At 56.0% G+C, this 57671-nt stretch carries 50 protein-coding genes, 1 tRNA gene and 1 CRISPR repeat array (1 of these 52 running past the window's edge); of the genes, 39 read left to right on the forward strand and 12 right to left on the reverse strand.

Features of this window, described 5'->3' with window-relative positions:
* Positions 1 to 302: 302 nt before the first annotated feature.
* Entirely contained in the window at positions 303 to 551 is a 249-nt protein-coding gene (locus tag NB063_RS25075; protein ID WP_250931779.1) for a hypothetical protein, read from the reverse strand.
* Between the two features lie 291 nt (positions 552 to 842).
* Here NB063_RS25075 and NB063_RS25080 point away from each other — a divergent pair, with 291 nt between their 5' ends.
* Positions 843 to 1001, forward strand: a complete 159-nt coding sequence (locus NB063_RS25080; RefSeq protein WP_250931780.1) for a hypothetical protein — start codon at positions 843 to 845, stop codon at positions 999 to 1001.
* Between the two features lie 712 nt (positions 1002 to 1713).
* On the opposite strand, the gene NB063_RS25085 is transcribed toward NB063_RS25080, so the two are convergent.
* Positions 1714 to 2178, reverse strand: coding sequence for a hypothetical protein (locus tag NB063_RS25085; protein ID WP_250931781.1), 465 nt, complete (start codon positions 2176 to 2178; stop codon positions 1714 to 1716).
* A gap of 845 nt (positions 2179 to 3023) precedes the next feature.
* Here NB063_RS25085 and NB063_RS25090 point away from each other — a divergent pair.
* The 17 genes from NB063_RS25090 to NB063_RS25170 all read left to right on the forward strand — a co-directional run bounded on the left by NB063_RS25090 (position 3024) and on the right by NB063_RS25170 (position 20792).
* Entirely contained in the window at positions 3024 to 3263 is a 240-nt protein-coding gene (locus tag NB063_RS25090) for a hypothetical protein (RefSeq protein WP_250931782.1), read from the forward strand.
* Positions 3260 to 5041, forward strand: a complete 1782-nt coding sequence (locus NB063_RS25095; protein ID WP_250931783.1) for a phage portal protein — start codon at positions 3260 to 3262, stop codon at positions 5039 to 5041. Before NB063_RS25090 ends, NB063_RS25095 begins: the two co-directional genes overlap by 4 nt.
* A complete protein-coding gene (locus NB063_RS25100; RefSeq protein ID WP_250931784.1) occupies positions 5038 to 6282 on the forward strand; it encodes a hypothetical protein in 1245 nt (414 codons plus the stop codon). Before NB063_RS25095 ends, NB063_RS25100 begins: the two co-directional genes overlap by 4 nt.
* Before the next feature lie 352 nt (positions 6283 to 6634).
* A complete protein-coding gene (locus NB063_RS25105; protein ID WP_250931785.1) occupies positions 6635 to 7072 on the forward strand; it encodes a hypothetical protein in 438 nt (145 codons plus the stop codon).
* Between the two features lie 143 nt (positions 7073 to 7215).
* On the forward strand, positions 7216 to 8166 hold the full coding sequence (locus NB063_RS25110) for a Mu-like prophage major head subunit gpT family protein (RefSeq protein WP_250931786.1): 951 nt from the start codon (positions 7216 to 7218) through the stop codon (positions 8164 to 8166).
* A gap of 142 nt (positions 8167 to 8308) precedes the next feature.
* Positions 8309 to 8986, forward strand: coding sequence for a hypothetical protein (locus NB063_RS25115; protein WP_250931787.1), 678 nt, complete (start codon positions 8309 to 8311; stop codon positions 8984 to 8986).
* A 3-nt stretch (positions 8987 to 8989) separates the two neighbouring features.
* Positions 8990 to 9403 (forward strand): hypothetical protein, encoded by a 414-nt coding sequence (locus NB063_RS25120; protein WP_250931788.1) that lies wholly within the window; start codon positions 8990 to 8992, stop codon positions 9401 to 9403.
* Complete coding sequence (locus NB063_RS25125; protein WP_250931789.1) at positions 9404 to 9973, forward strand: hypothetical protein; 570 nt, start codon at positions 9404 to 9406, stop codon at positions 9971 to 9973.
* Entirely contained in the window at positions 9973 to 10458 is a 486-nt protein-coding gene (locus NB063_RS25130) for a hypothetical protein (protein WP_250931790.1), read from the forward strand. The genes NB063_RS25125 and NB063_RS25130 overlap by 1 nt, the downstream gene beginning before the upstream one ends.
* Before the next feature lie 29 nt (positions 10459 to 10487).
* Positions 10488 to 11387 carry a hypothetical protein gene (locus NB063_RS25135; RefSeq protein ID WP_250931791.1) on the forward strand — a complete coding sequence of 300 codons (900 nt, stop codon included), beginning with the start codon at positions 10488 to 10490 and terminating at the stop codon, positions 11385 to 11387.
* Between the two features lie 62 nt (positions 11388 to 11449).
* Positions 11450 to 11719 carry a hypothetical protein gene (locus NB063_RS25140; RefSeq protein ID WP_250931792.1) on the forward strand — a complete coding sequence of 90 codons (270 nt, stop codon included), beginning with the start codon at positions 11450 to 11452 and terminating at the stop codon, positions 11717 to 11719.
* Complete coding sequence (locus NB063_RS25145) at positions 11709 to 12512, forward strand: hypothetical protein (protein WP_250931793.1); 804 nt, start codon at positions 11709 to 11711, stop codon at positions 12510 to 12512. The genes NB063_RS25140 and NB063_RS25145 overlap by 11 nt, the downstream gene beginning before the upstream one ends.
* Before the next feature lie 262 nt (positions 12513 to 12774).
* Positions 12775 to 16254 (forward strand): hypothetical protein, encoded by a 3480-nt coding sequence (locus NB063_RS25150; protein WP_250931794.1) that lies wholly within the window; start codon positions 12775 to 12777, stop codon positions 16252 to 16254.
* Complete coding sequence (locus NB063_RS25155) at positions 16251 to 16676, forward strand: hypothetical protein (RefSeq protein WP_250931795.1); 426 nt, start codon at positions 16251 to 16253, stop codon at positions 16674 to 16676. Before NB063_RS25150 ends, NB063_RS25155 begins: the two co-directional genes overlap by 4 nt.
* Positions 16677 to 16681: 5 nt before the next feature.
* Entirely contained in the window at positions 16682 to 18868 is a 2187-nt protein-coding gene (locus NB063_RS25160; RefSeq protein ID WP_250931796.1) for a hypothetical protein, read from the forward strand.
* Complete coding sequence (locus NB063_RS25165; RefSeq protein WP_250931797.1) at positions 18868 to 19191, forward strand: hypothetical protein; 324 nt, start codon at positions 18868 to 18870, stop codon at positions 19189 to 19191. Before NB063_RS25160 ends, NB063_RS25165 begins: the two co-directional genes overlap by 1 nt.
* On the forward strand, positions 19191 to 20792 hold the full coding sequence (locus tag NB063_RS25170) for a hypothetical protein (protein ID WP_250931798.1): 1602 nt from the start codon (positions 19191 to 19193) through the stop codon (positions 20790 to 20792). The genes NB063_RS25165 and NB063_RS25170 overlap by 1 nt, the downstream gene beginning before the upstream one ends.
* A gap of 814 nt (positions 20793 to 21606) precedes the next feature.
* On the opposite strand, the gene NB063_RS25175 is transcribed toward NB063_RS25170, so the two are convergent.
* From NB063_RS25175 to NB063_RS25180, 3 genes are read right to left on the reverse strand one after another with little or no spacing between them, the layout of a single operon-like run.
* Positions 21607 to 21774 (reverse strand): hypothetical protein, encoded by a 168-nt coding sequence (locus tag NB063_RS25175; protein WP_250931799.1) that lies wholly within the window; start codon positions 21772 to 21774, stop codon positions 21607 to 21609.
* Complete coding sequence (locus NB063_RS32770; RefSeq protein ID WP_456062000.1) at positions 21771 to 22616, reverse strand: GP88 family protein; 846 nt, start codon at positions 22614 to 22616, stop codon at positions 21771 to 21773. Before NB063_RS32770 ends, NB063_RS25175 begins: the two co-directional genes overlap by 4 nt.
* Positions 22616 to 23062 carry a JAB domain-containing protein gene (locus NB063_RS25180; protein WP_250931800.1) on the reverse strand — a complete coding sequence of 149 codons (447 nt, stop codon included), beginning with the start codon at positions 23060 to 23062 and terminating at the stop codon, positions 22616 to 22618. The genes NB063_RS32770 and NB063_RS25180 overlap by 1 nt, the downstream gene beginning before the upstream one ends.
* Positions 23063 to 23695: 633 nt before the next feature.
* Here NB063_RS25180 and NB063_RS25185 point away from each other — a divergent pair.
* A tRNA-Lys gene (locus tag NB063_RS25185) sits at positions 23696 to 23768 on the forward strand.
* A 100-nt stretch (positions 23769 to 23868) separates the two neighbouring features.
* On the opposite strand, the gene NB063_RS25190 is transcribed toward NB063_RS25185, so the two are convergent.
* From NB063_RS25190 to NB063_RS25210, 5 genes are all read right to left on the reverse strand, one after another.
* Complete coding sequence (locus tag NB063_RS25190; RefSeq protein ID WP_250931801.1) at positions 23869 to 25077, reverse strand: tyrosine-type recombinase/integrase; 1209 nt, start codon at positions 25075 to 25077, stop codon at positions 23869 to 23871.
* A gap of 56 nt (positions 25078 to 25133) precedes the next feature.
* On the reverse strand, positions 25134 to 25424 hold the full coding sequence (locus tag NB063_RS25195) for an excisionase family DNA-binding protein (RefSeq protein ID WP_250931802.1): 291 nt from the start codon (positions 25422 to 25424) through the stop codon (positions 25134 to 25136).
* 599 nt (positions 25425 to 26023) lie between these two features.
* The gene (locus tag NB063_RS25200; RefSeq protein ID WP_250931803.1) at positions 26024 to 26662 is read right to left on the reverse strand and encodes a hypothetical protein; all 639 of its coding nucleotides are present in this window, start codon (positions 26660 to 26662) and stop codon (positions 26024 to 26026) included.
* 274 nt (positions 26663 to 26936) lie between these two features.
* Positions 26937 to 27464, reverse strand: coding sequence for a hypothetical protein (locus NB063_RS25205; protein ID WP_250931804.1), 528 nt, complete (start codon positions 27462 to 27464; stop codon positions 26937 to 26939).
* Positions 27461 to 27661 (reverse strand): hypothetical protein, encoded by a 201-nt coding sequence (locus tag NB063_RS25210; RefSeq protein ID WP_250931805.1) that lies wholly within the window; start codon positions 27659 to 27661, stop codon positions 27461 to 27463. The genes NB063_RS25205 and NB063_RS25210 overlap by 4 nt, the downstream gene beginning before the upstream one ends.
* Before the next feature lie 775 nt (positions 27662 to 28436).
* Between NB063_RS25210 and cas3 the strand changes: the two genes are divergently transcribed.
* From cas3 to cas7c, 4 genes are all read left to right on the forward strand, one after another.
* Complete coding sequence (gene cas3, locus NB063_RS25215) at positions 28437 to 30671, forward strand: CRISPR-associated helicase Cas3' (RefSeq protein WP_250931806.1); 2235 nt, start codon at positions 28437 to 28439, stop codon at positions 30669 to 30671.
* Positions 30672 to 31006: 335 nt separating this feature from the next.
* Positions 31007 to 31678 carry a type I-C CRISPR-associated protein Cas5c gene (gene cas5c / locus NB063_RS25220; RefSeq protein ID WP_250931807.1) on the forward strand — a complete coding sequence of 224 codons (672 nt, stop codon included), beginning with the start codon at positions 31007 to 31009 and terminating at the stop codon, positions 31676 to 31678.
* Entirely contained in the window at positions 31675 to 33411 is a 1737-nt protein-coding gene (cas8c, locus tag NB063_RS25225; RefSeq protein WP_250931808.1) for a type I-C CRISPR-associated protein Cas8c/Csd1, read from the forward strand. Before cas5c ends, cas8c begins: the two co-directional genes overlap by 4 nt.
* A gap of 70 nt (positions 33412 to 33481) precedes the next feature.
* The gene (gene cas7c, locus NB063_RS25230) at positions 33482 to 34336 is read left to right on the forward strand and encodes a type I-C CRISPR-associated protein Cas7/Csd2 (RefSeq protein WP_250931809.1); all 855 of its coding nucleotides are present in this window, start codon (positions 33482 to 33484) and stop codon (positions 34334 to 34336) included.
* Positions 34337 to 34390: 54 nt separating this feature from the next.
* Here cas7c and NB063_RS25235 read toward each other — a convergent pair whose 3' ends face one another.
* Positions 34391 to 34636, reverse strand: a complete 246-nt coding sequence (locus NB063_RS25235; protein WP_250931810.1) for a hypothetical protein — start codon at positions 34634 to 34636, stop codon at positions 34391 to 34393.
* Here NB063_RS25235 and NB063_RS25240 point away from each other — a divergent pair.
* Genes NB063_RS25240 through cas2 form a run of 4 tightly spaced genes read left to right on the forward strand, consistent with a single transcriptional unit; the run spans position 34635 to position 37189 of the window.
* The gene (locus NB063_RS25240) at positions 34635 to 35129 is read left to right on the forward strand and encodes a hypothetical protein (protein WP_250931811.1); all 495 of its coding nucleotides are present in this window, start codon (positions 34635 to 34637) and stop codon (positions 35127 to 35129) included. The genes NB063_RS25235 and NB063_RS25240 overlap by 2 nt on opposite strands.
* 13 nt (positions 35130 to 35142) lie before the next feature.
* Complete coding sequence (gene cas4, locus NB063_RS25245) at positions 35143 to 35823, forward strand: CRISPR-associated protein Cas4 (RefSeq protein ID WP_250931812.1); 681 nt, start codon at positions 35143 to 35145, stop codon at positions 35821 to 35823.
* Positions 35820 to 36845 (forward strand): type I-C CRISPR-associated endonuclease Cas1c, encoded by a 1026-nt coding sequence (gene cas1c, locus NB063_RS25250; RefSeq protein WP_250931813.1) that lies wholly within the window; start codon positions 35820 to 35822, stop codon positions 36843 to 36845. Before cas4 ends, cas1c begins: the two co-directional genes overlap by 4 nt.
* A 50-nt stretch (positions 36846 to 36895) precedes the next feature.
* Positions 36896 to 37189 (forward strand): CRISPR-associated endonuclease Cas2, encoded by a 294-nt coding sequence (gene cas2 / locus NB063_RS25255; RefSeq protein ID WP_250931833.1) that lies wholly within the window; start codon positions 36896 to 36898, stop codon positions 37187 to 37189.
* Between the two features lie 180 nt (positions 37190 to 37369).
* Positions 37370 to 40370: a CRISPR direct-repeat array (repeat unit 33 nt; unit sequence GTCGCGTCCTTCACGGGACGCGTGGATTGAAAC).
* Positions 40371 to 40458: 88 nt separating this feature from the next.
* Here the strand turns inward: cas2 and NB063_RS25260 are convergent.
* A complete protein-coding gene (locus NB063_RS25260) occupies positions 40459 to 41028 on the reverse strand; it encodes a COG3415 family protein (RefSeq protein WP_250931814.1) in 570 nt (189 codons plus the stop codon).
* Positions 41029 to 41709: 681 nt separating this feature from the next.
* Between NB063_RS25260 and NB063_RS25265 the strand changes: the two genes are divergently transcribed.
* From NB063_RS25265 to NB063_RS25320, 12 genes are all read left to right on the forward strand, one after another.
* Positions 41710 to 42924 (forward strand): DUF1559 domain-containing protein, encoded by a 1215-nt coding sequence (locus NB063_RS25265; protein ID WP_250931815.1) that lies wholly within the window; start codon positions 41710 to 41712, stop codon positions 42922 to 42924.
* Between the two features lie 775 nt (positions 42925 to 43699).
* On the forward strand, positions 43700 to 44023 hold the full coding sequence (locus NB063_RS25270; protein WP_250931816.1) for a hypothetical protein: 324 nt from the start codon (positions 43700 to 43702) through the stop codon (positions 44021 to 44023).
* 89 nt (positions 44024 to 44112) lie between these two features.
* Complete coding sequence (locus tag NB063_RS25275; RefSeq protein WP_250931817.1) at positions 44113 to 44517, forward strand: SGNH/GDSL hydrolase family protein; 405 nt, start codon at positions 44113 to 44115, stop codon at positions 44515 to 44517.
* Positions 44518 to 44678: 161 nt separating this feature from the next.
* Positions 44679 to 46496 carry an arylsulfatase gene (locus NB063_RS25280; RefSeq protein ID WP_250931818.1) on the forward strand — a complete coding sequence of 606 codons (1818 nt, stop codon included), beginning with the start codon at positions 44679 to 44681 and terminating at the stop codon, positions 46494 to 46496.
* Positions 46497 to 46502: 6 nt separating this feature from the next.
* On the forward strand, positions 46503 to 48026 hold the full coding sequence (locus tag NB063_RS25285) for a sulfatase family protein (protein ID WP_250931819.1): 1524 nt from the start codon (positions 46503 to 46505) through the stop codon (positions 48024 to 48026).
* On the forward strand, positions 48023 to 48985 hold the full coding sequence (locus NB063_RS25290; RefSeq protein WP_250931820.1) for an alpha/beta hydrolase: 963 nt from the start codon (positions 48023 to 48025) through the stop codon (positions 48983 to 48985). The genes NB063_RS25285 and NB063_RS25290 overlap by 4 nt, the downstream gene beginning before the upstream one ends.
* Positions 48982 to 51162, forward strand: coding sequence for a right-handed parallel beta-helix repeat-containing protein (locus NB063_RS25295; RefSeq protein WP_250931821.1), 2181 nt, complete (start codon positions 48982 to 48984; stop codon positions 51160 to 51162). The genes NB063_RS25290 and NB063_RS25295 overlap by 4 nt, the downstream gene beginning before the upstream one ends.
* A 52-nt stretch (positions 51163 to 51214) precedes the next feature.
* Positions 51215 to 52684, forward strand: a complete 1470-nt coding sequence (locus NB063_RS25300; protein WP_250931822.1) for a glycoside hydrolase family 28 protein — start codon at positions 51215 to 51217, stop codon at positions 52682 to 52684.
* Between the two features lie 36 nt (positions 52685 to 52720).
* Positions 52721 to 53929: an alpha/beta hydrolase family protein gene (locus tag NB063_RS25305; protein ID WP_250931823.1), complete on the forward strand. Its 1209-nt coding sequence runs from the start codon at positions 52721 to 52723 to the stop codon at positions 53927 to 53929.
* Positions 53930 to 53952: 23 nt separating this feature from the next.
* On the forward strand, positions 53953 to 55791 hold the full coding sequence (locus NB063_RS25310; RefSeq protein ID WP_250931824.1) for a DUF5060 domain-containing protein: 1839 nt from the start codon (positions 53953 to 53955) through the stop codon (positions 55789 to 55791).
* Between the two features lie 147 nt (positions 55792 to 55938).
* The gene (locus tag NB063_RS25315; protein WP_250931825.1) at positions 55939 to 56565 is read left to right on the forward strand and encodes a 3-keto-disaccharide hydrolase; all 627 of its coding nucleotides are present in this window, start codon (positions 55939 to 55941) and stop codon (positions 56563 to 56565) included.
* A 38-nt stretch (positions 56566 to 56603) separates the two neighbouring features.
* Positions 56604 to 57671, forward strand: the 5' end (the start) of a protein-coding gene (locus NB063_RS25320) for a glycoside hydrolase family 95 protein (protein ID WP_250931826.1). 1671 nt of this gene lie beyond the right edge of the window; the window shows 1068 of its 2739 coding nt (coding positions 1–1068); it begins with the start codon at positions 56604 to 56606; its stop codon lies off the right edge, out of view.

Raw genomic sequence — 57671 nt, forward strand, 5'->3', positions numbered from 1 at the left:
CGTCGGGATAGTTCCGCAAGGGTTGCAGACGCAGAGCGACGACGAAGATAGGCGGCCATGTCACGCCCACGGCTCCGAGACCGACCTCTTCTTCCGAAGAGGTCGGTCTCAGGGGGGAACAAGCCGCTTAAGAACGGCGCGGTCTCACGTTTGGGGCGGTCACTACTTGATCAGACCGCCGAGGGATGGGACGCTTCCTCCCGAGCCCGCATTGCCACCTCCCAGGTTGGCACCTCCCAGATTGCCGCCTCCAAGGTTACCACCTCGTCGATTGCCTCCTCCTCCTCCTGGAACGCCGCCCCCTAGGTTGCCACCCCCGGGAACGCCACCTCCAAGAATGCCACGGCCGGGAATGCCGCTTCCAGGGTTACCGCTTCCGGGATTAGCCGGTCCGCGGTTTCGTCCAGCCTCCGATCCCAAGCCAGGTACGTTGAGGTTGGGGCTGCCCCCTCTGATTCCGGGGACGTCTCCGGATCGATTCGCCGGGCCTCGTGAGGGAGCAGGCGACGAGTCGGCTCCGGGCAAACCGGGGACACGGTTGCTTCGATCATTCAACGATCGACGCATCGATGGCAACGAGTTAGGGTTCTGTGGGAGTTGGGATCGGAGAGAATCCGCGTTTGGTCGTTCCAGCGGATTTGGTCGGCCTTGAGTTGAATTTAAGTCCGCGGGAACTTGAGACGGCGGTGTTGTTCCGCCAGAGCGATTTCGATCCGCTTGACCGTTGCGAGGCATCGTGCGTGGATCTTCAGCACGCGGCGCTCCGGCACGGTCTCGCAATGAACTCTCTGTGCGATTAAGGCGATCGCCGATCGCTTCGGTTTGCGAAGGGAGGTCTGTTGATGGACGGTCCGTTGCGGGACGGTCCGTTGAGGGACGGTCTGTTGATGGACGGTCTGTTGATGGACGGTCTGTTGATGGACGGTCTGTTGAGGGGCGGTCTGTTGAGGGACGGTCTACCGATGGACGGTCTGTTGAAGAACGGTTGGTGCCTTTGTTGAGAGCGTCCCTTGCGTCGTCCATTGACCGATCAATGCGATCGTTTCCGTTGATCGCCGCCTCTCTGTTTTCACGATTGTCCTGGCGGTCTCTGGAATCACGGTCGTCCGAACGTGAATTCAAACCGGGCAAACGAAATTGTCCTCGCGTCGCTCGATCGACTTGTTCACCGAGGTCACGCCCTTGTTCGCCGTCTGCGGGGAAGAAAAGGTGTCAGGACTCTTTTCTCTTTCTCGGTTCTTTTTTTTGGGCCTTCCACGTGGGCGGAGGATGGATTCGAGGTCGAGGCGACGTGCGATCGATTCTACCCAAGTTGACTGTCTAAGGGGGCTGCCTCGGCGAATCGACCATTGGATTAGATCGAGTTCCTTTTCGTCGAGTGGTTCGTTGACTCGCTTGAGCCGATTGGGCGAACGCGGAATCGGCCATGGTCACAGGAGCCTTGGCAGCGGTTCACTGTTTTGGGACCAGCGGTGCAGGGATCCCCATCACCAGTCCTCTGCCTTTTCAGCCAACCCTGCTCGCTTCGCATTTCGTTCCACGTAGCGGCACAGGACTAGGAAGTGGGCCGTAAAAGAGTCCTGACACCTTTTCTTTGCCTCGTAAAAGAGTCCTGACACCTTTTCTTTGCCGAACGTCCACGATCACCGGGCACGGACGATTGATCCTCCATTTGATTCCACGCGCAAGCCGTGCTCCGCGTGCATCGTGTTGTTACGTCGCGTCGTCGGCGTCACCAAGTGCATTCTGGGAATGACGTTCAAGAACGTAAAGCCATGCCATCATTGCGGGAACCAGCAAAAGTACAACAACGTGCCATATTGCCGAAGACGGCCAGTTCATTTGTGCAAGTGATTCTTGCGATCCCCAAACTGAGACCGCTATGTACGATAATGGCACGGTGAATGCGAGTACAGCCAGTATTGCCATCAGCCCTGAAAACGGGTTGTTCAGTTCACGACGCGTCCACAACGCAAAGGCGATCATGTTGGTTATAACAAAGCAACCAGCCGGAACTGCGGCAACGAGCAATTGCCGATTCGCGACCAAGAATCCGGCCATCACAATCATCCACGCCGTACCGCCCGCGATGGAACCAAACCACGCGCCGGTGTTCCATTGAAATCGCCCTGTACCCAATCGCGGATTTCTTGATGTCTGCATAAGTTTCGACTTCACGTGTTGATGGGTTGGTTCAGCGACGTAACGTCACGCGTCACCCGGTACGCGCGAAAGATTTTCAACTTCAACACCACCCTACTCGCGTACTCGGGTGCACGCGATTGTTCTGCCTTCTGGTGAATTTAGGGTAACGGAAGGTCAGCGAGAGTAGGAAAATTACTTCGGATATTCCTTCCTTCGCAGATGAACGTCTAGGTTTGAGGCAATCAGTAGAACTGCACAAATCGAAAATAATATTCCAGGTAAAACAAACGCATCTCCCGCGACCTCCTTAGAATCAATGAGGACGGATCTGGACCTAATGTAAAGGAGCAAATTAAATGACGAATAGGCTCCAAACAAACTTATCGCGAGGGTAAGCCACCGACTGAAAACATCTCCACGCAAGAAATTGATCGCAAGCGCAACGGCTAGCACGACTGCGAGTAAAGCAGAAAAACGGAACTGGCCGAATGCCCAACACCGGGCGGCATACCAAGCTATTGCTCCAGCCACGAATAGCGAAACGATTGATATTGAGAAGGCTTTGGATTGCATTTTATTTAGGCAGAACAAAGTAATTCTCACCGGTTGGAAGCGGTGATAAGTTGCAACCGGGGATGTTATCGCCGGTCAACCGGCGATAACAGGTCGGTTGCGATCGCCAAGTCCGCCTATTAGAGGGGGTGGGCGTGGCGATGTCCACTATTTTTTTGGGGGGGGCGTTCGGTTCGGCGTAGGGGCAGCCGGTGGGAGGTGAGGGTTGAGGCGAGCGTCTCCCAGAAGTTGCTACTTTTGGACCTCGGTCCTATACATAGGACGGTCGCTCTGGAGTTGTGATCGTCGACCGCCATGATGGATTCATGGCGACGATCCAGGAACGCATCGACGAGCTCGAGGCTCACAAAGACGCTCTCATTCTTGAGATGGCGACGGGCACGTTCGCGAAACGGACTCGGCAGCGATTTAAGGAGCTCGAGAACTTCGAGCCGGCCAAGATCGTCGCGGTCATCGATCAACGGATCGCTGAACTGCGTGCCCAGGCCGATCCGACGTATGGCACTCTCGCCGCGGGACGTCGTCTTGGGAGGCTGCGTCGATGAGTGGGATGGGGCCGATGATCGATGCGACGGATGTGCTCCGGGGGCCGGATCCTCGTACGAAGCAAAAGGAGACGCTTGGGCAGCGTTCTCGCCGGGCACTCGATCGAGTCATCATGACGGTGGCTCCGGTTCACGGTCAGCGCCGCCTCGCTGCGCGGGAGCGGGCTCGGCTCGAGGCTCAGTCGTCGGAGTTTCTTCGTAAGCGAATCAAGGCGCTCGAGTACAGCACGTTGGGACATCCTTCGGTCGCGCCGAATGAGTCGACGGATAAGAAGTGGATCGGCAATCGGCAGTCCAACGATGATCAGTTGCAGGAATCGCTCGTTGAGATGCAGTTCCGCTCTCGGGAATTGTATCAGGTCAATCCCCACGCCCACGGTGCCGTTGAGAGCCGAGCGAAGTACATCGTCGGCACCGGTTTGTCGTGCCGGCCGTCGCTGCCAACGTGCAAGCATCTGAGCGATGACCAGTGCAAGGAGTTTGTGAGCACTTGCAAGCGTGCGTACAAACGGTGGAGTGACCGCGGGGTCGATCGACGCCGGCGGTTGAGTCTGCCGGCGATGCAGCGTCTCGCGGCGAAGACGTACTCGATCTACGGGGAGGCGTTCTTCGTCTTCCGGGAGGCCCCGTTCTCGGGTCCATGCGGGTTAACGGTCGAAGAGATCCATCCGATGCGGGTGGAAACGCCGCCGGAATTTTTTACAGACGACAACGTCCGGATGGGGATCCGGTACGACGAGAATGACCAAATCGTCGGGTATTACATTCGCAAAGCGAACGTCAAGTTCCGCCGCGGTGCCGATTCTGACTATGACTTCATGCCTCGATTCAACGAGGCCGGTCAAGAGCAGATGGTGCACGTGTTCGAACCGTGCCTGCCCGATCGATCTCGAGGGATCCCGTGGCTGTGTGCCGCGTTCTCGTTCATCAAGTTGATCGACGATTTCCACGAATCGGAATTAATCGGCAAACAGATCGAAGCGTGCTTCGGTGTCGTCGTCAAACGCGGATCGAGCAACAAGGTCTCGCCGTACACGATTCACGACGGTGAGGGGTCATCATCAAGCGGCATGCCTTTCGAGGACCTGTACCCGGCGATGGTGCAGGAGATCGGCGAGAACGATGACATCGTCAAAGTCGACCCGTCGCGTCCCGGTGGAAACTTTGCTCCGTTCATCGAAGCGTCTCTGCGTGCGGTCTCGGCGGCGCTGGATCATCCGTACGAGTTGATCGCCAAGAACTTCTTCCGCACCACGTATTCGTCCGGGCGCCTCGCGATGCTGGACGGTCGGTTGTCGTTCGACATCGGCCGGCAACCCCTGACGCATCAATTGCTCGGACCGATGCATCGCCGGTTCATCGGTTCGTGTTTCTTCCACGGTGTGTTCGATGCCATTTGCGACATGATCCATTACGCCGCATGCCGCCAAGACTTTGAGGACCACGCCTGGGGCGGGACTCAACAGGGCGTGATCGATCCGCAGAAGGAAACCGGTGCCAACGAGACGGCACTCGAGACGGACCAAACCACGCTCGCGGATATCCACGCCGACAAGAACGGCGATTGGGAGGACGTGAAGGAACAACGACACCTCGAGCGAGTCCGTGAGATTCATCTCCGCATCGAAGAGGAAGTACTCGAGCGGGACCTGCGTCGCCAACACGGGTTGCCGGATCGGATCAAGGATGAGCAGGGCAAGGGCGAAACCGTTCCGGCCGGATCCACCGCCACCGATTCCAACGCCACCGATGACGACGAAGAGGACGACTACGAATGACCGTTTCCGCAGTGCCCGAAGTACTCCGCTCCGGTGTCGTCAAAGGTGACGACCAGATCGGCGTTGATCGTAAAGCCAACATCATCCGTGGGTTCGTTGTTGCCGAAGAGGGGAGATTCAAATCGGCCGGCCGCGGTGAGTTCGATCTCGCGGGGCTGCAGAAGATCGTCGATCTCGGCAACGCCCAAGCCGACGGCGTCCGTCAACGGTTTCAGCATCCGAGCCTGAGTGACGACGGCCTCGGTACGTTCACCGGTCGCGCGAAGAACTTCCGGCTCGATCGACGTGACAACCGAAACATCGTCCGCGCCGATGCCCACATGGACAAGACCGCTCTCGAGCCAGGTCCACGGGGCGGCAAGCCGATCGGCGTGTACCTGATGGATCTCGCCGAGTCGGATCCGGGGGCACTTCAAACCTCGGTCGCAATCAAGACCGACAAGTTGATGAGAGAGAACGACGCCGACGGCAACCGTCAACCGCCGCTGTGGTACCCGACCGAGTTGCAAGCGAGCGACTGGGTCGATCGAGGTGACGCGGTGCATGGCGATTTGCTGTCGGAAGATTCACTCGATGGATTCCTCGAGGGCAGCGGTCGACGCTTGCCTTCAAAACTGGTGATCGTTTTCGATCAATACCTCTCCCAAGTCTTCCCGGACGCTGATCGCGAGTTCCTGGAAACACGATTGAACGGACTCCGCGATCGGATTTTGAGTGATCGGTTTGGTGCCGATGACGATCAATTGAACCCTTCCCCTGACGGAGAAAATGAAGTGGATAAAGACACCCAAGAAGCGCTCGCGAAGACGAACGCAGCAATCGAAAATCTCGGCAAGTCGTTCGACGAGAAGTTGTCGAAGCTCGCCGATGTCATCGAAGGCGATCGCAAGGAACGTCAAGAGCTCGCCGCCGGCGAAAAGCGATCCAAGGAGATCGTTGCGTTGTGCAGTGTCGCCGGCGTGGACGCCGCGTCGTATCTGTCCAACTCGGCACTCTCGGCCGATGCGGTGAAGGATGACTTGTTCCAAAAGATGGCGAAAGCGGGCGGTCGCCTGAGTGCCACCGAAACGAACGACGAGTCCAACGGTCCCCAGGGCGGAAAGAGTGTCGAGCAAAAGGCCTACGACAAACTCGGCGAAGAGTGGGACGCGATGGAAGAAACCATGCTCGCGGCGAAGTACCCGCGCGATGAGTGGATTCGGGATACCGGCAAGGATCGGGGGATTGTTGTTGGTTGCTAGGCGTTAGCTGTTAGCCGTTAGCCGTTAGCTGCTAGTTGCTAGTTGCTAGTTGCTAGTTGGGGGACGTTTGGGAACGGGAAAACGACTTCACCCTCCCTCCGGGAGGGTCGAGCGAAGCGAGGGGAGGGCTGGGGGGAAATCAGTGCTGAGCCCTCCCCGGCCCGAAACGGGCCGACCCTCCCGGAGGGAGGGTGAAGTAAGGCTGAAGTTCTTTTTGAGGAGTCAATCCGATTTAGCAAGATCCACTCACACTCGTCGTTGGTCCGAGGGGCCCGCGTTTAACACGTTTCTTAGTACGAAGCTAAAAGCTCATCGCTAATAGCTCACCGCTTTTTTATCCAAAGGAAAAATCATGGCCGCCGACACAACACAAGACCAACTCATCGACATGACCGGCGGTGAGGGTGGTCTCTCCGCCGCTCCCGTACTCGCCGCCAAAGTGATCCCGCACGGAACGATGGTGTTCAAGGATGCGGCGAGTGGGCACGCAACGCCAACCATCTCCGCCGCTGCCAACCGTTTCATGGGGATCTCCCACGAACGCGTTGACAACGGTGCGGGCGGCAACGGAGCTCGGGACGTCGAGTTCTACATTCAGCATCGCTTCATCTTGCCACAGGACGGCAACATCACGCAGGCGGATGTCGGAAAGCGTGCCCACGCCAAGGGCAACTATCAAATCACGAAGACCGAGACGGATCTGCCGTATGTCGGCACGATCGAGAAGTTCATCAGCGCGACGAAAGTCATGGTGAAGATCGACTTCGACGTTCCGACGCCATCGGTATAGGAATTGGTGTCTGACCCTCCCCGGCCCGAAGCGGGCCGACCCTCCCGAAGGGAGGGTGAAGAATTGATAGATCACCTCACTCAACCAAACGCTAATGGCTCAACGCTAACAGCTAACCGCTTTTTCTCAAAGGAAGAATATCCATGGCTATCGTGCAAAACGCTCTCTACGCCAACGTCGCACAGAAAGTGCGTCACCGCGTCGAGACGCAGCTCGAGAACTTCACCGACATCGTCCCCGATCTCTGCATGACTGTGCCGAGTGATACGGACATCGAAGAGTACGACTGGATGGGCGCGATGCCCACCGTGGTCGAGTGGCTCGGCGATCAGACGTTCAGTCAGATCCGCTCGGCCGGCCACACCCTTCGCAACCGCGATTGGGTCAATGGTATCCGATTGCCGAAGAAGAAGATCGACGACGGAAAGACCGGCTACTTCGACAACCTTGCCGATCGTCTCGCCGGCACGTTCCGGAAACACCCCTCGGGGTTGTTGCTCGACATGATGGCGGAACTCGAGACGATCGAATGTTTCGACGGGCAACCGTTCTTCGACACCGATCACGAGTTCGGCGATTCGGGACTTCAGAGCAACCTCGTCACCGTCGAGATCGCGGACGTCGACAACCCGACGCTCACCGAGATCCGGGAAGCGGTGCACGCGGTTTTGAAGAACATGCTCACCTACCGAAACGATCGCGGTGAGTTGTACACGTTCCCGACCGCGCAACCGTTCGAAGGGGTGACGATCTATTGTTCCCTCGACGATTGGGAGTTGTTCAACGAGGCGTTCACGTCGGCGTTGAAGATCACGGTCGAAGGCAGCGTCAACGGCGTGACGAACAACTACACGTTGGTCAATCCGACGATCGTCCCGTTGATCGGTCAATCGAGCGGCTACTTCGACGTGTACCGATCCGAAGGTGACGCGAAACCGTTCGTGTTCCAGGATCGCCAAAAAGTCCGGATCGGTGACAAGTTTGTTACCGACGTGTTGGAGAAGGACATCGTGATCGGCGGCAACGCTCGATACGCGATTGGTCCGATGCTGTGGTGGCTCGCGACTCGCTGCAAGTGGGCACAAGAAGCGTAGTCGAAGCGATGGGCGACGGTTATGGGGTGGCGTTCAATGCTGAGCCCTCCCCGTCCCGAAGCGGGCCGACCCTCCCGGAGGGAGGGTGAAGATGAACAGGAAGATGAACAGGATGATAAACACCGATGAAAGGCAAACCGAAATGGCAAGAACCACATCCGAAACCCATTCTGCGACCAAGATCTGGGTGACTCGAATCCCTGGTCGCAAGTCCTCATTCCGCCGTCGCGTACCAGCGGGCGAGGAGATGAAGCTAATCGTTTTCGAACCCGATCAGCCGGTCGCGTTGACCGAGCAGCAGTTTGAGGCGGTGCGTCGTGACATGGGGCATGCCCTCGTGATCATTGTCCCCCGAGACGGCGGGCGCGGCGACTTCGACACCGACTGGGAACAGACCAGCGAAATCTTCGAGGAGTGTCACAACCGTGATCTCAAGAAGGTGGAAGAGGTCAACACCAAGCGGAAATTCCGCAGTCAACCAACGTTGCTGAAGCGTCGCAAGCCTTCGGTAGACACGCCCCAACCGGTCAAGAAGCGACAGCGCCGTCGGAAGTCAACCAAGAAGACCGAAACGACTCCGAAGCTGGATTCGAAGGACAACGAGTCCGAAACGGATGGTGAGCAGATCGAGGTCAGTGATGAACTGATGACGGTGCTCGAGGCGAACGCCAAGGAGATGAAGAACACTGACTTCGCGAGTCCGGAGGGACTGAAGGAGTTTGTCGCCAATGAGGGTGTTCTCTCCGATCTCCCCGGATTCACCGATGAGCTCGTCACCGAGGCCGAACTGATCATCGAGCAATTGGACGGCAGCAAGTAGGACATGAGTCCCTTCAAGAAGCTCGCCGAGTCAGCAATCGCGATGGACGGAGAGACGGTGTTCTACGTCCCTCGCGGCGTTGAGGCGGCGAAGTATGAACTGATCGGCGATGCGGATTGGCACGATGAGGACGAATCAATGTCCGGAGCCAAATCGAAGGGTGACCGCGGTCGATCGACCGAACGAACCGTGTACATCGAGTTGCCGGCGCGACGGATCATCGGCCGGGGAACCCTGCAGGAGGCGAACGTTCCCGTTGTCGTTAAAGAGGACGGCAAAGATTTGGTGCAGTTGAAAGACCCCGTCACGCAGCGGTGGGTGAACGTCAAGGTGCACGGGGTGATCGGTCGTGATCGCGATTCGATGACTCTGAAATGTAGTTGCGAAATCGAGTATCGAGCTCAGAGCAAACGATAGATGCCTTTCACGCCCTCCGGGAAGTTCTCCACCGATTACCTGATCTCGTTGCTGCTATCGCAATGCGAATCGGTGCGGGATGCCTTGGAGGTTGCCGACGCGGAGGCGGCGCTCGAGAAGATCGCGACGTACACCGCGGAGAACATGGCACCGCCGCGGATCCTCGTTGAAGAGTCCGAGGTCGAGTTCCGGACGGACGATCACGGCCAACGCATCGGTGAAGTAGTCGACCGCAATATCAAACTCGGGTTCTGGTTGCGTGTTCCGGATGCTGCCGAGTTTGTGGGCGACTTGAATTTGCAGCAGCAGTGGTGCAACTATCAACTCGACTTGATCGACACCGAAATCCGTGCGCTCGGCGGTACCGGCGAAGTCGTCCCCGGCAAGACTCATGTGGTGATGCACTCGCCTCGATTGATCAAGCCGTGGCTCGACGAGTTTGACGACACCCCGGAGTACGCGGATCCGGATGACGAAGTCGACTACGACGATTCGGACACGCCCCCGGTGATCGCCGAAGAGCGTCCGATTTGGTGTGCGATTCTGTTCTATCAATTGGGATGGGGCTGATGTTTCGCATTGAAGTCAAATCGAAGAAACCGGTCGCTCGAGCACTCGCGAAAGAGTACCGGGCGGCGAGCACGAAGACGTGGGGCGAGGTCGGGCGTGAAGACTTCCACAAGTCGAAGATGCCCAATCGGTTCACCCCGGAGCACGCCAAGAAGGCAGGCTACACGCCTCGCCAGGGCGAACGGATGACGCGGCAGAACAAACTCTACCCGCGTTCCTACACCGGTCGCAAAGAACGCAAGTTCGGGCATCGCAATCCGCTGGAGTACTCCGGGGAATCGAAACGCAACGCCAAGGCGACGGCGGTGATCGTGTCGGACTCCAGCGGCGTGCGGGTGAAGTATCCGGGATTGAGAAAGCTCAACCTGCGTCACGCTAATAGCAACATCAACATGGCGGAAGAGTTCCGCATCATCACCCCTCGTGAGAACCGTGAATTGGGCGAAGCCTATGACACTCGGTTCACTCGCAATTTCACCACGTAGATTTCCATTCCTGTTTTACGGAGTTTGACATGACCTTTTCAGCCCACAGCGCCGCGATCAACGGCACGAATATCGGCGCGATCATTTCACAAAGCATCGATCCGGGGATCGAGGTGCAGAGCGATGTCGCGGCCGGGTTCGTCAAACCGCAATACGGCGAAATCGTTTCGGCCAACGGCATTGGTTCCCTATCGACCTACGACATTGCAGGATTGCTGGCGATCGTCGGTGCGGAGGGGGTTTGTTTGGACGAGAACGGGTTCGTTCTCAATTTCGCCTCATGGACCGCGTGCGGTGCCGTCGCCACTAGTGGTCACATCGCCAGATCGATTGCGAAGGGGTTCGTGTTTCCCGACTCGATCACGTTGCAGCATGGTAGCCGGGGGAACATGTCGGCACGAGTTGCCGCTTATCGTGAGGGGGCGAACGATCCGATCACGACGGGGGCGGCAACGCTACCGACCGGTTTGACCGATGAGCTCGGGTACCACCTCGGGCCGATCACCGTCGCCGGCATCACGTTCACTCGTAATACAACCGTATCGATCAACTTTGGCATTGAAGTCGAACCGGAGATCGACGACGGCGATACCTATCCGCTGAGTCTGCGGGTCAAGAAGGTGCAACCCATCATCGACATCACGACCAAGGATCTCAGCCAATTCGGATCCTCCGGGATCCCAATCGGCGGCATCCGTGCGACTCATTCGAACACCTCATTGGTCGCCCGCAAACGGGTGATCGGTACGGGCACGTACGCGACGGGCACATCCCACCTCGAGATGACCTTTGACGGAGTGGCGCAAGTTGGCGTGACCGAGGGCAGCGGCAACGATTCGGCAACCATGGGCGTGCGGATCACAACGCTCGATGACAAGACCAACGCGATGATCGTGTTCGACCCAGCCTTCGATTTGAACCCGACGTAATCGCAGAGGCGTTTCTGAATTTTCTCACCCATCCCTTTCTTTGAAAAGAGAGCGTAACCGTCATGAAGAAAGCCAGCGTTAAGAAAGCGTTGACACCCAATCGCGTCATTTGTTGCATCCTCGGGTGTGGGTCGGAGCGTGCCGACCGCATCCTCAAGAAGATCGGCCCACGATCGAGTGAACTCGTCGAGGCCTACGGCAAGGGGACCGCGAGAACGTTGTTGCAGCAGTTGCGAGCTGCCGCGGACTCGCCTCCGGATCCGCCGAAAAAGTCAAAGAACACTGGCGGAAAGGCGGATGAAGGGAGCAAGGTAACGACCGATGACAAGTAAGGCATTCGTTTACTACGTCCCGGGTCGCGTCAGCATCTCGTCGTCCCAGGTCGCGGACGTCGGGTTGAGCAGTCAATGCCCCGATCCTCTGTTCCGTGGCATCTCGCCGGGGCCAGACGGTGGCAGTGGGATCACGGTGGTCGATCGATCGAGCGGCATCAAGCCTGGGGATTTCCCTGGTGTGCAGTGGATCGCAGCGCCCAAGGGCGATGCGGATCACCCGCCGTATTGGATCGGGATCGATCCGTCGGCGATGCTGTCCCCGGGGGATTTGCAGCGAAAGGTGATGCACCCGGGCAAGGTGATCACGCTCAGTAATAGGCAGTCGTGGCAGGTTCCCGAGTTGTTCAAGTGGTATGAGGGCGACGGCACTCCTTACGCGTACGACACTCGGTTGCCGTGCATGCTCGACATGGACGACTACGGTCGTCCGATTCGCGGCGCGGTGGTCTCGCAGTATCGCCGGATATTTGATGTCGGCATGCGTGTGTTAATGAACTTGCACGCCGGTGCGAGCGATCTGTTGATGACGGACGCCTACCAGTTTCTCGTTGACGTGCTGGCGATCAATTACCGCGTGACGATGTTTGAGTTGTCGCCACGCGTTCTGGATTCGATCCGCACCGATGAGGTGTTCGGTTTGATCGATGCCGCCACGGATGCGGAGGGGTTCCTCGATGTCCAAAAAAAGGTGGCTGGCCGACTGATCCCCGACGATACGAATTCGCTCGATGGATCAAGTCGGTCAACGCCGGAAGAGACTACCGATACCGCCCTACCTGCGGAGAATTAGCCGCTTGGATGTTGACGGGGAGCTGTTAGCCGCGTTTGTCTTCACCCTCCCTCAGGGAGGGTCGAGCGAAGCGAGGGGAGGGTCGGGTGGAGTTTGGTGCTGAGCCCTCCCCGGCCCGAAGCGGGCCGACCCTCCCGGAGGGAGGGTGAAGAGAGGAGGGAGGGTGAAGTGAATTGAGGGTGAATAGGATCCACGGTTAAACAAAATCCAAAGCTAAAAGCTAAAAGCTAAAAGCTAATCGCTAACCGCTAAAAGCTACCCCATGGCAAAAGAAATTGTTGTTTCGTTGACGAGCGACGAGGAGCGTTTGCTCCGTGGGTTCCGTCGGGTGGAGGCGGCTGAGAAGTCGGTCCAAAGCAATTTTGAGCAGACGGGGAAGGTTGCCGAGAATGTCGGCAAACGCATCGCCGATGCGATGATCAAGGCCGGCCGTGATGGTACGGGATCGCTGAACAAGCATCTCGCGGCGTTGCGTCGTGATGGTGGCCGCGACGGTCGCCAATTGGCAGAAGGGCTGGAGAAGAACTTCCGTGAACTCGGGTTGCACGGGCGTCGGTCGATCGAGGAGATCTCGGATGCAATCGCTCGTCTGGATCCGGAAGCCGGCAAGATGCTGGCCGGGATGCGTCAGGAGCTCGAGGCAACCAAACGCACCGATCTGTTTTCGGAGAAGCGACAGGAGCTCGCGGCCCTCGGCGGTGATTTCGCGATCATGGCCCAACAGATCGATAGCAAGATCAATGCCCCGTTGAAGGACACTGCCACTGCGGCTGAGCAACTCGTCAAAGAGATGCAGGAGTTGTCCCCCGAGAACGCCGAGGCGATTTCCAAGGCACTCTCGGAGGCCCAGCAGGTTATCGAGAAGACCCGCTTGGATGATCTCGTGAAGGAGCTCGAGCAAGGGGACAAGTCGAGCCGCGAGATGGCAAAGACGATTCGTGGTCAATTGCCGGCCGCGTTCGATGAGACGCAACAATCGGTCGAGTCGGTCCTGCAGGCGATCAAGGAGATGCGTCCCGAATTGACGGGCACGATCGACGAGTTCCAAGCCAAATTGGCCGCGGCGAACAAGGAGACGAGTTTCGCGAAAATTCGCGATGAGCTCGCGTCGCTCGGGGGTGAGTACAAAGTACTCGCGGCCGAGATCGACAAGGCGACGGCACCGAACCTCGAGCAGCGGGTTGCGGAAGGGAAACGGTTGGTTGCCGAACTGCGAAAGATCGATCCGGACAAGGCGGAAGCACTCGATCGAGCATTGGCGAACGCACGCAAGAGTGTCGCCGATACCAAGCTGGACAAACTGATGTCTCAGTTGTCGCAGGCCAGCGCCGACGGGCAATCACTCGCCAAGGCACTCGGCACCGGGATGCAAGAGGCATCGCTCCAGGCCGAGGGCGGCATCGACGCGATCGCGGATCGGATTATCGCTCTGCGTCCGGAGATGAAGGCGACCGTTGATCAGTGGCGTGCCGGCATGGCCGAGGCCGCTCGATTCGGTGAGGGTGAGTACGCCAGACCGCTTGCGACACTGCGTGAGGCGGGGCCGATAGGAAGGCGGGTTGCTGATGAATTGAGGCGGCAACTCGTCGAATCGGGACAGATCATCGAGCGAACGTTCGAGGATATGCTCGCACCATTGCAGAGGATTGATCCGATCGCGGCCGAGCAGGCTCGCGCGATGCATGCACACTTCGACGACATCGAGAACCGCGGTCGAGGTGCATTCCATGGAATCGCTCAATCGGCGATCGCTCAAGGAACGGCGATCATTAGTTCCTACGTTGGCGTGCAAGAGGCGATTCAAACGGTCACGAAGATGATTCAAGACCAACGGCAAATGATGAAGGACGCCTCCGATGCTCACATGGGGATGGCCGAGGCACAGCAGGAAGCGATCAAGAACTTATCGACGCTCCCTGAGAAACAGCGCGACGAGTTGATCAATGTCGCGGCATACGACATCGCGTCCAAAGCGGGCATTCCTGAGATTCCTCAAATCGTGCGTGCGATCGGCAATGCACGATCGGCGGGTGGTGATTTCGAAGAGGTGAAGTCGGCCGTGGAAGTGGCGGCGATGACGAACCCGCTCACCCCTGACAAGATTGCTCCGACGGCATCCTCTTTGATCGACATGGCGAACGCCACCGGAATCGCGGATGCACGCATCAACGCGAACCAAGCATTCGTTGCCGGTGCCGAGGCTCGGATGGAGGATCCGATCAAGGTTGCCAAGGCGATGGCACCGGTCGCGGTGGCCGCGGCGAACCGTGCTCCCGAGGGCATGCGTGACATCGCTGCGTATCAGGGCATGGCGTTGATGTCCGCGATCAGCAAGTTGGCCGCTGACAAAGAGGGTGACACGTCATCCACCGGAACGATCCAGATAATGGACAAGCTGAATGAGTTCGTGTCCGACCTGCAGGAGGAGTTGACCACGACACAAAAGGAAATCACGACGGAGAAGTATAAGTCCCCGTTGTCGGCGCAGCAGTCGCTGCAAAAGCGGGACCTCGAATCCCGGCAATCGAACAAGGCAACGACGGATCAGTGGGTCGCTGAGCTCGAGAAGGTGTTGGCCGAAATGGATGCCGAAGACGCGAGGTTGGATCCTCGTTCCATGACTAAGGCCGAAACAACCAAGCGACGTCAACAGCGTGCATCCCTGAAGTCCGAGCTATCGAAGGCGCGGTCGATGCAGTTTGAAGACGCCGATGCCGCCAAGCTCGAGGACCTGCAGGCGAAGGAAGATGCGGCGAAGAAGAAGTTTGCCGAAGAGCAGGAGAAACGCAAGAAGCGAGTGCAGGAGTTGCAGGACGCGGGTGTGAAAGCCGGTGAGCAGATGCTGCCGTTTGACCAATTCGCTCTGTTGCACCGAGCACCCGGTTTGAAAAAGGAGTTCGCCGCTCTCAAGTTTGGTGAGCAGCGGGTTCGACCGAGTATGGATCAGTTGATCGATAACGGTGAGGCTTTCGATATTGCACGTAACACATTCTCCAAGCTCGACGCAAACCGCGGACGTGTGGACCTGTACGAGTCGAAACTCCATGACATCCGAAACCTGACGCCGCAAATACGTGAAACCATTTTGCGACGGCAAGGTGAAGCGAACACCGCGAGGGCGAACATCACCAACACCAGCGGGGCGAGTTTGAGCAACGTTCGGGAGAATGCGGTCAGCACTCTGGAACGCACGCGTGACGCCAACTGGTTCTTCGGAACCATGCAGTACGTCGGTGAAGCATTCACTGGTAGCGGTGGGTTGGCGGGGGACAACGCGTTGGAGGAATCGGTCAGTTCGATCAGCCGATTCGCCGCTCGTATCGAAGATCTCAAGAAGGGCGGCATCACCGGCAACGAGGAGGCGCAGATTGGCGAATTGCGCGGTGCCATCGAGGTGGCCCGCGGACGATTGGCGTCCCCGGAACTCTTGAACGAGTCTCCTGATCAGTTGCGGGAATTGAGGAACCGGGCGGCGTACGAACACAACCTGAGTGAGTCGATATCGACGGAGAGCGAATCGACCAAGATTCTGGCTGAATTGGTTCAGGTGCTGCAGATGCAAATGAAATTGCAGGAGAAACAACTTGAAGAGGCAGAGAAGGCCCGAAAAGCGGCCGAGGAGCAGCGGGACGAACAGCGGCGGCGTGACTCACAACCCAACCGCTCTCGTCCACCATCACCGTCGGACGCTCAGCGTGAAGCGGCTCGACGATCAGCAGAACGGGCGGGAGGTGTCCGATGATTTCGATTGACGGTGTTTTCTTTGATTGGTCGCAGGGGCAGGTTCAACTTCCCAAGTCCGATGCGATCCCGTTTCGTAACGCGACCATGCGAGGCATCGGCCTGCAGGTGACTCCGCCTCGAGGTGAAGGGTTCACGCTGACGTGCCGACGCTATGACAGTCCCAATAACCTGACCGCGATGGTCAACAGCATCAACTTGCGGAACGGTCGTGTGGTGCGGCTGATCGAGTACTACGCGAGCGGGACGATCTATTACGAGATGCCGATGCACGGCGGCGTGAAGTTCCTGTGTTCGCAAGCACGCGTGATCGAGACGGGGGAGTTGGTCCGCGTCTGCGGCACACGTCCCTCGGGACCGATTGATTTTGCACCCGCGGCGTACGTGATGGCGCAGTTCACCTTTTACGCAGTCAAGTTGTAGGCCCCATGGCGACATTGAATTTGGATGCCGGTACCATCAACCCGGTGGTTGGTGAACAGCAGGTTTGGATCAAAGCGAATTGGAGTGATCCGTTCACGCTCGAGCCGCGGTTGATGGTGGAGGAATGTGTGTGGGCGATGCCGCCTTCGATGGACTCGGCCACGCTTCGGTGGCGATTCGGGGAAGTCGTGACGCCTGGGGCGACCGTGAAGACGACCGTCCCTCCGATCGACATCCGCGGCTACTACGTGCTGATCTTGCAATACAGCAACGAGGGGTCCCTGCTGGCGTGGCTCGGATACGCGGACGCCCCGATCGTGACGGACATGGTCGACCTCGTTGGTGAGGCTCACGGCGGCGAGCAAGCGGTGCCCTGCTTTGGACTCGATCGAGCACTCCAGTACGCGTTCATCAACACGGTCGCTCACCTCAACCCGGCTGTCGATCCGGAGGACAAGTGGTTGAGGAAATACCACGGGGGGACGTTCAACGGTGGCCTGACAGGGAATCGGACGAAGGACAAGGTCGATCTGACGAGCGATTTCAATCCCGAGAAGGCTTATGTGTTCGATGATCCGCAAGCCGATGACTCGCAGTGGTGGTCGACGCGTGATGTGTTCGAACATTTGATTCGATTCCACTTGCCGACCAACGTGGCCGGCGAAGTGACGTTGCCGTGGAACTTCCGCAACGAGGGTATCCTCCCGACTTGGGATCGTCCGTTTCTGGAGACTGACGGTCGGTCGCTCTGGGATTGCTTGACCGAACTGCTCAGCCCCGAACGGATGCTCGCGTGGTCTGTTCGGCCGACATTGGTGATGGGCACCGTCCCGTCGATTACCGAGATCGCGATCTATGCCCACTCACAGGCCCCGTCTGCGATCGTTATCCCGGACCTGACCGTAATCGCACCGAACACCGATACGCTCGCCATTGTGGCATCCACGGACTCGATGACGGACATCCAGGTGCAGGCCGATGACAGCGATGTCGTTGACCAAGTCGTTGTGCAGGGGCCGCGGGAGATCGGGGTGGCAACGTTTGATTGGTTTCAGTGGGATCGCGCATGGGGCGTCGGCGATCTGAATTCTTATAATGTCGCGTTCTCGACGTTGCCCGGATGGGCGGCGCAGTCGCTGAGCAGGAAGCGTGAGCTCAATGAGCGGTTTCGATCGCAAGGCCGATACGCGGATTTGTATAGCCACCTTCCGATCTGGTCAGACTGGGACGGCACGACAGGAGTTTTCCCCGTGTTTGCTGACAATCGGGACGAGGAGTCGGATGAGCCGGTCTACGTTCCCTATCTGGGACACGCCGAGATCCTCGAGGATCTGCCGCTGTACGCCGGCGTCGATTACACGGGTGACTTGGATGATGTGGACGAGAGCAAAGGGCGGAAGCGGTTGCCGATTCTGGCGTTCATTTCCAAACCTGCCGACCCATTCAGGTACGAGACGCTGCAGGACGCCACCACGGTCAGCGGTGGCTTTCGATCCAACCCGCCGAACATGCTGCCTTTCTCGGTAGAGATCCTGCCGGATAATTCCAAAGGGGCTGGCTTTCGTGTCGCGGTGTCGGGGGCTCCGAAACATGCCCTTTGGCCGACCATGTTCACGCCGAATGATGCCGACCCGGAGAAGACGAACCCGGATGTGTGGGGAAACTACGACGGGAACACGATGAATATCACGGCCGCGATGCGTGGTGACCGCAGGCCAACGGTTTGGTACCCAACGTCGCCATCGTCGGACATGATCCGTCAACGGTTTATTCGCTTGGAACATTCGGCGTTGCAATTGGTTCACATCGCCGCGAACACGCGTCTTGGGCTGGACGATAACGATATACCAACAAGCAGCAACGGCGGCATCCTGCGTGATCCGATGCAGATGCTGACCGCGTTGGCTCGACTGGCCGGGGAGAGCATGACGGTGCCTCGTGTGCACTTCTGGATGTCGACGGGGCGATTGGTCCGTGTGATTCCGGGGCAGATGATCACGACGGCCAATGGATCCACCGTGAACGCGATCGTGACGGAGGTGCGGTTGAGCACGCCGATCGTGGAATCGGACTCGCCGCCCCCGGTGCGGGTCCAAGTGATCGCGCAGACGAACCCGGTTGACCTGATCGCGATGATGGGGCGAAAGCCTGACCTCGAGGAAGAGTTACACGGATCCGGAGTTACACGATAATGAATATGCGTTTCAACGGTGAACCATCGAAGGTCGTCCGGAGTTTCGTGATCAGTGGCGTTGCGATCACGTCAGCACCCGCGGCCACGGAAACCGGTACCGAAGCAACCAAGGAGTTGATCGAGCATAGCTTCAAGGTTCATCGCCGGCGATTGCGGCCGCTGGATCCGCCGCAGTCGGGAAAGCTTGTCCGGGCGGTTGATGGGGACACGGAGTACACGGTTTGGAACTCCCTGCAGGAACCGATCGAGGTGGGTGACCGGGTGAAGTTTTGCCAAGAGGACGATGGCACTTGGTCGATGGTCTACAAGGAGTGTGTCTGATGCCGGATGCCACGAGCGGGTGTTCATGCTGTGGATGTCTGAACAAGGAGTACGCATCGCCGAGGTCGCACGAGGATTGGAACGTGATCGATGCAGACACGGCGTCGACAAAGTCATCGCAGTTCCGAAACCATGATGTGAAGATCTTGGTCAGGTACGGAAGGCTGGAGGACTTTTCGTTTAGCTCCGACTCGCTGACGGTGTCAATGGAATGGGTCGATCCTTTCACGCACCCTGATGACTTTCCGGCGTTGGTGCGTGGAAACTTCTCCGGTGGATACGTTGTCGTCACTGACCAACTGTACTTCAACCTGACGCTGCGGATCCACTTGAGCGGTGAGGATGAGATCGTTCACGTTTGGAAGGGGGTCGTGTTCTCTGATGCTTGGGTGAGCCAGGGGGCGGGTACGACCACGAACCGGTACTCGCTGATCCTCGAAAGCTACGATGATTCAATCATCCTCCAAACGAGATTGGGCAACGCACCGAACGGACAGATGCTGCACGTGTACACGCCTGCTTACCCGGCTACAGACACCAGCAAGATCTGGATAACCAACGCTGATAAATATCTGTTTAAGGACGGTGAACCAAACATCTCATTGGACGCAGTCCGTGTGCAGCACCCGAACCCATCGCTCGAGGTGAAGTCGAACTACACCCTGGATGGTGACGTTGACGAGTTTTCCATTCAGCATCTGGCTAGGTTTCAGGAGGAGGACTTCGAACGGGTTCCCTACGATCCTGAAACAGCGGACACGGAACGCATCTCCGGATGCCAGATCCCGTGGGCGGGAGTCCCGATGCTCCGCTCCGAAGAGCACATGCTGTTAGATGTGGAGTTCGACTACAGCGGGAAGGTGGACACCATCTCGCCGGCGGTGTTTGACATCGGAATGTGGCACTACGGGATTGTGAAACCGTGGAACAACACCCCGGTCTACGCGGTCATGTTCCACTCGAGGCCGACAGCGGCTGATCAACTGGTGTTTATTGACGAAGATTCGAACCCTGATGCTTACGACGTTCGTAGACTTTCCGTTGCTGTGAACTTTGAGACGATCGACGGAGTGAAGTTCGTTGTCCTGGATGCAAGTGTCCATTTCTGGCTACCTTACATGCAGTTGATCGAACCCGCGCAGCTTTACGCAACGACTCCGGATCGGTTTGTCCCGGCAGACGGCGTTTGGTACGACTACGCATCCACGGGGGCGAGCAAGAATATCTTGGTTGCCAGAAACACGACCGTCCTGCAGGTGTACGGATCGATGATTTGGAAGAAGGTGATGCCGACGTATGATTCGCTTGCTGACATCTCGTCTGCAATTGAATTCACTTACGATGACCTGACTTACACGAGAACGGCGGGTCGTGTGCCTTTTGGACCGAGCACCGTTGTCGATGAGGACGGCCGGATTTTTCAATACGATACAGGCGGAACGGCCATCGACAGTTTCGACGACTTCCAGTTCCCCGACGATGCAGAAATCGACGACACCAACCTGACCACCACCGGCGAGTTCAGCGTCAAGATCAACCGCAAGATCCTGGGTGCGTTTCAGGATTGGAAGGTTCGCCTCGTGCCTCGCGTTGCATCGTGAGTAGGTCGCATTTCATCAAGAACGATCCCATCTGCCGATCGAAGGAGTGTGGGAAGTTTGGCCCGGTCGAGAACGGCGACTTGCGGTGTGAGTTCTTCAATCGGTGCGATTGCGACCGGGTGAAGCACCTTCTCGACGGGCGCGGATGCCCCGCGGATTCTGCCATGTTCCCACCTGAGTCAACAACGCCTCCGGAAAAGTGACCCCCTCCTTTTCAGATGGCCGATCTGTGACTGACGGCCGAGTACGTTTCGTTTTCGAGCAAGCCAAAAAATATACTATTTGTCCCCCTGTTCTTAGCGGGCGAGCGGATGCGTGCGTCTGTACCAGAGACTGCACTGGAGAAAACCACATAGGGATTTGGTGGTCATGCCAACTCGATGACAAACGGAGTTTTGGGACTTGCTATGAAAGCGCGCAGCAGCTCCCGAGATATCGTTGGAAAAACTTTCCGAAAAACACCCGCGCAGCCGACATCGGACGCGACACCCGCGCGACATCGGCCGCGGTGCGGAGCTCGGGGCGGGGCGGAGCGCGGGGCGGGGCGGAGCGCGGGGGCGTGTGCCCGGATCCCCGCGGAAACGATAGCGCAGCCGACAACGGACACGACACCTGCGCGACATCGGCCGCGGGGCGGAGCTCGAGCACTACGGGGGACACTGGACACGATGGCGCAATAAGAAACGGGGGGAACGTATCGCACGCTCCCCCCGTAAACGAAACGAGGGGAGCGTGAACGATCCCACAACGCCTAGGCGTTGCAGGAACCACTCACACTCCCCAGCTGGGGTTCCCTCGTTATTCGGTTGTTTCTCTAGTCGTCGTCCTCCTCGAGCTCGAGACGATCATTCAACGATTGCAGCTGATCGGTTAATACCTGCGCCATCTCCTGAATTTCGCTATCGTTGGCACGCCGTTCCTCGGGTGTGCAATCCGACAGCCACCGCATGAACTTCTCTAGTTCGATCAAAAGCCGTTTCATCGTTTTACCTTAACTGAAAATCCTGATTCGATGATTGCCGCACGGGTCGCGTTGTCGTGCGCCTTCAAACGCAATCCGACAACACGCCCCCGTGTTTTGCCGCGGGGATCGTCAAAACGTAAATCGGTTGTATCCCCATCGACAACGGGAAACCCGCGCCATGAGCTCGGGAGACGTTGCCGGCCGGATCGATTGCCTACAAACTTCCCGCCCTCGTCATGAAAGACAACGGCAACGTTTGCACCTCGTTTCAACGCGTTCAAACAATCAGCGTGATTAGTTTCACTCCTCGAGAAAGTCACCCAGTAGTTTGGGAGGAGCTCCCCCGCGCGTTTGGAATGTTTCGTGTAATCGTAGAATTTAACCTGCGGGAAGCCCTGCGGGATACCGTAGCGTTCCCATTGGATATCAGAAAACATATTCAGGCGGGCGCAGAGCTCCAGCCCTTTGCGATCGGCTTTCCGTTGCCACCGTTCCAAGTCACTAGCGAGCGTCTCGAGGAACCATTGTCGTTCGAGATACCATAACACCGTCCGCGCTTTCCGCGCGTATCCGATCGTCTCGAATACGCTTGCTAGTCCCTGGTCATTCAGACACCCGGCAACGCATCCGGCGCTAGCGCTAGTGCATACGTTGCCGATGCCGATTGAACGATGTGGCGACATCGACAGCCCGCAGGATACGTATCCCACGTTCTTACGCGTTTTCGTGTTGCTGTCCCCATTGGCTAGCAACCTCGGCACCTCGAGGCCCTCGGGAAAACGATCCCCGAACCCATCGACCCAAACGCGTGGGACACCGTTTTCGAACTCTACCCGATGCTGTGTTTGTGGAACGCGCATTACATCACCTCCCGCAGCGATACCGATCCGCCTTCGTCATCGCCGACCACGATATGGTCTAATACGGTGATGCCGATCAGTTTGCCGACTTCGTCGAGACGATCAGTTACCGCTTTGTCCTCGCGGCTTGGGGTGGGATCACCCGAGGGGTGATTGTGCATCAACAACACGGCCGACGCACCCACAACGATTGCCGCCTTGAATACTTCGCGAGGATGCACCAACGACGCGTCGAGCGTTCCAACGGTGCAAACCTCGATTGAAATTGGGCGGTGTTTTGTGTCCAGGTGAACAACAACAAAACACTCGCGGTCCGCGCCACGCTCTGCAAAGAACGCCTCAGCAAACTTCCGCGCCGTTTGGGTGCACGTGATACGGGGGCGACGCTTGAATGATCCCTCGCGTATGACCTGTAAACGCTGAATCGGGGTACAATAATTCGACACTTGGGGAGCTCCACTTAAGCTTTCCGGGTGAGGTGTCGGCGATGGCTGCAATCCATCGTCGACACCGTTTCTTTCGCACCCGCGCGGGTGCGTTCATGCCGGCATCTTTCGGCTTTCACTAGTACCCAGCAATCACCCCCCAAGTGTCGCGTGGCCTGCGGGTTGCCACCTGTTTATGCACGCAAACGCCAATAAAAACGGCACGGGTCCTTCTAGCTCGGGTGGGGGTGCCGCGCGGGAAAGGTGTCCGAGGAGAACTCGTTGGCGAGTTCTGTACCGTTTTGCCCCACCACCACCACTCTAAAACCCCGTAAATCACGGCGTTTTACAAAACGGTAATTACCGTTTTGCGCTCCTACAGGGGCCAAAATGGGCGAATCTGGGCTTTCGCGGTTTTTCGAAAACGCTACAATTCCCTGCATAAACGAGGAAACGTCGTGATTTCAGCCCGCCCGGAGCGGATTGCAAATCCTTTATTCGTGGGTTCGAATCCCACCGTCGCCTCTTGCGAAACTCTCACCGATTGACGAATCGGCGGGGAAATCGCAAAATCGGCGTCTCGCTGTGAGAAGGTAGCCCAACGGGCCATGTTCTTCACCCAGCAAAGACACCAATGTGGCTTCCACCACAACCGCCCCTATAGCTCAGTTGGTAGAGCAAATGACTCTTAATCATTGGGTCCTAGGTTCGAGTCCTAGTGGGGGCATCTTTGAGTGCGGAAAACACGCTGTTTTCCGTGTTTTCCGCACCCGATGCGTCTTCCTGACACCTTCTGAAACGTCAGGAATCATCGATTTTGGGCCACTTTATGGTCCACTTTTTCGATGGGGGTCCGAACGCTCTCCGCTTGAGTTTCGAAAGCCTTCGGTTGGAGGCTCCGTCCCTCGCAAGATCACGTAGTGCTTCATCGCCACCGGCATGCTGTTTCCGAACCACTTGCATACGATGTGTAGCGGGTAATCGTCTGCCGCGTCCGTGAGGGCACTCGCACGCAGGTTCTGAAAGATCCGCGGCCATGCTTCGATCTTCGCTTGCTTGAGGTCGCGTAGAAGCCGCGTACGAAGGTTGAGATTGGTGTGGCTCGCTAGGCGTTGCAGCACAGGTGTATCAGCGTGGCTCCGTGACGGGTTGATCGCATCGAAATAGGGAACCAACGTTTCGAACAAGGGGCAGACGCGCTGCCCACCTGCGGCGTCGCCCTTCTTCTTCTGGGCCCGCAGTCGCATCGTCCGCTTGTCCCAATTCAGGTCCGACCACTTGAGTGCTTGTGCTTCCGTCGGGATGCGGAGCCCAGCGACGCGAGCAAGCATGACCAGTAGCCGGCGTTCGGGATCATCGATCACTTTGAGGACCCGCTCGATCAGGTCCATCTCAACGTAGTGAAGGTTGTCGGGATTATCCTGGGCCGGCGGGCGGATCTCAGCGAACGGGTTGCGTGTGATCAGATCCGTTTTACAGGCATGCTCAAAAAATTGTCGAGCATCTTTCAGCTTCTTGCCCGTCGAGGCCGGTGCAAGTCCACGGCCCGCAGGCGGAGGATCCAGCATCCATTTTAGCCACTTGTGAGGCGAGTCGAGGGCGATTTCCGTGAGCGGCTGCTCGCGGCCGAAGAAGGCGATCAAATCGTTGGCGGTTTGCGTCCGTTTTTGTACTGTCGATTCGCACCAACCACCTTTCCTAACGCTTCCGGTTGAGCGAACCGCGATATAGTCATCGAGGTAGTTGCCGAGTGTTACTGCTTGAGATTGGGTCCGCTCGCCGACCAGTTTTGCTCGTGCCAACCGGTCGTATAGGCGGTCAGAAAGTGTGCCCAGCCAATGAAGCGTCGACGGCGGGTAGTCTTGGTGAAACTTGCGAGCCTCCAACAGCTTGGCGATATGGGCTCCAGCTTCGACGGCCGTCTCGTGTGAGACGACTCCGAATCTGACCCGGACGCGTTTTCCGGTATCTGGATGGGGAAATCGAAAGAGCCAGGCCTCTCGGCCTCGTACTGTATATTTATGGGGAGATAGCATTGAATGTCCTTTGGAACTCATTGGAAGTTGTTGCTTGTGAAATTGGATGTTGTTGTTCAGTTGGGCTTAGGCGCAAGGAAGTCTTCCAACGCTTGGGCCGGAATGATCCGGCGTCGTCCCAACTTGGTGCTCCGTATCTCGCCCGCGTCGATCGCTCGCCTGAGCGTCGAGAGTGAAACATCTAGACGCTCCGCAGCGCCCTGGAGCGAGTAAGCGAGCTTCTCCGAAGAAGGCTCTGACGGCGGAGGAGATTCCTCAACGCGGGGAACCGAGACGGGCGGTTTTCGCGGCGCGGGCGCGATCACGTATCTGGGCGGTGGCATGGCACCGCTACTCATCTGAGACATGGAAAGCATCTCTGCTCGGGATAGAAAGACGCGACGCAACATTGCGTTCAGGAGGATCGCATGCCGCCGTTGCGTCGGCTGCGTGCGATCGCTCTCGCGTTCTGATTCCTGAAGATTGAAGAGGCCGTATTGCACAATTCTTCCGAATTGCAACAACGTTTCTGGCGGGGCGAACGGCTCGTACACGCACCCGCGTCACGCCGCCCGTGACGCATTCATGTTCCCTTGAGCTCAACGGATTGCGCGAGCCATGTGCTTCCTGCTGGCGTACCCGCTTCGGTGGACACGCCTCGCATCGCAGCGACGCTTTCAAGTAGCTCGGTCTCTCCGAGACCGAGGCTGACGGGCGTTATCCGCTTTCGGAGCACCGGAGTGACTCCGGTACGTGCGAAGCAAGAGTCCGGTACGTACCCGAGAAGGTGACGCGGTCCAGCAAAGAGGCCGATCGACTCCATTCCCGGAATCGGTCGAATGCGGCGTATGAGTTCCTAACGTGGATCTTGCACGTCGCGCTGCACCGCGTGCTCGTCGCGGTTGTTAGACAGGTCGTGCTCGGCCTGTCCCGTTGGCTCTTCTTTGGCGATTCTGTACGAAGCCGATCACTGCTGGAGGAGCGTCGCCTCGACATACCCCGCCGCGTCTTTGGGGGCGCTCACGGAGATTTTGATTGGGAGGTCGCGATCTACTAAGAAGTCCTTCAGCCTGCTCGCGATGGAACGGATCGAACTCGTCTTTGCATCCTCGCTGCCCCAAACCGCCAGCTTCACTTCGGCCAAGTCGACCTTCCACTTGTCCAACGCCTTGGGGTTCTTTGACCAAAGGTAATTGGCAAGTTGCAATTGTCGGGTCTTCCACCCCAGGTCGGCGAGTTGGTCACTCCAAGGGGCAGAGTGTTGTGGGGCGCGTTCGAAATCTGCTGCGTCCCTGAGTTCGTGGACGATTTTGAGGAGTAACTCCTCGGGGTAAACCTCGTCGATGGTTGCGTCCTCAATCCGATTGGACAACTCCTCCAATTTGCGTCGGCAAAGTGAGTGGTTGTCGCCCGACATCGCCCTTATCAGTTTTTTGAGATACGCCGAATCCTGCTTGGCGTCCTCTGATGTACTGAGCTTGGTTTTGCCCTCCTGAAATTCTTCCTCCCATTCCGCCAGATCTTGCAGGGCTTTGCGTCTGCGGGAGGTCTCTTTAGGGGGCTGACTCTTCGAGCTCTTGATTGCCTTCAACTGATTCTTACCCATCGATTTGCCTTCTGTTCGTTTTTCACTGTTCTCCGGTGTTTTTCACCGGGCTCAATCGCGCAAGAATCGAACCTAAGCCAAGAAAGCGATTCGCCCTACACGGGTTTGAGCGGAAAACGGGCGATTTCAGAATTTTTTTCGGAGGTGCGGGCGGCGAGCGTGAACGGTGAAAACAACGCGTTTCCCTCGTCCGCGACTCGCTCGGCCCCGATCCGGATCGTTGTTGGGGTTGGGAGGCACGGCGTCTCGCCTTCGGCGGCTGAGTCGCTACTGACTACTCGGTAGCGAGGCTGCTCTCGACGCCCCGTAGGAGCGAGCGGAGCAGCTCGGGAAGATGCCGGAGCAACGCGACCCGCACCGCAGGACGGCAATCACGCAGCGGCACGCATCGCTTGAACGCCGCCTCGTACGCCTCGTCGCCTTCCTGCCACTCCTGGTAGTCGTCTGAGGACCAGACGACGGCGGAACAGCCGTGGTCCGTTGTGATGGCGGCCTGCACGAATTCGAGGCACTCGGGTGGACCGTCCGGTCCGTAGAGCCGGCGGATCGAGACCGGCCCCATGGCGAATTGCCGGTGGCAGAGCCCGAGTCGGTGTGCCCGTTGGATCGCCCGATCGACCGCGTCGATGGCTCGGTCCGCCGTGTCGACCTGGTCCGAGATCCGGTAGCAGGCGGCGTCGAGCTTGTCGGCCAACGCAAGCAGTTGGTCGGCCGCTCCGACGCTCTTGGGCGACGCGGTCGCGGGGCCAGTGGCGTCGCAGATCATTTCACCCAGCAGGGGTGAGTAAAAACAGTGAGTCATGGTTTCTCCGATTCGTGGTTTGGTTGTTGAGTGTCTTCGTGGGTAAGTGCTTCCTTGGTTTCCCGAAGTCGTCTTCGGGCGGCGAGTCTCGCGATCAGTTCGATCAACTCATCGAACGGGGCCGAAGGTGACGTTGCGTCTTCCTGCGGATCGTCCTGACGGACTCTTCCGTCCTTCGCGTTGGGGTGCCGAGTCATCGTCGCACCCCGTGTTGTCGATCCACACTTCGGGCAGTCCTGCCCTTCAGTTTCGACCGCTGCCGGCGCAGTTCGCGTCGGCCGATTTTCAGCGGGGCATTCTTTGCCTGATACCACTGCCACCAGGGCGGCAGCGGATTGAGACGGTGAGGCAACGCACCGTTCTGGTTCTGAGAACCGAATCGGCCAGTGGGCCGTGATCGGTTTGACATCGATTCCTCCTTGTGAATCATGGTCTCCGCGAAATCAACGAGAGACGTTGATCGCTTGTACTAGAAGTGTCCGTGTCCCCTTGCACGCGACTCGCGGTTCAGGCTGCAGCGGCAAGGCGGGACCGCATTACCGCGTGTCGCGAAGAACAGGCTAGCTGTCGATCGGACGAGGGACGTTTCGGTGGATGGTGGCTAACCTTCTTTCAACTATACGTAGCGCAATTTCAGGATAAATTCAGCATCAGTTATGCATTGTCGATATCGCAGCGAGAGCGAGCATGCGTACTCATGTAGTATTCCACTTGTTGGAATCACGATGCCTGGGGGAGGAAGTGGTTTGTGTATCTCAACGTGCGGTTTTGTGATGCACACTGGAGCGTGTTCGAGAGACCGCAAACACGCTCGTGAATGGCTTCAATGCGTCTGACGCTTTCGTGTTCGCAATAATATTGCTCGCATGTGTAGTTGCGCGGTTGAGTTACTTTCGGCGGACGAGTGACCAAACGTGTCACGGCAAGTGCTAAAATTTTGGCTTTCCTTGATCTGTTCTCTCGCCAGCTGCTATGTCCCGCTACGCGCACAGCCTTCCCTGCAATCCTGATCGTGATTTATGGGAGCCAATCGAAAATCATGAACAGGCGGTTGCTGCTCTTTCTGAAGGGTTTCTCAAACGCATTGATTCTGGGCTTGCTGCTTGGGGAGACCTGCTCGGCCGTTGGCATGACGTTGGCAAGTATAGCGACGAATTTCAAAACTACTTGGCTTGCGCCGGCGATGTTCACGGTTCAGAAGTTTCGGGCAAAGTCGATCATTCGACTGCTGGCGCTCAGCTCGCCATTGGTAGCCCTTCGCCTTTTGGGAAACTGATTGCTTATGCATTGGCAGGGCATCACACGGGTTTGCCCGATTGGGACGTCGCGACAGGGCGATCAGGATTGAAGCAAAGGCTCGAAAAACAGGTGCCGCGTTGGCAATCTGAAGCGACGAAGCACCTGGAATCCCTCAGGCTTCCGGCAACAATTCCTGTGCGACCGCCGGAAGCATATGAGACGTATTGTCGGCATCGTATCGCTTCGTTCCGAATCTGCTGTGTAATTCGTATGATGTTTTCCGCGTTGGTCGACGCTGACTTCTTGGCTACCGAAGCGTTTATGTCGCCGGAGCAGTCGGGAAATCGCCAGAGCGGTTCGGCGAGCATGGACGATTTGGCAGAAACGCTCGACGGGTATCTGAACCGTCTTCGATCTGGCGCTAAGCCGTCGCCGGTCAATCAGATTCGCGATCAAGTCAGCGAAGCGTGTATTGACGCGGCTGAACTTGTCCCCGGATTGTTTTCGCTCAACGTCCCCACCGGTGGCGGCAAAACGCTCTCGTCATTGCAATTCGCTCTGCGGCACTCCGTGCGTCACGGGCTGGATGGCGTTATCGTCGGCATCCCATTCACCAGCATTATCGAACAGAATGCGAAGGTGTATCGAGGTGTTTTCGAATCGCTCGGTGAGGGTGTGGTGCTCGAGCATCACAGCAATACCGATCCGGAACAAGAGACCACTCAAAGTCGCCTTCAGTCGGAGAATTGGGACGCACCGGTGGTGATTACCACCAACAATCAGCTCTTTGAATCTTTGTTTGCGTGCCGCACCTCTCGCTGTCGCAAACTCCACCGGATTGCTCGGCGGGTCATCATCTTAGACGAAGTGCAATCGCTACCTGTCGAATTGTTGACGCCTACCTTGTTGGCTATTCGCGAATTGGTCGAGTCGTTCGGTTGCACTGTAGTGCTTTGCACAGCCACTCAGCCCGCACTGCAATGGAAAGGCGACTTTGCAATCGGTTTGCGTGGCATCCGCGACATCATTCCAACGTCTGCCAAACTGCATGACCGCTTGCGTCGGACGACTGTTCGTGCGATCGGCAAACTGAACGATGAGGACCTCATTGCTCGGATCGAGGCCGAAAATCAGACCCTTTGCATCGTCAACACTCGGCCTCACGCGAGCAAACTGTTTGCCGCATTGGATGAGTCAGAAGCGAATTTCCACTTGAGTACCCGCATGTGCGCGGCCCACCGATTGGACGTACTCAATAGCCAGATTCGCCCGCGACTGGACAATGGAACGCCGTGTCGTGTCATTAGCACTCAGTTGATTGAAGCTGGCGTAGATGTCGACTTTCCGGTCGTGTTCCGCGATGCATGTGGAATTGATTCGTTAACGCAAGCTGCTGGACGCTGCAACCGTGAAGGGCGCGCTGCCATTGGCAACGTGTACTATTTCCAGGGCGAGCGACGACCGCCACCGGGGACGCTGCGGATGTCGGCCGATCATGGGCTGGAGATCGCTCGTCATTACGACGATTTGCTCAGTCCGGAAGCCATCGAAGCGTATTTTCGCATGCACTATTGGCAACAGAAAGATCGCTGGGATTTCCGCCAAGTGATGGACGCGATCGGTCGCGATCCAAGCCGAATGGAATTTCAGTTTCGTCAGATTGCCGATCGCTATCGCTTTATTGATGAGGAAGCCGAAACCCTGTATGTGCCGTGGGAGAAGGGGAAGCAGTTAATCCGCAGCTTAAGCGAATCGGACTATCCACCCGACCGAAAGCTGAGACGTCATTTGCAACGATATTCGATCAACCTACGTCGTCATGAATTAGTGCAACTTGATGCCGCCGGCGCGTTGTTGTCGTTTCACGGTTACCACACGCTAACGCAGCGACATTTGTACGATGACAAACTTGGCTTGATGCTCTTGAAAGCGGACGGCATTGTACCACCGGAGGACTACATGTGTTGAGGCATTGATCGGGCAAGAGATGAGATGGATCTAGATTGGGCATCCACGCCCTTGCAGTTCATTGGAAAGCCGCAGCGGCAATGCCGCTGCGGCTATCGATCTTTCCTGACGTACAGAACTAACGCGTTTCAATCCACGCTGGTGACCCAGCGACGTGGGATTCGGTTGCTCCCAACCAAAGAAAGGAAGCCGGTGCCACCAAAATGTGGAGGTCAGCCGGCTGCATTCTCGATGATGCGTTTAAGTCTCGCGACAAATTGTTTGGTTACAACCCTTGACACTGGGATTAGGTACATATAGAACTAACGCGAAGTTGCAAGTTACCAGGGGAACCGATGGATTTATCAAAAAACCGCGTTGCTTTACGAATTTGGGGCATCCTTGCCTGTTTCACCCGGCCCGAGATGAAGGTCGAGCGTGTGTCTTATGACGTGATCACACCTTCGGCGGCACGGGGGATACTGGAATCCATCTATTGGAAGCCGCAGATCGTTTGGGTGGTTGATCGCTTGCACGTTCTCAAACCGATTCGCTTTACGAACATTCGTCGAAACGAACTCGGCAGCGTTGGGCCGTCCGAACGGTCGCTCAAACCGTACTTAAACGGTTCGAAAACCGAACCGCTGATGCAAGTCATCGAAGACGATCGGCAACAACGTGCCGCGACACTTTTGCAAGATGTCGAGTATGTGATCGAAGCACACTACGAAGTCCGAAATGGAAACGAGTCGCCACAAAAGCACTTTGAGATGTTCAAGCGACGTGCATCGAAAGGTCAGTGCTTCCAACAACCCTATCTCGGTTGCCGAGAATTCGTCGCGGATTTTGCGTGGCACGAAGGCGATAGGGCATCGGTGGATGAATCGTTAATTGGTATACATGATCTGGGGTTCATGCTGCACGACATCGACTTTGATAATCAGATGACACCTCGCTTCTTTCGCGCGACCATGGTCGACGGCGTGATTGACGTTCCGCAGATTCAAAGTAACGAGGTGCGTTCATGATTCTGCAACGTTTGTGTGAGTACTACGACGTTATCGACGCGGACCCAGAAATCGAAATCGCTCAGCAAGGTTTTTCGCCGCAAAAAGTCACGTTTGAAATTGTACTCTCTCGCGATGGAAGTGTTGCCGCAATCAATGATCTGCGATCGATCGATGGAAAACGCAAGGTTCCGCGGTCACTTCAGTTGCCATTCGAAGGACGAACCAGCGGCGTCAAAGCAATGTTTCTGTGGGACAAAGCGGAGTATCTACTGGGGTACCTGTCACCGGAACTTCGTGATCCGCCCAACGATGAAAGTGATTCAGATCGAAAGAAGCGACTGAAGAAAGTCGATCGCGTTTTGAAATGTTTCGAAGCATCGAAGAAAACGCACTTGGCGTTTGCAGATTCGATTGATGATGATGACTACGCTGTTCTCTGCCAATTCTATTCAGCTTGGGAACCGGAAAAGCTGCCAGTTGAGCAACGGACGTTGATTGACGAATTAGGAACGGGATTTGGCGTTTTTCGGATTGACGGCGAGCGAGACTTTTTGCACGAATCTAGCGAACTGCGTCGGTTTTGGTCGCACTACCAGGCGAACCGCGATAGTGATGAGATATCAGGAATTTGCTTGGTTACTGGTGAGCGTACATCACTGGCTCGCTTGCACGGCAGTATAAAAGGGGTCCGCGACGCTCAATCTTCGGGTGCCTCGATTGTCTCGTTTAACAAATCGTCATTCGAAAGCTTCGGCAAAACCCAAAGTTTCAATTCACCGGTCGGCGAACAGGCCGCGTTCAAATATGCCACTGCACTGAATCACTTGCTCGATCGCAAGAACAGTCGGACCATCCAAGTCGGTGACGCGACGTGTGTATTCTGGTCCGAAGCGAAAGACCCAGTCGCCGAAGATGTCTTTTCGTTCGGGCTTGATCCCGGACGGTTTGAAGACGATTCGCGGGCCGCCGCGATTGGTAATGTGCTCAGCCAAGCCGTGAACGGCAACGCCGTCTTGCCGGAACCCGGTGCCGCGTTCCATGTACTCGGTTTGTCCCCGAACGCATCACGATTATCGATTCGGTTTTGGATTTCGGGCTCGGCGATCGAAATGGTCGGCCGTGTTGCCGAACATCAGCGAAGGCTTGAAATCGTTCGTAGCGGCAAGGATTCCGATTGGATTCCGCTGTGGATGATCCTCGCTCAAACGGCCCGAGAATCTAAAGAAGTGCCGCCGTTGTTGGGTGGTGCTTTACTTCGCAGTGTACTGACGGGCGGTCACTATCCCGAGGCTCTGCTCGCCGCGATCCTGCGTCGAATTCGCGCCGAACAGGAGATCCGGCACGTCAAGGCAGCCACGATCAAAGCGATATTGAACCATAACCATCAAAAGGAGATTTCCGTCATGCTCGACCCTGAACGTCCCGATCCGGCCTATCAACTCGGGCGTCTGTTCGCGTGCCTCGAGAGAGCGCAAGAAGATGCCCTGCCCGGCCTCAATGCTACGATCAAAGACCGCTACTTCGGTGCGGCATCCGCCACACCTGGAACGGTGTTCCCTCGACTCATCCGAATGAACCAGCACCACATCGGTAAGCTCGAAGGCGGCAAGAAGGTCGTCGCCGAAAAACGAATCCAAGAAATCATGGGACGACTGCATGACTTCCCGTCACATCTTGGCATCATCGACCAGGGTCTGTTTTCGATCGGTTATTACCACCAGCGGCAAGACTTCTTCACGAAGAAAGAATAACCGACGGAAGCCACTCAGTAGTCTTTTGCACCCTTTACTCAATTTTGATTCAACTTTCCAAGGATTCATCATGGACCACCGATACGATTTTGTTTTCTTGTTTGATGTCACTGACGGTAACCCCAACGGAGACCCGGACGCAGGCAACCTTCCACGTGTTGATCCCGAAACCGGACACGGGCTTGTTACCGATGTTTGTTTGAAACGCAAAATCCGTAACTTCGTGGCCAATGTGAAGGACGAGACGCCACCATTTGAAATCTATGTAAAAGAACGTGCGGTGTTGAACAACCAACACTCGCGAGCCTACGAAGCGTTGAAACTGGACGCGTCGAAGGCGAAACGCACTGAAGTTGATCAGTGTCGCGATTGGATGTGTCAAAATTTTTATGACGTTCGTGCGTTCGGTGCGGTGATGAGTACCAAAGTCAATTGTGGCCAAGTCCGTGGTCCGGTTCAAATGGCATTCTCACGAAGCATTGACCCGATCGTGTCGCTGGAACATTCAATTACGCGTTGCGCTGTTGCCACGGAGAAAGAGGCGGAAAAGCAAGACGGCGACAACCGAACGATGGGGCGGAAGTTTACGGTTCCTTATGGCCTGTATCGTTGCCACGGGTTCATCAATCCATTCTTCGCACGTCAAACTGGATTCGGCGAAGACGATTTGCAACTGTTTTGGAAGTCGCTTCAAAATATGTTCGAACTGGATCGTTCAGCCAGTCGTGGGCAGATGACGCCGCAAGCATTGGTCGTGTTTCAACACGACGACACCTTAGGCAACGCCCCGGCTCATCAGTTGCAAAAACGTGTCAGTGTTGTCCTAAGGGATGCCACAACGCCAGCACGTTCGAGCGATGACTATGACGTCCAGATCGACGAAGCCAACCTACCCGCAGGGATCTCAATTCATCGGATGTTTTGATTGATTTTGTTTGATCGAGACGCTTCAACGCGGTATTCAATCACTATGAGCGTCTTACGTTGAAGGCGCCGAGAATATGATCCGCTTTGATTCCGCTGAGTGGCTTTGGATGACTCCTACAGGAAAGCAATCCGACTGTCCGTCGATGATCGTCTCGACGACCGCTTCGCCGCCAACGATCGACTCGTGTTTGGTAAGGATGGCAAAGTCGCCGCCGACCTGCCCCAGTTCGTATCGTTTCCCGCCACAATGCAACCACAACTCAACTTCGGCTGATCGAGGAAGGTTCGAGGCGATCATGGATTTACCCGTTGGTTATGAAGAACAGATCGAAGAATACTGCCGAAAGCATGAGGCCGTGCTGCGGCGATCACTCGGCACCGGTACCCAGGGTACCGTTTTCACTGCAAAAAAGCCACGTCATCCCAGTGTTTATGCAGTCAAGTTTCATCTCCGTCAAATAGCTTACGATCGCGAAGTTGGCGTTTACCTCCGCCTGCAAGATCTGGAAGTATCCGAAGTTCGCGGGCATCAAGTCCCGCAATTGCTTGCGTACGACGACGATTTGCTTGTCATCGAGATGTCCACAGTCAAACCTCCATTCTGTCTCGATTTCGGAGGTGCCTATTTGGACTGCCCGCCAGACTACACGCCCGAAGTGTGGCGGGATTGGCGAGAGGAAAAATCGGAGGACTTTGAGGACAATTGGCCTGCCGTGGAAGAGATTCTTGAGGAATTTCGCTGGATGGGGATCCACATCGCCGACGTGAATCCAGGCAACATCCGATTTTAAGGCCGCGAGAACCATGACCTACCACGATGATGATTTGTTTCCCATTTCCGCGTTGCAACATTACCTGTTCTGCCCTCGGCAATGTGCGTTGATTCACCTCGAACAAGTTTGGGCTGAAAACCACCTGACGATGGAAGGTTTGTTGTTACACGAGAAGGCCGATTCGCCGACGCATGAGACACGCCCGCACGACGATGGCGTTCGTGTTCGTGTCGAACGCGCGTTACCAATTCGGTCGCTTGCATTGGGGTTGATCGGCAAGGCCGACATCGTCGAATTTCACCATTCGGCTGGCTCGCCCCCGTCCACGCGGATCGTCCCGGTCGAGTACAAGCGTGGCAAACCCAAGGCGAATGATTGCGACCGTGTTCAGCTATGTGCTCAAGCTTTGTGCTTGGAGGAAATGTGCTCCACCGAGGTGACCGAAGGTGCGCTCTTTTACGGCGTTCGACGGCGGCGAACTGACGTGGCTTTTGATGGCAAGCTTCGTCAACGCACGATGCAAACAATCGATGCCCTGCGGACGATGGTGGACGGTCGCATTACACCCCCCGCGATTCGCACGAAGGCCTGCGATAAGTGTTCACTAATTGAACTCTGTTTGCCTGACGCCACTGCCGGCAACCGTAGCGTTGCGAGGTTTATGAGCCGGCAGTTGTTGTCCAATCTTCGAGACGAAACGACGATTGAATGAAACGACATCTCAACACACTGTTCGTCACGACCGAAGGAAGCTATCTAGCGAAAGACGGTGCGGCCGTACAAGTGCGTTTCGAAAAGAAAACCTTGCTTCGGGTGCCATTACACAATCTGGATGGCATCGTATGCTTCGGTCGTGTCGGATTCAGCTCGCAGTTGGCCGCAGCTTGTGCCGATGCCGGTGTATCGATTTCATTGATGTCCCCGCATGGGCGATTCCGGGCCGCTGTGGTCGGGTTTTCCCCCGGCAACGTGTTGCTGCGACGTCAACAGTATCGGGCAGCTGATGATTCTGAGGTGACCGCACGGATCGCTCGTAATTGCATCTCCGGTAAGATCGCAAATTGCCGCAGTGTGCTGCTGCGAGCGGCTCGTGACGCCAATGAGGAGGAGCGATCAAGCCGGTTGAAGCTGGCTGCCAAACATCTCGCACCGATCCTACGTCGAGTTGCGAAGGCTGATGACGCGGATACGGTACGTGGTTATGAGGGCGAGTCGGCGTCAAAGTACTTTGCGGCGTTTGACGACTTGACATCCGTGGAGGGTTTTCAAATGAAAGGAAGGTCCAGACGACCTCCTTTGGACCCTATCAATGCATTGCTGTCGTTCTTGTACGCGATGTTGGCGCACGACGCCCGTAGTGCTTGCGAGGCATGCGGGCTCGACGCAGCGGTAGGATTTTTGCATCGAGACCGTCCCGGTCGACCTGGGTGTGCATTGGACTTGATGGAGGAATTCCGCCCTGTTTTGGCGGACCGTTTGGCATTCTCACTAATCAATCGAAAACAGGTTAGCACCAAGGGATTCGACGTGACTTCGTCGGGAGCGGTGCGAATGGATGATAAAACCCGCAAGACCGTATTGACGGCGTATCAAACTCGAAAGCAAGACACTATCGAACACCCGTTTTTGGGTGAGAAAACCACGATGGGGCTGTTGGTGCACCTGCAAGCTCGGTTGCTTGCCCGGCATCTGCGAGGGGACCTAGACGAATACCCGGCGTTCATTTGGAAGTAAATTTCGGTTGGCGATCCGAATAAAACGATCATGATTTAAAGGTGACTTCAATGGTGATGTTGGTGACGTATGATGTGAGCACGGCCAGCACTGCGGGAAAACGCCGTTTGCGCATGATCGCGAAAATTTGCTTGGACTATGGCCAGCGGGTTCAAAACAGCGTTTTCGAGCTGGACTTGGATCACGCAAAATGGGTGGAATGCCGAGCAAGGTTGGTGGAGGCGATGGAGCCGGACGAGGACAGTCTACGTTTCTACCGGCTGGGTAATCATTGGCGTGAACGGGTCGAACACATTGGTACGAACCCCTCGACAGACCTCAGCGGTGGGACGTTGTTGGCGTGACCGCGAACCCAAAGCGCACACGCGAAAGCAGGCGGGTTCGCGGAAGCCGTATTATCCCACTATGAACGGTATGTTGATCGGTTGCGACTGCCAAAGAAGCTGGGCAATACCGCACTACATCCCCGCTTCGCGAATTGCTACGCTGAAAAGCTGCTGTGGCTGCGTTGTGCGACCACCGCGGTCGCGTCCTTCACGGGACGCGTGGATTGAAACTGATCACTGATCGGCCACCGAGCATCGGCACCCGTCGCGTCCTTCACGGGACGCGTGGATTGAAACAACGGCGGATTCAACAGCGAAAGCGTGGTTGCGGGTCGCGTCCTTCACGGGACGCGTGGATTGAAACTATCCGAGTGCATCACCGTCGTCGTTGTTCGATGTCGCGTCCTTCACGGGACGCGTGGATTGAAACCGTACGGCACACCGTCGACTTTTTCGGACGCGTCGTCGCGTCCTTCACGGGACGCGTGGATTGAAACAAATTGCCCGATGTCACCTCGGATCGCCCCGGTGGTCGCGTCCTTCACGGGACGCGTGGATTGAAACTATTTCATACCCAAGACCGACCGAAAACTGGGTGGTCGCGTCCTTCACGGGACGCGTGGATTGAAACAAGACCATCCGCAACGCGTCTTCCGAATCGGTTTTGGTCGCGTCCTTCACGGGACGCGTGGATTGAAACATTAAAGGGTGTTTGGGAACAAAGACTGCTGGACGGTCGCGTCCTTCACGGGACGCGTGGATTGAAACAAGCTGAAGTCAGGGCCGTACTTGATCGTGACCAAGTCGCGTCCTTCACGGGACGCGTGGATTGAAACTTCACGACCGGCGAACTGAAATTCGATTTCTCGCCGTCGCGTCCTTCACGGGACGCGTGGATTGAAACTCGCCGGGCTATCCGTGCTGGCAAAACGACCGAGGGTCGCGTCCTTCACGGGACGCGTGGATTGAAACATGGACACGCGGCGGCTCGCCGAGCGATTCGCCTGTCGCGTCCTTCACGGGACGCGTGGATTGAAACCTCCTCGCGTCCGGATCGCTGATTGCGATTCGACGTCGCGTCCTTCACGGGACGCGTGGATTGAAACAAGTACGCGTCTGGCGAAAACGGATTCCACTGCTAGTCGCGTCCTTCACGGGACGCGTGGATTGAAACTGTTGTAAATAAACAAGCAGAGCAAACAATTGGGCCGTCGCGTCCTTCACGGGACGCGTGGATTGAAACTTCGGCTCCTCGGTTTCGGCTTCGTCGCCCTTGAGTCGCGTCCTTCACGGGACGCGTGGATTGAAACTCGCCTGCGTGCAGCATCCAACCATTCGTCTCGGTCGCGTCCTTCACGGGACGCGTGGATTGAAACGGTAACGGGCTCATCCCATACGCTGTCGTCGTCGGGTCGCGTCCTTCACGGGACGCGTGGATTGAAACTCGTTCGACAAAGAAGCCGTAATCAACGTCAATCGGTCGCGTCCTTCACGGGACGCGTGGATTGAAACACGGCGTGAATCGCGAATCGACGCCATAGCCGCAGTCGCGTCCTTCACGGGACGCGTGGATTGAAACGTCGGTTAATTCGCGCGTAACGGTGGCGAACATTTGTCGCGTCCTTCACGGGACGCGTGGATTGAAACCGTAACAGTCAATGTGCCTACCGCGGCTGAGATCGCGTCGCGTCCTTCACGGGACGCGTGGATTGAAACTCGTACGGTTTGCATGCCCCTGGCACCGCGGCAAGTCGCGTCCTTCACGGGACGCGTGGATTGAAACTCGAAGCGCACACGCTGAAAGGTTGCAGGCACACAGTCGCGTCCTTCACGGGACGCGTGGATTGAAACACGTAGAGCAAACATCTCAAAGTCAGTCAATGAAGTAGTCGCGTCCTTCACGGGACGCGTGGATTGAAACTAATTCGGATGTTGCAGGTTCAAATCCTGCCGGGGGGTCGCGTCCTTCACGGGACGCGTGGATTGAAACATGCCTTCGCGAGTTAACGCGGCTCGCCCGACATGTCGCGTCCTTCACGGGACGCGTGGATTGAAACGCCTAATCCGGCTCCAACCAGGATCTCAGCAAGCGTCGCGTCCTTCACGGGACGCGTGGATTGAAACCCGACAGGTGATGAAGACGACGAAGGCACACCGGTCGCGTCCTTCACGGGACGCGTGGATTGAAACACTCCGAAGGGATTCTTGACGGCTCACATGGCACGTCGCGTCCTTCACGGGACGCGTGGATTGAAACCACCTATTGTGGACTGAGTACAACCCGCGTTGTTGTCGCGTCCTTCACGGGACGCGTGGATTGAAACACGGACGCAGCAAAACTCGCTGGTGTGTCACACACGTCGCGTCCTTCACGGGACGCGTGGATTGAAACCCGTTGCTGTTAATTCATTGATCGTCTTTCTCAGGTCGCGTCCTTCACGGGACGCGTGGATTGAAACGGATAAGCTGGAGCCCCACGACCATGAATTTATTGTCGCGTCCTTCACGGGACGCGTGGATTGAAACCTCACAGCAGTGGGCAACAACAGCAAGTGTCTGAACGTCGCGTCCTTCACGGGACGCGTGGATTGAAACAATGGCCGGTTGGGTTACCGCGTGGATTGCTTCACGTCGCGTCCTTCACGGGACGCGTGGATTGAAACCATTGGTGCTGGCGACTGATACCGAGGCAAGAGTGGTCGCGTCCTTCACGGGACGCGTGGATTGAAACAACAGCGAAAATGTTGTTGCTGGACTTGGCACACCGGTCGCGTCCTTCACGGGACGCGTGGATTGAAACCTCCGCATCCTTCTTCAATTGCTCGGAAATTTCGGTCGCGTCCTTCACGGGACGCGTGGATTGAAACTCGCTGTTGAACCCACCGTTGAACGGAGTGGACGTCGCGTCCTTCACGGGACGCGTGGATTGAAACCGGCTGCTGGATTGTCGAGCGTAGATGACGGCCCGTCGCGTCCTTCACGGGACGCGTGGATTGAAACGGTCGACCGGTCGCCGAAATATGGCGGCACGGGGTCGCGTCCTTCACGGGACGCGTGGATTGAAACATTGAGGATTATCTGGAGGAAAACACGCACCTGGAGTCGCGTCCTTCACGGGACGCGTGGATTGAAACCGTAAGATCGAGCGGTCTTACAAACTCCCTAGGTCGCGTCCTTCACGGGACGCGTGGATTGAAACTGAAAGTGTCTCTAGGTTAGACCCCCAGTCGAGTGTCCTCAGAGCACTTGAGTTCGGCGCTCTGAGGCAGCACTTTCGACGAGCATTCCTATCCTGTTGTTTCGGACATCCGCTTCTTTTCATCGCGAACGGTCCAGGCACTTACTCCAGCTCGGCGGGCGATCTCTCGTTTGCTGAGGTTGCTGTTGGTGAGAAGGTCGCGGATCTGGTTGATCTTCTCCTCGGGGATCTTGCGGTGATTGGTGCCGGTGTTGAGGTTCTTACCCGCGTTGACGGCTTTGAGGTTCTCGGCGGAGTGAAACTGCTTGTAGGCTCGTGAGGCGGTTCCCTGGGAGGTATTCAGTCGCTTGGCGATCTCTACGAAGGATAAGCCTTCGTTTCGTAACCGTACGACCTCGGGACCGATCCTTTCCGTCTTGCTGTTGGGGTTCTTGCGTCGGACGCTGAAGTCGGCCGGTGGGATGAACCGAGTGTCGTTCTTTGCCCCCCACTCGATCGCACGTTTGACAGTCGATGGATCGATCTCCAGGGCCACGGCGATAGCGTTTATTGGCGAGCCCGCCTCGTGCATTTTCGATGCTTCGCCCGCAATCCGTTGGTAATTCGGGAAGTCGACGATCGTGACCGGCAGCTCTTCCCCCATTGTCCAACTACACACTTGAAGGAACTCGAGATGCAGAGCACTATCGCCTCATATTTGCTAGCACTGCCGGTTGTTGCCTGCTGGAGCAAAACCCACAGCATATTGATCGTGAAGGCTTACGCCCGTGCCATTCAGTTCAGGGGTGATTTCTTTCCCGGCGCGACTCAGAATCAAGGAGTGCCATCGGGAAGCTCCAACTCTCGTCGCAACTCGTACGGATCTCAAGTTCCCGGGGAAGAGCGAGTGACCGTTGTCTCTTGGGACATCGTATCGTACGCATTGCAGACTGTGCCGATTTGACGTGCGAATCGGGCATCTATCGACTCGACTTCTGCCGCGCACGGGATCACCAAATCAGTGCTACCAGACGTTTATCACTCGATCCATCAAAGCGGTTGATCAAAGAAATTACAGCGGACCACTACAACAGCCATGGCGGGTCGTTTATGAACGCCCCGCTAGGACTGTGTTCATGCGTGCACTGGTGAAAGCAAGAAAAGCTGGCTTGTCATCCAAAGAGAGGACAGACTAGGTGCTCGTAGTGGTATAACATTGAACTTTAACCAGCTGTCAATGGTTGCTACTGCAGCGATATCCGAACTCGTGTAGGCCGGTCATCAAGTCAGTGGGCCTTCTGTTTTCCATGCTGGTTGACTGTTTTGTACAGGTTCAATTTTTCTACTTAGAGGTGTATCCATGAATTACTCAAAAGGGCGACGCGCGTTCACGTTAGTTGAGCTGCTCGTCGTGATCGCCATTATCGGTGTTCTGGTGGGGTTGTTGCTGCCCGCCGTGCAGGCTGCCCGCGAGGCGGCACGCAGAATGAGTTGCAGCAACAACTTCAAGCAAATTGGGCTCGGAATTCACAACTATCACAGTGCTTACAAGAAGGTGCCGAAGCACGGGACTGGCAGTGACTACGTTTGGAAACCCAATTACTGGTGGAGAAGTAGTTGGAAAGGTAGCAGCATGCGTTTGAGTATGCTCGTATCCATCACACCCTTCGTTGAGCAACAGTCGCTATGGGAGACCATTTCCAATCCATCAATCGGTCGGACTGATGGGGATACGTCGGCTAATGGGGGCCATGTGGGCGCTCCCTGGCGAGAGATGGGCCCGTCCCCCGATAATATTCAATACAAGCCCTGGATTACTCGGATTCCGACCTTCCGCTGCCCTAGCGATCCAGGGCAGGGCTTGCCGGCCCTTGGCAGGACCAACTACGCAGCCTGTGTAGGCGACGCGATTGGGCAAATCCATACGGGTCCCTGGCAAAGGGCAGGCTCTCGCGTCATCATCAGTCAGACTAGAAGAGAGCAAGCAAGGGCCAGGAATCGTGGGTTCTTCAAGCCGCGTGACGAAGGGGCCTTCCGTGACTGTCTTGATGGCCTGGCCAACACCATTGCGATGGGCGAGATCATTACCTACCTGGGAGATCAGGATTCACGGGGTGTCCCTCCAGAGGCTGGATTGTCAGGCAACAATGTAATCAACAACCCCTCCAGGTGCACCGACGACAATCTGCTCGACGCAGCACGCCCACGATTCTGGAATGCCGCTTCAAGGCAGGTGGCCAACGATCTTAAGGGGCGGGGATTTGCGTGGGCTGATGCTATGAACCATATGTCCAGCGTCACAACGATTCTTCCTCCAAACCGAGAGGTCTGTGGCCCCGACAACTCGGGGGTGAGAGGTCAAGCGATCTTCACTGTCTCTAGCCAACACCAAGGCGGTGCTCACGTGCTCATGGCCGATGGTGCGGTTAAGTTCATCACGGACTCGATTGAAGCCGGAGACTCACGCGCGCGAATGATTCACAGTCTCAGCGATGGAGGCCGTCCAAGTCCGTACGGGCTCTGGGGCGCACTTGGAACTCGTGCTAACAAAGAAGTTATTGACCAGGATTTCTAAGGAGCCGAGGTTCTATCGAGCATGTTAGCATGCAAGATGAAAGTTTGGCGACCAAAGCCTCTCATTTGATGAGGGGCAGAGTGTTTGCGGAATTTCCTACCAAAACGTAGTGTTACTCCACAGGCTGTGATGCGACATTCGCGATTGATTAAGGCAGGAGAGTTTGGGTCGACTAGGCTTTCCTGTCTTCACTTCCGAAAATTGGTCGTCCCCGGTAAGTCGAATTGAACTAACAACCTTTTGAAAGATTTTGATTATGCAATTGCGTGTATGTATATTGGGCTTGGGTGCGGTTTTATTCTTTGCTGGCTGCGATGAGGGAAATAGTACTGCCATCGACACTAGCGATAAGGCGGCGATTCAGGATTACGAGGCGAAATTGAAGGCGATGGAAGATCGGTTGGTCGAGGAGGGGTTGTCGGACGACGGCCTATAGGTTGGCGAGCTTGGGCGATCAGCAGACATCTGGGTGCGATTTTCCGCAGCCAACGAAGTAATAATAGACGCGACACGTGCCACCTATGAGCGTCACCGTCGCTTCTATAATTACGAGATTAGGCTTGCCTACTTCCTTCGCCAGGTGTTTGTCGCGGGCCGTTGACACTGTCGGTGAGGGGACAATCCAGAACCCAGCATTCGATTCCCCTCGCTCAGAAACTGCTCGGCGAGTAGAGGCGCGAGCGAACGCCCAAACGGATGGCTTCCGCCGCTTCGAGGTAAACCGTAGCAGGCTGTGTATAGACGCAGACTTAAGGTGACACCATGGACTTGCCCAATGCGACCAAACAATTATCAGCAACTGAACAATTTGCCGCGCACCGTGCTGGTTGTGGCGCTCGGTACGCTTAGTTCGCAAGCCGATGAAGGCCAGATGGTCAAATTTTCGTTGCATGAAGCAGCCGATTCGGAGGTGAGTTCGTCGGGCCAATCAATATCGGCAATATCGGCAATATCGGCAAAGGAGGCGTGGGCGAAGCCTCCAGGTAGGTTCGTGACGCATCTTGAGTTTGAGTTTGTTGAAAACGATCCGGCCTTGTCCAATGTGCTGATCCATGGTGATTCGATCTCGATCATGTACACCGGGCGCGTCTGCGAATAGGCTCAATGGTGAAACAAATGTGTACAGACTGTATTGCCACGGCGGAGATTCGGGTTCCTTCATCGCCAAAATGAAAAATGCACGAGGCAATGAGAGACGAAAGCCTTGATCGACCTTGGGCGTTCGATTGGGACGTGATCCATTTCAACGTCGGTTTGCACGACTTGAAATCTCTCTCCGCCAGAAAGCTCGGCAAGAAGAACGGAGTGCAAGTTTCATCGCTTGGTGTCTACCAAAAGAAAGTTGGCGAGATCGCTAAATACATGAAGGCCCCCGCTCCCGACGCAAAGTTGATCATCGCAATGACGACGCCAGTCCCTGACGGTGAACCGGGCCGGGTAGCAGGTGACGCACAAAAGGACACCCAAGCGGCCAGACAGATCCTGCTTGGACACCCGGGAATCCCCATCAACGATCTCTACCGCTCTATTAAGCTGACTCAAACGAAATGGTGGACCGCACCGGGCAATGTTCACTTCAACAAATCAGGGTAGGAACGCCCAGAGCGGTGAAGTGGCGCGAACCATTCTTGGCTCGCTTTCCCACTGAAACCGCAATCGTCTTTTTCCGCACGATCATTGAGATCCGGGGCGCTCAGGAGCGTACCTATTGTCCCGCGACCAGCAGCATCTTCAACATGAGAATCAACAGGCACATGAAACGCCTCTTTCAAATTGCACTTTTAGTTTTGGTCGCTGTACCCTCGGTCTATTCTGACGATAAACGGCAACCCAACGTTGTCGTCGTCATCACGGATGACCAGGGTTACGGCGATCTGGCCTTCACCGGCAACCCCGCGATCAAGACGCCGAATATCGACAGGTTGGCCAAGCAAGGAACGTTGCTGAACAACTTTCACGTCGATCCCACCTGTGCCCCGACACGATCGGCGCTGATGACCGGGCGCTACTCCGATCGTGTTGGTGTCTGGCACACCGTTCAAGGGCGCAACATGTTGCGCCGTCGTGAAACTACCATGGCCGATGTCTTCAGCGCTAATGGTTATGCCACGGGGCTGTTTGGTAAATGGCACCTCGGCGACTGCTATCCCTATCGCCCACAAGACCGGGGCTTCCAGTACTGCGTTTACCATGAAGCCGGCGGAGTTGGCCAAGCACCCGATTACTGGGGCAACGACTACTTTGATGACACCTACATCGTCAACGGAAGGCACCAGCGATTTGAAGGTTTCTGTACCGACGTTTGGTTCGATGAGGGCATGAAATTTATCGAGACAAACAAAGACAAACCGTTTTTTGCTTATATCTCGACCAACGCCCCGCACAGCCCATATTTCTGTCCCGAGGAATATAGCAAGCCCTACGAAGGGAACCCGCAGGTCTCCGTCCCAGAGTTCTACGGCATGATCACCAACATCGACGACAACATGGCCAAACTCATGAAAATGCTCGATGACCAAGGCATCGCCGACAATACGATCTTGGTTTTCATGACCGACAACGGAACGGCAGGAGGCTTGAAAGGGGGACGCGGGTACGACGGTGGCATGCGTGGCATGAAAAACTCCGAATACGAAGGCGGTCACCGCGTCCCGTTCATCGTCCGCTGGCCCGATGGAAACATCGAGGCTGGGAAATCAATCGAAAATCTTACCGCCCACATCGATATCCTGCCGACCTTCATCGAACTATGCGATCTTGAGGCGCCCGAGATCGAATTTGACGGCCGCAGCATCGCGAACTTGCTGCATACCGATGGCAAGGGCTGGGCGGAACGATCCCTGGTGGTGGAATCGCAGCGGGTGGTCGACCCGATCAAATGGCGCAAGAGTGCCGTGATGGATAGCCGTTGGCGTTTGGTCAACGGCGAGGAACTCTTTGACCTGAAATCCGACCCCAAACAAGCCAACGATCTGGCCGCCAATCACCCGGAAGTACTAAAACGCCTGCGCGATCGATACGACGCTTTCTGGGACGACGTTTCGCAGGAACATGACCTGACCAGCTACATGGTCATCGGTTCGGACCGTTCACCCATCGTCTCGCTTTCCTCCCACGACTGGCTGATTGATAAACTTCCGCCATGGAACCAGAATCACATCAAGAACGGCGCCGTGGCAGAAGAATCGTTCTGGGCGATCGAGGTCGAGCAAGACGGCGAGTATGAAATTTCGCTCCGCCGCTGGCCGGTCGAAGCCGACAAGGGCATCAACGATGGCACCTACGGCAAAGCATTCAACTACAAGCAGGCACGTTTGCGGATTGGTGATATTGACCAGACGATCGACATCCCTGAGGGAGCGAAAGAGGTCACGTTCAAGGTTTCCTTGAAAAGAGGAATCACCGAGCTCGCGCCGGTTTTCATTGGCCCCAATCTGACGGCCACCCCATACTATGCCTACGTGACGCACCAACCCAAGACCGGTTGGCAAACGCCGCAAGGTATGGGCATTCCCGTTTACGACCCGTCCTATGGTCGGGTCCCGCCGCAAGCAACAGCGAGGAAAAGGTAGAGCCAGATGAAATACGCTTTTCTATTTGCCATCGCGTGGTTGTCTGTTTGGCCAGTGCAAGCAGCTGGGCCCAACGCCAGGCCGAATATTGTCTTTCTGATGTCCGATGACCAGAGCACCTACACCATGGGGTGCTACGGCAATCACGACGTGAAGACACCTAACCTCGATCGCCTCGCGGCCGCCGGGATGGTATTCGACAATCACTATGACACCACCGCCATCTGCATGGGCTCACGCGCCAATGTGATGACCGGCATGTATGAATACAAGCACGGCTGCAATTTCAAGCATGGCGAAATGCTTGCGGATATCTGGGGAAAATCTTATCCCATGCTGTTGCGTGATGCGGGGTACACCACCGCGTTTGCTGGGAAGTTCGGGTTCGATCTGCGGAGCACGCCCGACGGGCCGAAACTCGATTTGCCCAGCGATGATTTTGATCGCTGGGGCGGCGGCCCTGGACAGACCTTCTATGAAACAAAAATGAACGAATCGATGGCGGCCTACGCGAAGGAGTACCCGCACTCCACACTCTCGTACGGCGCGTTCGGACGCGACTTCATTCGCGATGTATCCAAGTCCGAAAAGCCGTTCTGCTTGTCGATCAGTTTTAAGGCGCCTCATCGGCCAACCACACCGGATCCCAAATTCGATGCGGTCTACGCCGGCAAAACCTTCAAGAAGCCGGACAACTATGGCCGTGAAAATGGCGAGCATTTCTCCCAGCAGAGCAAGCAGGGACGTCAGTACGTTCGTTTCGAAGAGTGGGGCTATCACAACGATTACGACAACGTCATGGCCACGTATCATCAACAGATCTATGCGATTGATGTCGCCGTGGGCATGATCCGCGACGCACTTCGAGAACAGGGCGCCGCAGACAACACCGTAATTATCTACACGTCCGACAATGGCTTCTTCTGCGGTTCGCACGGCTATGGCTCCAAGGTGCTGCCATACGAGGAGGCCTCGCGTGTTCCGTTGATCATCTACGACCCACGCCATCCAAACTCCGGTAACCAAGTGCGGTGTGATGCGCTGACGGGCAACATCGACTTTGCCCCAACGATTTTGAAGCTTGCGGGTCTATCTGTCCCTGAAAACATTGATGGCGCGGATCTGATGCAACTCTATGACGATCCGCAGGAATCGATCCATGAATCGCTCGCATTGATCAACGTTTACAACCAAGCAGGACCACCCATCACGCACGCGATGGCCGTTGTGACGAAGGAACTGAAATACATTTATTGGCCCTATGCAGCCGAAGGCTTTGAGCCAACCGAAGAACTTTATCAGCTTGGAAATGATCCGCTTGAGTTGAGAGAGCTGGCTCGCGTGCCCGACTACCACGTCGCCCTAAAGAAGATGCAGGCGGTTTATGACCGACACCTGGACCATTGGAAGTCGGAAGGTATTTCGTTCAACAACTACCGGCCTTACACCGCGCTTTTTGATCGAAACGTCGATTGGGCGGACAAAGTACCTCACCTCGAAAAGCTCAAGAAGAATACAAAAAGACGATGAATTACCTCACCAAAGTGATGGCCATTGCGGCAATCTGTTTGTGCACAGCTGTCGCGGCGGCAGATGATGCGAAAGTGGCTTGGACCGGAACAACATTCTTGGACGTCACCTACAAGCAGGTTGACGGACGACAGATCAAGCTAGACATCTATCTGCCTCCGGCTGGCAACTCGGGGGCGGTGCCCGTCCTCTACTACGTGCACGGCGGGGGATGGGCCGCCGGAAGCAAAGATAAGGGCGGGCTGCCCTTGATGTTGCCGGTGTTCCAGCAATTCGCCGAAGAAGGATTCGCTTGCGTTTCGATCAACTATCGGCTCTGCAAAAAGAATAGCGGCGTGCTGATGCGAGACTGCGTGACCGATGCCATGGATGGGTTGCGTTTCTTAAAGAAGAACGCGAAACGCTATGGCCTTGATCCCGATCGAATCGTGGTGTGGGGCGACTCGGCTGGCGGGCAACTTGCACAGATGCTCACGCTTGCCGATCCGGATGCCTTCATCGGTGACGAATCGCTCGCGGACGTTTCTGTGCGACCCATTGCCGGAATGTCCTGGTATGGCCCCACGGACTTCACCGATGTCGATCTCTTCAAGACCGATCTCTCCGATAAGAACCCGGATCGCTTTGGTGCCAGGATTACAGGATCAGCGGGAGGCTATGCGGAGAATCCGGAAGCCTACGAGGAGATGAGCCCCTACTACTGGATCAAAAAAGAGAGTCCGCCGCTCCTTCTCATTCAGGGCGATACGGATGCAACCATTCCGTTTGCCCACGCGTCTCATTTGAAAACAAAGGCCGACAAGATCGGGGCAGATGTCACAATGATCATTGTCAAGAACGCTGGTCACAACTGGCGAAAGGCTGGGGGAGATCCGAATCCCAGCGTGAAGGAGATCCAACGCATGACAGCGGAATTTGCGATCCGGCAGGTCCTCGAAACGAGAAACACAATCAAATGAAAAACCTATCGATTTGCCTGCTGTTGTTGATGATGACGATGATCGTCAGGTTCGGCGTCGCTGCCACACCAGACGCGGACTTTTATCTGTCGTCGAAGGGATCGGATCAATGGTCGGGCACGCTCGCCCAGCCCAATGCGGAGGGGACGGACGGCCCATTCGCTACGCTCACGCGGGCTCGCAATGCGGTGCGCATCCTGAAGCAGCATAAGAAGTCGGACATTCGAGTCCTGCTTCGTGAAGGCACGTACCCGCTGGCGGAAACAGTCGTCTTTGGCGTGGAAGATTCTGGCGAGAGCGACGCGACCGTGACCTACGCCGCCTATCCCGATGAGACTCCCGTGCTGAGTTCGGGCCGGGAGATCAAGGGCTGGCAGAAAGTGTCGGAAGATCTTCCTGGTTTGCCTGAGAATGCTCGCGGAAATGTGTGGGTAGCAAACACCTCTGATCGATTCCTCACTCTTTACGATGACGGGGGAATGCTGCCGCGCGCTCGGTCGGAGCGTTTTGTTCCCAAAGGCAACGCGACGGAGCTTCAGTATCCAGAAGGAAAATTGAAGAATTGGCCGAATGTGCAAGACGTCGAAATTGTGGTCCGCCCCACTCGGCTTTGGACCATGAATATCTTGCCCCTGGTTTCAGTGAATGAGAAGCAAAGAGTTGCTCATACTGCCATTCCTGCGACCTATGGAATGAACAAAATCGGTTGCTGGGTTGAGAATGTCGTGGAGGAAATCGACAAGCCAGGTGAATGGGCACTCAACACGAAAGAAGGGAAGGTCTACCTGTGGCCCCGGACTCCTTGGGACGCAGGGAATTCACCTGTCATCTCTCCGCGGTTAATTGAGTTCATCCGAGTCGAGGGGAGAATCGACAAGAAGGGGCCTAAAGATATTCCCGTTCGCAACCTGCGTTTTCGTGGTCTCACGTTCCAGCATGGGGAACGCTATACGCTGGCTGGCGACGATGCCGGCCTACAGCACGATTGGGACATGTTCGACAAGGGCAATGCACTCGTTCGTTTTCGCGGTGCCGAGAACTGTGCCATCGAGCAGTGTCATTTTCTTCATAGCGGAAGCGGCGCAATCCGCGTGGATCTGCATGGGCAGCACAACAAAATCACTGGCAACCGCATCGAACACCTGGGTGGCGGTGGCATTCTGCTTTGTGGTTACGGACCCGGTACGAAGGACGTGAACAAGAACAACATCGTCTACAACAACGACATTCATCACGTGGGACAAATCTACTGGCAGTCACCGGGGATTTTCCTTTCTCAGAGTGGCGAAAACCGTGTGGCACACAACCTGATCCATCACACCAACTATTCAGGGCTGATCGTTTCAGGCATCGTTCACCGCTTTATCACGCAGGGCAACAAACGCGAATCGCAGCGGACCGTCCGATGGCATGAGCTGGAAAACCTGCCGAAAAATCCTGAGCCAGACGAAGTTCGACCGTTTCTGCACACGCGTAATAACGTGATCGAGAACAACGAGATCCACCACGCAATGCAGATCCTGGGTGACGGCAATGGAATCTACATTCGCGGCTGCGGTCCGGGCAATGTGATTCGCCGAAACTACATCCACCATTTGGTGTCCGACATCCATGGCCAAAGCGCGATCCGGACCGACGGAGGACAGGAAGATACCATAATCGCCGAAAATTTGATGTACCAATGCAAGTCGCAGGGCGTGACTTTGAAGCTGAACAATCGCCTTGAAAACAACATCATTGCTGACGTGATTGCACCACGGGGCGTCTATCTGAAAATCGTCGAAGGACCGATGAAGGGCGCGAGAAACAAGCGGAACATTTTCTATTCTTCGCGGGCCGACTGTACGTTCATCTCCGAACCCGGAGGTGGTACCGGAAAAGTCGGTGAGGATCGCAGGGGACGGCTGCCGGCGCGGATGAAAGATATCGATTCCGACCACAACATCTACTTCTGCAAAGCCGAACCCCGACTGGGTGAAGAAACACTGGCGAGACTTCGACGTGATGGCGTCGATGCCAGCAGCCGGTCGGTCGACCCGATGTTCGTTGATCCGGAGAATGGCGACTTTCGATTCAAGCCGGGATCACCCGCGCTAGAAATGGGGATTGTCCCCATCAATGTTTCCGAAATTGGATTGCGAACCAAATCGGTTGGGAACGCGGACGTCGGGTCATGATGACACGACGATGCTATGCGACCCCCCAAAAAGCTATAGAAAGAGACAAAACATGAACCGACAAATTAGCAGCTTGGTATTGATGTGGCTCGGATACACATTTTCGGCTACGCCCCTGTATGCAATTGACAACCAAGCCCTGATCGCTGGAGCGAGGAAGGCGAATGAAGCGAAGGTCTTTAACATCAAGACATTCGGTGCCGTCGGCGATGGCGTCGCGATGGAAACCGAAGCGGTGCAACAGACCATCAATGCCTGTCACGATGCCGGTGGGGGTGTTGTTTGGGTGCCTGCTGGTGATTTTCAAATTGGAACGATTATTCTCAAAAGTAAAGTCACGCTCTCGTTGGATTACGGGGCCAGCTTGCTTGGAAGCACCAATGTGGCGGACTACCCAACTGAAAACCTCAGCAGACCAAGAGAGGGTGCTGCCCATTGCCTGATTTATGCTGAAAACGCAAACAACATCACGATCGAAGGACTCGGCGTGATCGATGGCAGAGGAACTCACGAGAACTTTCCCCGGAACCGGAACGGTGGTCGAAACAAAGGCATCCGCCCGCGCCTGATGCGGATGGAGAGTTGTGAGGATCTGACCTTTTCTGGTGTTACTTACAAGCGTCCAGCGTTTTGGGGGTTGCACCTGATCGACTGCAAGAACATTCATTTTAATGCAGTCACCTTGCGCTTTCGCAACAACAACTACAACAATGACGGTTTCGATCTGGATGGCTGTGAGAATGTGCTGATCGAGAACTGTGATCTTAGCACTGGAGACGACGCGATCTGTTTAAAAAGCTCGTTGAATCCCTGTAGGAATATCGTGGTGCGCGGGTGTCGGGCGGATAGCAATACGGCCGCGGTCAAATTTGGCTCGTCCTCCCGTGGCGGGTTTATCGATATCAGCATCACCAACTGCTATTTTCACGACTGCCCGATGGGCGCCATCAAGCTGCAGTCGGTGGACGGCGGGCGATTGGAAAACGTCAACATCTCCCGAGTGGTCATGAAAGATGTTGGCAATCCCCTATTCTTGTGTCTGGGAAATCGCGGCAGTCACTTTGGCGAAGCACGAGAAGATGCCTCGGTCGGCACGTTGAAGAATATACGAATCAGTGATGTGGTTGCCGAGGTCACTGTAGAGGACCGGGCCAAAGCTGCTGAAGCGGTTTATAAGAACCTCAAGGTGGATGAGACCCCAGGTGTGACTGACAAAGAGAAGTCGAAAGCCGGGCCAATTATGATCACGGGCATCCCAGGTCATTTCGTCGAAAACGTCATCTTGGAAAATATCAAGATCTCTTACCCAGGTCATGGCACCGAGGAAGATGCACAGCGGGTGGTGGCGGAGGACGAGAGTCGGTATCCAGAACAGTTTTTCTTTGGTGTGTTGCCAGCATGGGGTGCCTATCTCCGCCATGCCAAGAACATTGAGTTCAAGAATGTCGAATTGACGCTTCGAGGTGACGACGCGCGTCAAGAGATCGTCATGGATGATGTGGAAGGCTTTGTGAACGAGTGAATGGGAAATTCAAATGAGCACACACGGAGATGTGTAATGGCGAATAAGTTTAGCGTGACTACCCTGCTGACCTTGCTTGCGCTTTGCATGAACGCCCAGGCAGAGCAGGTGGGGCCGTGGGAACTCGACCAATTAACCAAGGTGCCGAAATGGGAAAAAACGGACAAGGCCGCCAAGGAGGGTATGACGGGGATTCTCTTCTCTTCCATTTCCTACAGGGGCAACCCCGTGCAGGTCTTTGCTTACTACAGTGCCCCCAAGGGAACCGCTCCCGCAGAGGGCTGGCCGGCGGTCGTCTGCATCCACGGCGGCGGCGGTACGGCGTTTGACGAATGGGTGAACTTGTGGAACGAACACGGTTACGCAGCGATCAGCATGGACCTGGAAGGGCATCTCCCGATTAGTAAAACCAAAGACAGCAGGAGGCCGCGTCTTTCAACGGACAATCCCGGGCCAAGTCGGGATGGAGTGTTCGGTGACTATGCCAAGCCGATTCAACAGCAGTGGTATTATCATGCCGTCGCGCAGGTCGTGATTGCCCACTCGTTGATACGGTCGTTTCCGGAGGTCAACGCTGAGAAGATTGGCGTGACCGGCATCAGTTGGGGCGGAACGCTGACCAGCACTGTGATGGGTGTCGACAACCGGTTTCAATTTGCCGTTCCCGTCTATGGCTGCGGGTTCTTGCCCGATTCAGACGGCCATCAGGGCGAAGCAATCAAGCCCGGCCAACAGACCGACGTGGTGAATGCGAGTTTTGACGGCTCGGCCTATTTCGAAAACGTCACCATCCCAACGCTGTGGGTCAACGGGACCAACGACAATCACTTCACCATGCCGATCACCCAGCTGTCGTCCCAAGCGGTGCAGGGGCCATCGATCTTACGCTATCAATTTGAAATGAGTCACGGTCACGGTTCCGGCTGGCGTCCGGAGGAAATCTACGCATTTGCCAATAGCGTGGTGAACGAAGGTAAGCCGTTGGTGCAGTTTGACAAACCAACGATTAAGAATGATCAGGCTACCGTGACGTATACCGCTTCCACGAAGATTACCAACGCCGAACTACTTTATACGGCGGACTGGACCAGTGCCTGGCCGAAACGAAAATGGCGCAAGGCACCGGCGACTATTTCAGAGGCAACGCTGATCGCAGACGTGCCGGAAGATGCTGTTGCCTTCTTTTTCTCTGCCACGGATGAGCGAAAGCTGATGACGACATCAGAGTTTATTTTGTCAAGGTAAATCGCGTTTTGCATCGAGCCATCATGAAGCCAATGAAGTTAAACGACGCAATGAAGACGGTGCGCAATTTGATGTGTGCCATCGTTTTTGCGTTGTTGGGACTGCCGCATCCGTCCTTTTCAGCATCGATTGAAGGTGAAAAGAATGATGACGGTAGTTTCAAGCAATGGCACCGCATCGAGTTGGTCTTCGATGGCCCGGAGGCGAATGAATCTTCCGCGACGTTCAGAGATTACCGACTGGATGTCACGCTTACCGCACCCAGCGGAAGAGAGTATGAGGTTCCAGGCTTTTTTGATGCCGATGGAGATCCGGCGAATACATCCGCGGTCAGCGGAAATAAATGGAAAGCGCGCTTCGCCGGTGGTGAGAAGGGCGAGTGGACGTACAAGACAAGTTTTGTCACCGGGAATGATGTTGCCGCAAACTTGGCAGGAGGAACCCGTGGCACTGCCCCGGATGGCGAAACAGGAAGACTGCGAATCGGCTCACAGGATAAATCAGGAAGTGATTTTCGAGCCAAGGGGAAGTTAGAATATGTTGGCGAGCATTACTTGCGTTTTGCCGATGGGGATCACTTTATCAAAGTGGGAGCCAACAGCCCGGAGGTGCTTTTGGAGTACGGTGAATTCGACGGAACCCCCGGGCATGCAAACGACCTCTACACGCCCAACATCACCGACTGGAATCCTGGAGATCCCACTTGGGCAGATGGAAAAGGCAAGGGCATCATCGGATTGATCAATTACCTTTCATCTCTGGGCGTGAACGGGCACTACTTCTTGTGCATGAACGCCTACGGGGATGGCAAAGAGGCTTGGCCTTGGACCGGTGCAGATCACATTGATGTTTATGATGTTTCCAAGCTCGCTCAATGGGAGGTGCTGTTTACCCATTTCGATCGAATGGGATTGATGGTGCATTTCCAACTATCAGAATCTGAGAACACAAATTATCTCGAGCAGCAGGATGGACATGGAGCGTTCTCCAATGCTCGGAAGATTCTCTACCGCGAAATGATTGCGAGGTTTGGTCATCACATGGCCATCACTTGGAATATCGGTGAAGAAAATCAGGCGAAGGGAACTGGCATCCAGACACCCAATACCCATTCCCAAAGAAAAGAGTTCGCAACTCGGATCAGGGAGCTCACGTACTACAACGATCACATTTCCGTTCACAATGGCCCTGCCGGCAAGTTTGCCGATATCTTCCCTCAGCTGATCGGACATGAGGACATCACGGGGCCCAGCCTGCAGACTTACCTCGTCAATCGCAAATTACCGAGCAACCACGACGAGGTGAAAGAGTGGTATGACAGAAGTGCCGCCAGCGGTCACAAATGGGTTGTTTCTGTCGATGAACCTTGGTGGGGCAGGAAGCGACCCAAAGGCTTCGTTGATGTGTTGCGCAAAGAGGTCATCTGGGGCGCTATTATGGCAGGGGGGCACATGGAGTTTTATGCCGGGAGTGACGACGTAAAGCACATCGACTATACGTCCTATGAAGATTGCTGGAAGGCAATGGGCCACGCAGCCAAGTTCATGAATGAAAACTTGGCCAAAGAGATTGTCAAAATGAAGCCGAACGACGCTTTGGCTATCGGTGACAACAATTGGGCCTTAGCAGACGAAGGGCAGTCCTACCTGCTGTATTTACAGAATGGTGGAGAGGCGATCGTAGATTTATCTGGGGCAAACGATCAGGCGTTCTCGGTTCGTTGGTTTAACCCGCGTAGCGGTGGAGTTTTGGTTGGCGGCACACGCGGCACCGTCGTCGGCGGCCCTGAAAAGGTGTCTCTCGGAGTGCCTCCAAATACAACCGATCAGGATTGGGTTGTCCTTATTCAAGCTCCAAGATGACGCAGGGCAGGCCCTTAAAAGAGCACGCACGGGCAACAGTCGCATGCCGACTCTCCTTGAGCTGCCAGGCGTGCAATCCCCGGTGACCTTTCATGACATTCAATCACTAAGCCAAGACTAAATCAAAAAGAAGCTATGAAGAACCGAATGATTGTTGCTGTTGGATTGCTCCTATGCATGGGGGCGACCCTGTTTGGGCAACAAAACTTGTTTGCGCAGTCCGAATCTTGGATGCCCGAGCCAGGTTTTAGCTCCCTATTCAACGGCAAGGATCTCAGCGGTTGGTGCTTCCGCGTCAAAACCCCCAGGCGCGAGACCAACGCCGGAGCGGTGATCGAAACGTTCGATGGAAAGACTAAGACGGACGAGGATCATCGCTATTCAGCCAACGACGGTGTTCTCACGGTCAGTTTTCCGGAAGAAAAGGATCGCCTCACCGGTCAGCTATATACGGTCGCGGAGTTTCCAGAAAACTTCGTGCTGAAACTCGAGTTTCGAGCATCGGTCAACGCGGATAGTGGCATCTTCATCCGCAAGCCACAACTTCAATGTCGTGACTATCTCGTTGCCGGCCCCTACAACGACTTGAAGTACTATAAGCCGCAAGACTGGAATCTGATCGAAGTCACTGTCAATGATGGCGTCGCGCATTGCACGTGTAACGGCGAAGTTCTCGAAGCTGCTCTCGAACTTCCGGAAACCGGTCCCATCGGGTTGGAGGGCGACCGCGGCAAGATGGAATATCGCCATTTGCAGCTCAAGAAGTTGCCGTAATGGGCACTCGTTGCCAATCCCACATCGATAACAATTCAGTGACCACAACGACAAGCGAGTTTTTAAGAACCATGTTGGCACGCAATCTACTGACGACTGTCTTGGCCGCGTCCACACTGTTCTGGACGGGTAGCCATTTCGCTCCGGAGGCTTCGGCGGTGGAGCAGCAATCTGGTTTGGTCGCAGACGGGGCGGGTAAGGCTCTGCGGCTCTGGTACGACGAGCCTGCGCCGGACAGCGATGCCGGCTGGGTCAACCGTTCCATCCCAATGGGCAATGGCTACATGGGTGCCAATGTGTTCGGTGGCACGACGAAGGAGCGAATTCAGATCACTGAAAACAGTCTGTACGACTGGGCGGCAAAGAACAGTGGATTTAAACGCCGCGGCGTGAATAACTTCGCCGAGGTCTATCTTGATTTCGGCCACGAGAACGTCAGTGACTACGAACGGGAGTTGAGCCTGAATGAAGGCGTTTCCTATGTGAAATATGTGCAGGAAGGTGTGGAGTACTCGAGGGAGTATTTCACGAGCTACCCCGACAAGGTGATGCTAATCCGCCTGAACGCGTCGAAGGCGGGGACTTTGTCGTTCACGCTGCGTCCCACCATTCCCTTCCTTGGCGATGGCAAATCAGGGTCCGTCTCGGCGGAGGGCGACACGGTCACGCTGTCCGGTGTCATGACGTACTTCAAGATCAAGTTTGAGGGTCAGTTCAAGGTCATTCCCACCGGTGGCAGGATGAACGCATCAAGCAGTGAAGGCACGATCACGGTCTCGGATGCTGACAGTGCGGTGATTCTGATCGCGGTCGGAACCAATTACCAGTTCGACCCCCAGGTGTTTCTGACCAAGGATCCCGCAGACAAGCTCGCCGGATTTCCCGATCCCCACGCTAAGGTAACGGGCTATCTGGCCGACGCAGCAGTGAAGTCCTATGAGGAGTTGTTGGCAAACCATCAGGCCGACTACACCGAACTTTACGACCGGGTCAGTTTGGATCTCGGCGCCACGGCACCGACGAATCCAACCGACGAGCTAGTCGATGCTTATCCTGATGGCACTTCCAGTCGATACCTGGAGGAACTCGCGTTTCAGTTCGGACGC

The organism is Aporhodopirellula aestuarii (assembly GCF_023701485.1).
Classification (GTDB): domain Bacteria; phylum Planctomycetota; class Planctomycetia; order Pirellulales; family Pirellulaceae; genus Rhodopirellula; species Rhodopirellula aestuarii.

What these genes read in the sequence shown, in the direction of transcription:
- cas1c (WP_250931813.1), top strand. Translation starts at nt 35,820, where the DNA reads ATGAAACGACATCTCAACACACTGTTCGTCACGACCGAAGGAAGCTAT.
- NB063_RS25195 (WP_250931802.1), bottom strand. Translation starts at nt 25,424, where the DNA reads ATGTCTCAGATGAGTAGCGGTGCCATGCCACCGCCCAGATACGTGATC.
- NB063_RS25105 (WP_250931785.1), top strand. Translation starts at nt 6,635, where the DNA reads ATGGCCGCCGACACAACACAAGACCAACTCATCGACATGACCGGCGGT.
- NB063_RS25210 (WP_250931805.1), bottom strand. Translation starts at nt 27,661, where the DNA reads ATGACTCGGCACCCCAACGCGAAGGACGGAAGAGTCCGTCAGGACGAT.
- NB063_RS25090 (WP_250931782.1), top strand. Translation starts at nt 3,024, where the DNA reads ATGGCGACGATCCAGGAACGCATCGACGAGCTCGAGGCTCACAAAGAC.
- NB063_RS25235 (WP_250931810.1), bottom strand. Translation starts at nt 34,636, where the DNA reads ATGATCGCCTCGAACCTTCCTCGATCAGCCGAAGTTGAGTTGTGGTTG.
- NB063_RS25285 (WP_250931819.1), top strand. Translation starts at nt 46,503, where the DNA reads ATGAAATACGCTTTTCTATTTGCCATCGCGTGGTTGTCTGTTTGGCCA.
- NB063_RS25115 (WP_250931787.1), top strand. Translation starts at nt 8,309, where the DNA reads ATGGCAAGAACCACATCCGAAACCCATTCTGCGACCAAGATCTGGGTG.
- NB063_RS32770 (WP_456062000.1), bottom strand. Translation starts at nt 22,616, where the DNA reads ATGCGCGTTCCACAAACACAGCATCGGGTAGAGTTCGAAAACGGTGTC.
- NB063_RS25170 (WP_250931798.1), top strand. Translation starts at nt 19,191, where the DNA reads ATGCCGGATGCCACGAGCGGGTGTTCATGCTGTGGATGTCTGAACAAG.
- cas4 (WP_250931812.1), top strand. Translation starts at nt 35,143, where the DNA reads ATGACCTACCACGATGATGATTTGTTTCCCATTTCCGCGTTGCAACAT.
- NB063_RS25305 (WP_250931823.1), top strand. Translation starts at nt 52,721, where the DNA reads ATGGCGAATAAGTTTAGCGTGACTACCCTGCTGACCTTGCTTGCGCTT.
- NB063_RS25175 (WP_250931799.1), bottom strand. Translation starts at nt 21,774, where the DNA reads ATGAAACGGCTTTTGATCGAACTAGAGAAGTTCATGCGGTGGCTGTCG.
- cas5c (WP_250931807.1), top strand. Translation starts at nt 31,007, where the DNA reads ATGGATTTATCAAAAAACCGCGTTGCTTTACGAATTTGGGGCATCCTT.
- NB063_RS25160 (WP_250931796.1), top strand. Translation starts at nt 16,682, where the DNA reads ATGGCGACATTGAATTTGGATGCCGGTACCATCAACCCGGTGGTTGGT.
- NB063_RS25280 (WP_250931818.1), top strand. Translation starts at nt 44,679, where the DNA reads ATGAAACGCCTCTTTCAAATTGCACTTTTAGTTTTGGTCGCTGTACCC.
- NB063_RS25110 (WP_250931786.1), top strand. Translation starts at nt 7,216, where the DNA reads ATGGCTATCGTGCAAAACGCTCTCTACGCCAACGTCGCACAGAAAGTG.
- NB063_RS25150 (WP_250931794.1), top strand. Translation starts at nt 12,775, where the DNA reads ATGGCAAAAGAAATTGTTGTTTCGTTGACGAGCGACGAGGAGCGTTTG.
- NB063_RS25265 (WP_250931815.1), top strand. Translation starts at nt 41,710, where the DNA reads ATGAATTACTCAAAAGGGCGACGCGCGTTCACGTTAGTTGAGCTGCTC.
- NB063_RS25300 (WP_250931822.1), top strand. Translation starts at nt 51,215, where the DNA reads ATGAACCGACAAATTAGCAGCTTGGTATTGATGTGGCTCGGATACACA.
- NB063_RS25310 (WP_250931824.1), top strand. Translation starts at nt 53,953, where the DNA reads ATGAAGCCAATGAAGTTAAACGACGCAATGAAGACGGTGCGCAATTTG.
- NB063_RS25125 (WP_250931789.1), top strand. Translation starts at nt 9,404, where the DNA reads ATGCCTTTCACGCCCTCCGGGAAGTTCTCCACCGATTACCTGATCTCG.
- NB063_RS25100 (WP_250931784.1), top strand. Translation starts at nt 5,038, where the DNA reads ATGACCGTTTCCGCAGTGCCCGAAGTACTCCGCTCCGGTGTCGTCAAA.
- NB063_RS25130 (WP_250931790.1), top strand. Translation starts at nt 9,973, where the DNA reads ATGTTTCGCATTGAAGTCAAATCGAAGAAACCGGTCGCTCGAGCACTC.
- NB063_RS25165 (WP_250931797.1), top strand. Translation starts at nt 18,868, where the DNA reads ATGAATATGCGTTTCAACGGTGAACCATCGAAGGTCGTCCGGAGTTTC.
- NB063_RS25120 (WP_250931788.1), top strand. Translation starts at nt 8,990, where the DNA reads ATGAGTCCCTTCAAGAAGCTCGCCGAGTCAGCAATCGCGATGGACGGA.
- NB063_RS25095 (WP_250931783.1), top strand. Translation starts at nt 3,260, where the DNA reads ATGAGTGGGATGGGGCCGATGATCGATGCGACGGATGTGCTCCGGGGG.
- NB063_RS25240 (WP_250931811.1), top strand. Translation starts at nt 34,635, where the DNA reads ATGGATTTACCCGTTGGTTATGAAGAACAGATCGAAGAATACTGCCGA.
- NB063_RS25155 (WP_250931795.1), top strand. Translation starts at nt 16,251, where the DNA reads ATGATTTCGATTGACGGTGTTTTCTTTGATTGGTCGCAGGGGCAGGTT.
- NB063_RS25205 (WP_250931804.1), bottom strand. Translation starts at nt 27,464, where the DNA reads ATGACTCACTGTTTTTACTCACCCCTGCTGGGTGAAATGATCTGCGAC.
- NB063_RS25275 (WP_250931817.1), top strand. Translation starts at nt 44,113, where the DNA reads ATGAGAGACGAAAGCCTTGATCGACCTTGGGCGTTCGATTGGGACGTG.
- NB063_RS25145 (WP_250931793.1), top strand. Translation starts at nt 11,709, where the DNA reads ATGACAAGTAAGGCATTCGTTTACTACGTCCCGGGTCGCGTCAGCATC.
- NB063_RS25080 (WP_250931780.1), top strand. Translation starts at nt 843, where the DNA reads ATGGACGGTCCGTTGCGGGACGGTCCGTTGAGGGACGGTCTGTTGATG.
- NB063_RS25270 (WP_250931816.1), top strand. Translation starts at nt 43,700, where the DNA reads ATGCGACCAAACAATTATCAGCAACTGAACAATTTGCCGCGCACCGTG.
- cas8c (WP_250931808.1), top strand. Translation starts at nt 31,675, where the DNA reads ATGATTCTGCAACGTTTGTGTGAGTACTACGACGTTATCGACGCGGAC.
- cas3 (WP_250931806.1), top strand. Translation starts at nt 28,437, where the DNA reads ATGTCCCGCTACGCGCACAGCCTTCCCTGCAATCCTGATCGTGATTTA.
- NB063_RS25135 (WP_250931791.1), top strand. Translation starts at nt 10,488, where the DNA reads ATGACCTTTTCAGCCCACAGCGCCGCGATCAACGGCACGAATATCGGC.
- NB063_RS25290 (WP_250931820.1), top strand. Translation starts at nt 48,023, where the DNA reads ATGAATTACCTCACCAAAGTGATGGCCATTGCGGCAATCTGTTTGTGC.
- NB063_RS25295 (WP_250931821.1), top strand. Translation starts at nt 48,982, where the DNA reads ATGAAAAACCTATCGATTTGCCTGCTGTTGTTGATGATGACGATGATC.
- NB063_RS25200 (WP_250931803.1), bottom strand. Translation starts at nt 26,662, where the DNA reads ATGGGTAAGAATCAGTTGAAGGCAATCAAGAGCTCGAAGAGTCAGCCC.
- NB063_RS25075 (WP_250931779.1), bottom strand. Translation starts at nt 551, where the DNA reads ATGATCGAAGCAACCGTGTCCCCGGTTTGCCCGGAGCCGACTCGTCGC.
- cas2 (WP_250931833.1), top strand. Translation starts at nt 36,896, where the DNA reads ATGGTGATGTTGGTGACGTATGATGTGAGCACGGCCAGCACTGCGGGA.
- NB063_RS25190 (WP_250931801.1), bottom strand. Translation starts at nt 25,077, where the DNA reads ATGCTATCTCCCCATAAATATACAGTACGAGGCCGAGAGGCCTGGCTC.
- cas7c (WP_250931809.1), top strand. Translation starts at nt 33,482, where the DNA reads ATGGACCACCGATACGATTTTGTTTTCTTGTTTGATGTCACTGACGGT.
- NB063_RS25140 (WP_250931792.1), top strand. Translation starts at nt 11,450, where the DNA reads ATGAAGAAAGCCAGCGTTAAGAAAGCGTTGACACCCAATCGCGTCATT.
- NB063_RS25315 (WP_250931825.1), top strand. Translation starts at nt 55,939, where the DNA reads ATGATTGTTGCTGTTGGATTGCTCCTATGCATGGGGGCGACCCTGTTT.